This is a genomic window from Pseudomonas sp. BP11-1-1 (assembly GCF_052112105.1).
In the GTDB taxonomy this organism is placed as follows: domain Bacteria; phylum Pseudomonadota; class Gammaproteobacteria; order Pseudomonadales; family Pseudomonadaceae; genus Aquipseudomonas; species Aquipseudomonas alvandae.
In genome coordinates, this window is record NZ_JAUTYU010000027.1 from 1 (window position 1) to 57,250 (window position 57,250).

Consider the following 57,250-nt stretch of genomic DNA (forward strand, 5'->3'; position numbering starts at 1 on the left):
TCCCGGCATCCACGCGCTGGCCGGCGACACCGATGGCATCGACGGTTCCGAGGACAACGCCGGAGCAATCATGACCCCGGACAGCTATCGCCGCGCCGCCGAGCTGGGCCTGTGCGCCAGCGACGAGCTGGATAACAACAACGGCTACGGCTACTTCGCCGCGCTGGATGCGTTGATCGTCACCGAGCCGACCCGCACCAACGTCAACGACTTTCGCGCCATCCTGATTCTTGAGGATCCAAAAAATGATGCTCGATAAAATCAGTTCCTCGCGCCGCGCTCATCTATGACATCCGCGCGTTTATGGACGGGCCGTTAACAGAAGTTGTTCACCAAAACAAAAGATCGTACTCAGTGTTAATTCGCTGAGTAATGCAACGTATCTACAGGCACGGAATTTGTGAGACGCCTTGCCTGGCGACGGGGGAGGCCAACCACAATACGAACTCGAATCTGTCTGTAATGCTGAGGCACTTCCATATTAGGCCACGCTTCGTGTTCCACCTTGGCTAAAGCGAAGATGCATCATGCCCACCCCTCAAGTCGCAACGTCGCCCGAACCAAGCGTTGTTCCTCGCTTTCGATTTCCCTGAGGTTCTCGCAGATGCTCTGAATGTGAGCGATAGCCGCCTTTCGCGCCTGTTCAGGCAAGCGGCCGGTGACGGCGTTGTAGAGCCGCGCATGTTGACGGTCGATCTGACGCTTTTGCGGTTCGCGGTGGTAGAGGTTGTTGACCGAGGTAAACACCGAGTTGAGCAGCAAATCTGTCAGCGAACGCAAGGTTTGCACCAGCACCGGATTATGCGAAGCCTCGCAAATTGCCAGGTGAAATGCATGATCGAGCCGGGCATGTTCACTCGCCTCCAGCGAACGACTGTGGGCATCGAGCAACGCATCGTAGCTACGGGTGATGAGGACGAAATCAGCCTCGGTTCCGCGCAAGGCCGCCAAACGCGCTGACTCGCCCTCGAGCAGGCTACGTACCTCGAATAGATCATAGAGCGTACGTGGCTGCGAGCTGAACAAGTACATCAGCGGTGACGCCAATCCATGCCCCGACAGGTCCGCCACGAATGATCCCTTGCCTTGCTCGGTCTTGATAATCCCGCGAGCGCGCAACAACTTCAGCCCCTCTCGAAGGGCGGTACGGGAAACACCGAGTTTTTCCGTCAGTCGACGCTCCGAAGGCAACAGTTGCCCGGTCCTGAGCACGCCGTCTACGATCAGGCGCTCGATGCGCTCACACACCACATCGGCGACTTGCAAATTACGGCTCGCTTCTACGCTATTCATTGATTATCCAACTGGTATGACCAGCTTCAGCGCAAATCTTGCGCTTGCCTTGACAGGATAATAAGCCGATGTTTTTAAAATCTTTTTCCAAAAAAAAGAAGGAAGCAAGATTAAAAAACTGGTTCGACCAGACCTACAACACGTAGACAGTAAAGCGTCTCACACCAATGATGCAAGTCAGCAGTATCAGAACAGGCTTCTAATAAAAACAACCGAGTCTCGCCCACCGTCTATGAACATTCTCTACGATGAACGCGTCGACGGCGTCCTGCCTGACGTTGACAAAAGTGCGTTGCTACAGGCCCTGCAAGCTCAGCTTCCAAACCTTGAAATCCTGCATCAGCGCGAAGAGCTTAAACCGTACGAATGCGACGGGCTCTCCGCCTATCGCACCACGCCCATGCTGGTGGTGCTGCCACGTCACCTAGACGAGGTCCAGGGCGTGCTTCGTCTCTGCCATGAACGCAAGGTACCCGTCGTCGCCCGCGGTGCAGGTACTGGTTTGTCCGGCGGTGCGCTGCCGTTGGAAAAAGGCGTGCTGCTGGTGATGGCGCGCTTCAACAACATCCTGCACATCGACCCCGCCGCCCGTACCGCACAGGTTCAACCGGGCGTGCGTAACCTGGCGATTTCCCAGGCTGCCGCGCCGTTTGGCTTGTACTACGCGCCAGACCCTTCGTCCCAGATCGCCTGTTCCATCGGCGGTAACGTGGCAGAAAACGCCGGTGGCGTGCATTGCCTGAAGTACGGCCTGACCGTCCACAACCTGCTCAGGGTCGACATCCTCACCGTTGACGGTGAACACTTGAGCCTGGGATCCGACGCGCTCGACTCACCGGGCTTTGACTTGCTCGCACTGTTCACCGGTTCCGAAGGCATGCTCGGAGTGATCACTGAGGTCACGGTCAAACTACTGCCCAAACCGCAAACCGCCAGAGTGCTGCTGGCGGCTTTCGACTCTGTCGAAAAGGCCGGTCGGGCGGTCGGTGACATCATTGCCGCAGGCATCATCCCGGGCGGCCTGGAGATGATGGACAACTTGGCCATTCGCGCCGCCGAAGACTTCATCCACGCCGGCTACCCAGTGGACGCAGAAGCCATTTTGTTGTGTGAACTCGATGGTGTAGAAGCCGACGTTCATGATGACAGCAATCGCGTGCGCCAGGTGCTGGAACAAGCCGGCGCCACCGAAGTGCGCCAGGCTCGGGATGAAGCGGAACGCATACGTTTTTGGGCCGGGCGCAAGAATGCGTTTCCGGCGGTGGGCCGCCTCTCTCCGGATTATTACTGCATGGATGGGACGATCCCGCGCCGAGAATTACCTGGCGTACTGCGCGCAATTGCGGCGTTGTCGGCCGAATACGGCCTGCGAGTGGCCAACGTTTTCCATGCAGGTGACGGCAATATGCATCCGCTGATTCTGTTCGATGCCAATCAACCGGGGGAACTCGATCGCGCCGAAGCACTGGGCGGCAAGATCCTCGAATTGTGCGTGAAAGTCGGCGGCAGCATTACTGGCGAACATGGTGTCGGCCGGGAGAAGATCAATCAGATGTGCGCACAGTTCAACAGCGATGAGTTGACCATGTTCCATGCCGTCAAAGCAGCGTTTGATCCGAGCGGTTTGCTCAACCCCGGCAAGAACATTCCCACCCTGCACCGCTGCGCCGAGTTTGGCGCCATGCACGTTCACATGGGTCAGATGCCCTTCCCCGATCTGGAGCGTTTTTGATGCGCAGCGAACACGATATCGATGACAGTGGCGCGCTGCTGGAGCAGGTCAATCAAGCGTTGCAGAATGCCACTGCGCTGCGCATCCAGGGTTCCAACAGCAAGGTGTTTCTTGGACGTATCGCGGCGGGTGAAGTGCTCGACACGCGCTCCCACCGTGGCATCGTCAGCTATGACCCGACTGAGTTGGTGATCACCGCCCGCTGCGGTACGCCGCTGTCAGAGCTAATGAACGTATTGGACAATGCACAACAAATGCTGCCCTGCGAAGCGCCCTCCTTCAGCAAAGATGCCACGGTCGGCGGGATGATCGCTTGCGGGTTATCGGGGCCGCGGCGGCCTTGGTCGGGGTCGGTACGCGACTTTGTCCTCGGCACACGGGTCATCACCGGGCACGGCAAACATTTGCGCTTCGGTGGCGAGGTGATGAAGAACGTAGCGGGCTATGACCTTTCACGGTTGATGGCCGGCAGTTTCGGCGCACTTGGTGTGATCACCGAGGTTTCACTCAAAGTCCTTCCGAAACCACGTCAGTGCTTAAGCATCAGCCTTGAAATGGACAGCGAGCGCGCCTTGCTTCGCCTCGCGGAATGGGGCCAGCAGCCGCTGCCGATCAGCGCGGCCTGCCACGACGGGGAGCGTCTGCACCTGCGCCTGGAAGGAGGCGAAGGTTCGGTGGCGGCGGCACATGATCGTTTAGGTGGCGAGTGGCTGGACTCTTCCTATTGGCAAGATCTGAACGAACATCGGTTGAGTTTCTTCGATGGGGATCAGCCCCTTTGGCGCCTGTCCTTGCCGCATAACACGCCCCGACTGTCCCTGCCGGGTGCTCAACTGATCGATTGGGGCGGCGCCCAGCGCTGGCTCAAATCCGACGCCGAAGCGATGTTCATCCGCTCGTTCGTCGAAAAAGTCGGCGGGCACGCGACCTGCTACAACCATGGTCTGATCGACAGCCCATTCCAACCGCTGCCCGACGCACTGATGCGCTACCACCGGAACTTGAAACAACAACTCGATCCACGGGGCATCTTCAACCCCGGTCGCTTGTACGCGGAGCTTTGAATCATGCAGACAACCTTGAGCGAAGACGCCCGCCAACTGCCTCGCGCCAAAGAAGCCGAAAGCATTCTGCGCAGTTGCGTGCACTGCGGTTTCTGCAATGCCACCTGCCCGACCTATCAACTGCTGGGTGATGAACTGGATGGCCCCAGGGGGCGCATCTACCTGATCAAGCAGGTGCTTGAAGGCAACGAGGTGACCCGCAAGACACAGGAACACCTGGATCGCTGCCTATCTTGCCGCAACTGCGAAACCACTTGCCCTTCTGGTGTCGACTATCACAACTTGCTGGACATAGGCCGGGCGGTGGTCGATGCGGCAGTGGCGCGCCCTCTCGGCCAACGACTGATGCGCGAGGGTTTGCGCGGCGTGCTGCCCAATCCGGCGCTATTCAAAGGGCTGGTTAACAGTGCCCAGGTTTTCCGCGCATTGTTGCCAAACTCGCTGCAAGTCAAATTGCCTCGCACCGTGTATCCGGCAAAGCCACGACCGACCACTCGTCATACCCGACAAATGCTCATGCTCGAGGGCTGCGTGCAACCGAGTCTGTCGCCCAATACCAACGCGGCCGCCGCACGCGTGCTGGATCGACTGGGGATCAGCGTCACCACAAACCGCGAGGCCGGATGTTGCGGCGCGGTGGACTATCACTTGGACGCTCAGGCCGCCGGCCTTGAGCGGGCCCGCCGCAACATCGATGCGTGGTGGCCAAGCATTGAAAGCGGTGCCGAGGCAATCGTGCAAACCGCCAGCGGCTGCGGTGCCTTCATCAAGGAGTATGGCCACCTGCTCCGCACCGACCCGGTGTATGCCGACAAGGCAAAAAGGGTCAGTGCCCTCGCCAAGGATCTGGTGGAAGTATTGCGCGGCGAGCCGTTGGATAAGCTCGGTGTACACAGCGACCAACGCCTGGCGTTCCACTGCCCCTGCACTTTGCAGCACGCGCAAAAACTCGGGGGTGCAGTCGAAGCCATTCTGACAAACCTGGGATTCAACCTGACCTCTGTTCCCGATAGCCACCTGTGCTGCGGCTCGGCGGGCACTTATTCGCTGACCCAACCCGAACTGTCCAGACAATTGCGCGATAACAAACTCAATGCGCTGGAAAGCGATCACCCCGACGTCATTGTCACCGCCAATATCGGCTGCCAGACCCACCTCAACGGTGCAGGTCGAACCCCTGTCAGGCACTGGATCGAACTGATCGAAGCCGCGTTGCCTTAAACGAGCACTGGAGAATTCCCATGAAAAGCAAAGCCGTACTGAGCCAGACCGAAGTCAGCAAAATTCTCGCTGCCGCACGTACCGAAGCCCAACACAATCAATGGGCCGTCACCATCGTGATTGTCGATGACGGAGGCCATCCATTGGCCCTCGAACGCCTCGACGGTTGCGCACCAATTGGCGCCTACATCGCCACCGAAAAGGCACGCACTTCGGCCCTGGGTCGGCGTGAGTCCAAAGGCTACGAGGAGATGGTCAATGGCGGGCGCCACGCCTTTTTGTCAGCCCCCTTGCTGACCTCCCTTGAGGGCGGCGTGCCGGTCATCGTCGACGACCAGGTGATCGGTGCGGTCGGTGTGTCGGGGGTCAAGGCTGAGCAGGATGCGCAAGTGGCCAGGGCCGGTGCGCAATGTCTGAAGTGAATTGAGCGGGAAGGTATTAAAGCTAGACCGACATTGGGTGCCTCACCTTTCAGAGGGTGACTGAACTATCCAGTCGCCCTCCACTGGTCACCCTAAGTCCCTTTGCCAAACGTCGAAATAATATTTCTAGTTAAGCAATATATTGCACCTAATCACCTCGATAGCAATCAAGCCATCCCATACCGTCAGCCGTTACCCCAATAGGCTTATACTCACATCCAACCCAGCCCTGATATGAATGAGCGCTGAGAAAATCTAAAATTGCTCGCGCGTTGAGGCTCCCCACATTAGGTTCATGCCGTCCTGGAAATCCAGCAATTTGAAAATGATCAGCCTGGTCAAGATAGCGCGCGGTGCAATCCATTGGGTCAAGTTCCTCCATAGACGCGTGATAAATGTCCAAAATTAGTCCAAGCCCATCCAATCGTTCCGTCCATCGAATGGCGTCAGGCAACGAGCGGATAAAATAATCAGCCACCGAAACTTGATTGATGGCTTCGATAACCAGTTTGATTTTATAGCGACCCGCTTCTTCAATTGCCCAACTCATATTTTCTTCAAATTTACGGCATGATGTCTCATAGCTCGCGTTATCGACAATTCCGCTTAATACGTGCAGGAGCTGACTATTACCCGCTATGGCATAGTCCAACCCCCGAAGAAAATCATTCTTAAACTCGCGTGTTTGGCCGGCTAGCGCAGCTAAGCCCTTGCTGTCGCGTCGCAAGGGAACGGTTGCCAAAACCTGCTGGAGACCGTTGCGATGTAAGTATTTTGCGACGGTGACGGCTGAGATGCCTTGCGGAAAACTGAACTCAACGGCCTCAAAACCAGCGTCGCGCGCCGCATTAAACCGATCTTCGAAGGGGAATTCAGTGAAGAGCAACGATAAATTTGCAGCGAATTTGATCATTTAGCGCCTCGGATTATCCCCGTCGATTTTTTCTTTTGTCGCTTGGTTGATCTGCTCAATCAACGCTCCGATACCATCCAGCAAAAAAGTTCGGGCGGCTCCATCCGCCAACCTTCCATGTTCTATTTTACGGTGTACGTCGCCAATGACGATCTGGGGATAAACCACCAAGGCAGCCCTGACCGCCCAGAGGGTTTCGTTGAGTTGTTGATGGGCTCGAACTCCTCCAGTAAACGCAGGCGATGCCGTGAAACCCAACACTGGGAGTCCAGTCAGGACAGACTTGCCATGGGGCCGGGACAACCAGTCCAGCGCATTCTTCAAAACACCCGACATACCGTGGTTGTATTCCGGCGAGCCGATCAATACCCCATCGGCGGCCGCCACGGCTGCACGCAGGTCGCTAACCGCCTGCGGAGCATGGACGCCGTCGTAATCTTCGTTGTACGGAGGGATGCTTTCCAATCCATGGAACGTCAATCGAACCTGCCCGGTCAATCGTTCCGCTACTGTGTTGAGGATCGCCGTATGGGCCGACTGCTGACGCAGGCTGCCTGACAGGCCGAGGATATTTATCGTCGCGGTCATTCAAATACTCACAATCTGCGGTTTTGGCTTGAGGAGGAAATGAGCGAGCGCCGGCACCAGTATCAATGCACCCACCATGTTCCAGATGAACATGAAGCCGAGCAGGATGCCCATATCTGCTTGGAACTTAATGGGAGACAACACCCAGGTCAGTACGGCAATACCCAAGGTAATCCCCGTCACCACCACCACTTTCCCTGTCGAGAGCAGGGCCAGATAGTAAGCATCGGACAGGCTTGAACCATTACGCAGGTTGGTCAGGGTCACGCTAAGGATGTACAGCGCATAATCCACCCCGATGCCAACCCCCAGCGCAATCACGGGCAGCGTCGCGACCTTCACGCCGATGTTGAGCCCCACCATCAAGGCTTCGCACAAAATAGATGTCAGCATCAGCGGCAACACTGTGCATACGACAGCTCGCCAGGATCTGAAAGTGATAAAACACAGAGCGATAACGGCTGCATAGACCATGAAGAGCATCTGTACATTCGAACGCTTCACGACGATGTTCGTGGCTGCTTCGATCCCGGCATTTCCTGCCGCATTCAAGAACTGGATCTGATCAGTGTTATGAGTCGCCGCGAACTGCTCGACGGTCTGCACCACACTGGTGAGCGTGTCCGCCTTATGGTCCGTAAGGTAGACATAAACCGTGAGCAAATCGCAATTCTGGTTAAAAAGTTCACGTGGTGCACGTGTGATGATCGCGTTCAATAGCCCTTGATTACGCGGTATCTCATACCAGGTCATGCTGCCTTCATTCATACCCGCTGCAGCCTGCTTACTCAGCGCGGCTAAAGAAGTCGTCGATACCACCCCAGGCAACTGCTGAAGCTGCGCTTCCAGCGCGTCGACCGACACCAATGTTTGGTAATTGGCGCAATAGTATTGGGGGGTTTTTACCATCACGACGTACTTATCGCTGCTGGCGGAAAAGTTACTGACCATAAAGCGATTGTCGGTGTTGTAGCGCGATTCGGGACGCAGCTCCGGTGCTCCAGGATTCAGGTCACCGATCTTCACGTGCAGGCTGACGGCAAACCCGGCGGCCCCCAGCATCACGGCGATAATGATTGCACCGCTCGCCCATTTGCGCTCGGTGAATAGATCCAGAAACGCCCAAAATGGATGTCGGGCGTGGTGAGCGTCTAGCTGCGAGAACTTGTCGTTAGCCGCTTCACGCAACGCTGCCGCCTTGCTGACACCGGTGTACGACAACAGGATCGGCAACAGAATCAGGTTGGTGAAAATCAACGTCAGCACGCCGATCGTCGCGGCAACGGCCAGGTCCTGGATTACCGGAATCTTGATGATCATCAGAACCGCGAAACCCACGGCATCCGCCACCAGCGCCATCAACCCGGTCAAAAACAGACGGCGAAAGGTGAAGCGTGCTGCCACCAGTTTGTCGGCGCCACGTCCGATGTCCTGCATGATCCCGTTCATCTTCTGCGCGCCATGGCTCAAGCCTATGGCAAATACCAGAAACGGAACGAGGATTGAGTACGGGTCAAGATCAAACCCCAGAGTAGGCAGCAAGCCGAGCAACCAAACCACAGCGATGATCGAGCACAGCAGCACCAACAAGGTGCTGCGCACGCAGCGGGTGTACCAATACAACACGATGCCGCAGATGATCAAAGTGGCGGCAAAGAACATCTGCATCTGACGCATGCCGTCGATCAGGTCACCCACCACCTTGGCGAAGCCGGTGATGTGGATCTTGATGTTTTCGGTTTCGTACTTTGCCCGGATCTGTTCAAGCTGACTTGAAAGGGTGTTGTAATCGAGCGGCTGACCGTCGTCGGATGCAGTTTCCTGAAGGGGCAATAGCACGATGCTGGACTTGAAGTTGGCAGCGACCAGGCGGCCAACCTCTCCCGAGCGTTCGACGTTCTGTCGAATCTGCTCCAGGCTATCGGCTGACCCATCGTAATTGTCAGGTATTACCGGACCGCCGTCGAAGCCCTCCTCCGTCACGCCGATCCAACGGGTCGCGGGCGTCCACAGCGACTTCATGTATGAGCGATCTACGCCAGGTAACAGAAATACCTCGTCATTGATTTTCTTGACCGTCTCAAGGTACGAGGCATCGAAGATGCTGCCCTGCTTTGCCTCGATCGCGATACGTAGAGTGTTGCCCCCCTCGCCCAGTTGGCCTCGATTCTTCAGATAGTTCTGCACATAAGGGTGATCCGTTGGGATCATTTTTTCGAAGGCAGCATTGAGCTTCAAACTCAGTGCCTGGTAGCCCAGTACCAGGCTGAGTAACACGCAAATGCCTAGGATGACACTGCGATGATTGAACAAAAGCCGTTCAACCAGAGTGCCGGAGGATGGGTCGAATACATCCGGCTTAGGGGCGGTTTCGTGCTCTGCAGAGCGTGTATAGCTATTCATTGATCTGCTCCGGCGATTCCACTGCATCTGCGGACGACAGCATGCCCCGTGCGCTGCTGATGATCAGGCTACCGTTTGCGGCCTGCGCCATACCTGTGAAATAACTCGGTTGAGTGATCTTCAGGACAGAGGCTTTAGTACCGCCCTGCTGAAAGCGCAGCACTCTCCCCGACTCATCAGCAAGGAGCACGGAGCCATCCTCAAGACGCAGACCGCTAGTCAACGTGACCGGCTGCAAGGTGTCGAGACGCTGCCAGGTATCACCGCGGTCCTTGGACTCGAAAGCTTTACCGCGCAGCCCAAACGCTAGAATTGATCCGGCGTTGGTAGATTGAAGTCCGAAAGTCGTGCCTTCATAAGGTGACGCCAGTGACTCGAAGGTCTTGCCTTCGTCACTGGAACGCAACAGCGTGCCCTGCTCGCCAGCAATGAACAGATCCGTTCCCACCCGTTCGATGCTGTAGAGATGCAATCCGCTTGGGTTATCAATACGGGAGCGCATCGATTGCCAGGTGAGCCCGCCGTCGTGAGTAACAAAAGCCAAGCCATAAGCACCAACGACTATCCCGTTTCTGGCGTCCACGAAGAGTAGATCGAGAAAAGGTTTGTCGGGGCCATCGTCCACGAGTTGCTGTGCTTGAGCTAAACGCTCTTGCGCTTTTTCTGCGTCTCGGGCAGCTTCAGCGACTTGCTTGGCTTCTTGCAATTCGATATCAGCGGCCAGAACGCCATCCAACTGCTTGTCCCAGTTCAGTCCGCCATCCCGGCTGTGCAGGACCACCCCAGCGTGTCCGACTGCCCAACCTTCGAGGTCGTCGAGAAAGCGAACTTTGACAAGGGTCATACTGACAGGGGACCTGACTTGCCTCCAGCTACCACCGTTATCCTCAGAGACAACAATGAACCCTCTTTCGCCAACCGCCACAAGGCGTTGACCTGCCCTCGCGACACTCAGCATGACCGACTTAGCTGCCATGGCGCTTGTGATTGATGGCTGCACCGACAGTCCGTCGGGCTGTGCCGCAGCTACGCCGGTGAGCGCCGTTATGATTGACACACTTAGCATCAACGCCTTGAACGGATGTTGGTATGAAACCCTGGGACTTTGAATTCTCATTGGCGAGCCTCGATGATGCGGTTCAGCGGACGCCGCGCCAGTGACACCGCGTCCATGGAACACAAGTTTGAAAAGTTGCTGCGAGGCTCAGCGCACCGACCCGGATGCCACCGCGGTACCGGTGAAAAAATTCTCGGGTTTGCGCGGTATCACGCTGTAGGTTTCCCCGTTCAGGCCCTGGACGACGCTGTAGGTCTTGGCCTGCAAGTTGTAGATCACCACGGGTTTGACTACCACCGCTGGGATGGCTGGCACCACGAATGGCAGCACCTGGGAGACACGCCAGAGTTTGCCCTCGGCGTCGTAGCCATCCACCAGCGAGATGGTCCAGCTGTCTTCGTCGATAAAGAATCGGCGCTTGGGCACGGCATGGCGTTTGCCCGGCGCTACTGTGGCTTCCAGCTCCCAGACACGGTGTAGTTCCCAGCGCACTTTGTCGGCATTGAGGTGGTTGGCGGTAAAGGCATCGTCGCGTTTTTCAGCGTGGAACTTGTTGTCGTTATAAGGGATGTACAGTTCTTTCTTGCCCACCAGTTTCCAGTCGTAGCGATCCGGATGACCAATGAAGCCGTGCACCTCATCGAAATAGTTGGCGCCCGAAGCGACGAAGTCCGGGGTGTCATAACCCACGGTAGGCGCCCGCCGCACACGGCGTTGGCCGACCAGATACTGCCAGGCCTCTCGCGGCTGCTGAGCGTTGATGCTGTCATGGGTCACCAGTGATTCCCCAGCCTTGAACGGCGGCTCGCTGGTCAAGAACCGCAGCAGCGCATACTGCCCGGACCATTTATCTGCGGCACCGTCCTTGTAGTAGTACGGGTACTGCCAGTTCTCCACGCCCCGGCTGGCCAGCGTCCGAGTCCCGTCGGCGTTGCCGATGATGTTGGAATAGCCCATCTGTATGGATTCGGCTTCAACCCGCAGCAGGAAATTCCAGATGACCTCATTGCCGTTTTTCGGAATCGGGAACGGGATTCCGCCGTAGCACCCCTCTACTGACAAACCATTGCTGGTGGTCTTGCAATTGGTGGCATTGGCGAAGGTGTTTTGATAGACGCTGTCCGGCGCCGCAGCGCTGCGGTGAGTCGGGTAGACATCAAGGTGGAAGGTGTCGGGGAATTTGGCCAACAGGGCTTTGGTTCCTTCACTCAACTTGTCGGCGTACTGCGCAGCGTTCTTGGCGTTGATCTGCAACAGCGGTTTTTCGCCGGGGAACGGATCGGCGGGTACATCGCCGAACTTGGCCCCGGCGACATCCTTGGTCAAGCCACCGGTCCAGGCCGGAATGGAGCCATCGGCGTTGCCGGCTTTTTCGGCCCCCATGGGTGTCAGCGTGGTCTTGAGCTTCGCCGCCTCGTCAGGGCTGACCGCTGCCAGCGCGGTACCGACAGACAGTGAGATCGACAGAGTGGACAGCAATAGCAGTTTAATTTTTATCATTATCAGGGCCCGCCTGTTCTTTGCTTAAAAGGTTCGCTGGATCGAAAACGCCACGAAATCCCGGTCTTTCATGTTTTGCTGATAGGTGAACGAATTGGCTGAATTAATGACGGGCCCGGCCTCACCAAAGAAGTTGGTGTAGCTCAGCGAGGCGTACCACTGCTTCTTGTAATCGGCCTTGAGACCCAGGGTCAGGTCGCCGCCATGTTCCGGGCCAAATGCCTGGGGCGTGACGGAAGAACGCCCGGACGGGTTATAGCCAAGGGTGATCGGCGCTTGGACGTCGATGCCAGGAAAAACCTGGAAATATTGCGGTTCAAACGTGAAGCGCATGGCGAACGCATCGCGCGTGGTGTTGGGGTCCAGTTGATCGGCGTTCTTGGTCACGCTCAGCCGTCGGTTGAACGCCAGTTCACCCACCAGGGAAGCGCCGTCCCACAACGCGGATCCGCCGTAGACATTGATCATCGATACCTGGGCATGCCACGACCGACCAATGGGATACGCGGGGTTGGAATCGTTGTCGGCGTCCATGCCAGTGATGATGGTGCCGCCGACACCCGCCAGGGGCGTATCGAGCCTGATCGATGTTTCACCGGCAATATTGGCCTCGCCCACCAGCGTACTGAAGCTGGCACCGAAGACCTTCACGTCCTCGGGATAGACGTTGATAAACGAGTCGTCGGCCCCCGGCACCAGCGCGGCCGGGCGGAAGTAGAACACCGGTGTTTTTTCGTGATACTTCGCGGCGTAGAGCCCGAACTCCCAGTCCTCCACCGCGAATTTCAATTGTGCGCCGAACTGCCCGGAGTCCCTCGCCTCCTTGTCTTTGCCATGACGCAACTCACCCGTGGGGAAGAACACCCGCTCCCCGCCTTCACCCACAAAGTCCGCCCCGCTGAAGTAGCTACCTGCGGCGGGCAGACGGGTCTTGTTCCATTCGAATTGGTAGTAAGCCCCCACGCTCACGGTGTCGTTCAGTTGCCAGTTGCCAGACACCTGCTTGGTGGGCATCAGGATTTCTTTGAATTGGGAACCGGGGACTGATTGAAGCTTCACCAGGTCCACGGTGGACTGGGCGTTGGCAATGCCGTTGGCGCCGAAGAACAGGCTTTCACCGTAAATCTGGGTGAACTGCCCGAGCCGCCCGGACAACGAGGTCGTGCCGATTTCCGTCGAACCATAGATAAACGCGTCGAGGATTTCAGTCCGTTGGCCATGGATACGGCGGGTGTCGCTGGTGAATTCATCGTGGTCGACACTCACCGAGTTGGCGGTGCCCGGTGAATCGTTGTCATTGTCCTGGCTGTAGACGTTGTCGTACCAGGACGCCGCGCTGAGGCGTGCACCGACGTCTTTGTACTTGATGTCGAATTCGGAAAGGATGTCCAGACGATTGGAAATCAGCCCGCGATCGAAATTTCGATCGCCGTCGTCCAGGTTGGGATTGCTGTTGGAGGTCCCAGGGCCTACCGCAACCTTGTGGTCGAGCTTGTTCACGCGCCAGGCGTTGCTGTATTTGATGGTGTTATCCCAGGTCGCCGAAAGGTCCGGATTATCGGTGTCGATCTGGAAGGCTTGCGCCTGGGTTGAAAGACCCAGCAGTACCGTAGCGCTGACTGCGCAGGCAAGGCTGGAGACCGGCAACGGGCAGAACCGCTGGTTGGCTGTTTTCATGGAGATGTTCCTGTTTTCTTGTTTTTGTAAAAGGTCATCCACTCGCAGCCTTGGCCGCGAATACCGCTGGCATCGCTATAATGCGTAAAAATATATTTACTGCACTCAAAACTACTTTATGCACAAAACCTATCCTTGCGCAAATTCAAAGTCAAGCGGATTCAGGCGAGCATCGCGCATTTGGGGGTTGAGAAAAGGAAGGGAAAGTCGACAGAGGGCCGAAAGACCCGGCAGAACCCCATCGACAGCAGGCGCTCAATCAGTCTTTGCACTAAACTTTGTTTTGCGCATAAAATGCGTTTGGTGCAAATTTCAGGACGACTCCGACCATGATTCCCTCTCCCAGCGTTCCGCTGATTGATGTCGCGTTGACGAAGATGAAAAAAGCGATCGTCTGTTGTGAGCTGCCCCCCGGCGAAAAGCTCAAGGTCGCAGAGTTGTCCAAGACCTACGGACTCAGCAGCTCGCCGATTCGTGAAGCGCTCAATCGTCTGACCCAGGATGGCGTGGTCGAAGCCAGCGATAACAAAGGCTTCAGGGTTGCCCCCATTTCCGTCACCGATTTTCGCGACATCACGCGCATGCGTTGTCTGCTGGAATGCGAGGCGTTGGCCGATGCCATTCAGCATGGCGACGACGCCTGGGAAGCCGATGTGCTCGGGGCATTTCATCGCCTGAATCTGGTGGAGAAAAAACTCGGAAGCGGTGTGCTGGTGCTCGATGATGAATGGTCGACCCGACACAAGTCCTTTCACTTCGCCCTGTTCGCGGCGTGCCCATCACCGTTGTTGCTGAAGATGATCGACTCGTTGTTTGATCGAGCTGAACGCTACCGGCGCTTTTCCGCCCGGCAGCGGATCACCCAGCGGCATAAGGGCAACGAGCATCAGAAGTTGATGGAAGCGGCGCTGGCTCGCGATACTGAGAAAGCCGTCACCTTACTGCGCAATCACATCCAGGAAACCCTGGGCCGGATCGTCGAAGCCATAGAACGCCGACAAGCCACACTTCAATAAGCCGTACGTAATAAAGCCCTTCGCCTGGCACTGTTTTCGTGGACAGCACCAGGCGAAGGGCGTGTTGCACTTCAGGCTTTAAGCCTGTTCGAACCTGATCGTCTTATCGCAAACACCACCTTGAGCCGACGTGGGTTTCTGCGGCGGCTTGCACCACAGCGCAAGCTCCATGCCCTCGAGCAACTCCATCGCCCAGGCCACCGTGACTGCCCCGCCATACACGTAGTGATCAGGCCGCACGATCACCACATTGCACCCTCGCTGTTCCAGCCATTGCGCCAACAGCCCATCGACTTCCTGATACTCATCGGCAGCGCGAGCGCCTGATTGCTCAGGGTTGACCAACCGCACGACGTGAATAGGCAAGCCTTTGAGCGACTGGCTGCTGCGCAGACATCTCAACAACGCAGTGGCATCGAAGCCGGGGGCAACGACCACACGAAACACCTGGCCGGTAAACTCATCGAGCAGGGCCCGCTTGCCGACATGGTCGATCACCATTGGCTGGGGAAACAGCTCACCGGCCGGCGACACTTGCGCGATAAACCCCTGGGACAGACCGGGGATCAACGATTGCCGGATGGTCCCGCCCGGGTTCTCCTTCATATGTTCGATCAACCGTGCATCCCGGTTCGCGGCTCTTTCGCTGTCGCGCTCGCAGATCACTCCGCCGAACTCCTTGGCCGCCAGAGTGGTCTGGCGCACATGAGGGATACGCTCGATCTGATAGGTCTCCAGGAACTCCGGAGCCGCCAACCCTTCTTTCACCAGGGCGATTTTCCAGACCAGGTTCAAGGCATCGCGGATCCCCTGGCACATGCCTTGTGCCAGGAATGGCGGCGTCATGTGGGCCGCGTCCCCGAGAAAGAACACCCGGTCCGCTTTCCACTGCTCCAAGATCAATGCATGGAATCGGTACGCCGAAGCCCGCCATAACTGATAGTCCTGCTCCGGCAACCAGCGGGAAATCAGCTTCTTGATCATTTCAGGTTTTGAGATTTCCGACGGCTGCTCATCCGGATTGATCATGAACTCCCAGCGACGATGTCGCCCGGGGCCGACGACAAAGGTGCACGGCCTGGCCAATTCGCAGAACTGGACGTTGGTCTTCGGTAGGTCCTCCCCCGCCCCTTCGTTGAGGATCACATCGACCACCAGCCACGGCTCGTCGAACGCAAGGTCGTCCATCTTCAACCCCAAGCGGGTGCGGATCGGGCTGGTGCCGCCATCGCAGGCCAGCACATGGGCCGCCGTGACCGTGCGCTCAGTCCCGTCCTTCGCCTGGATACGCACATTCGCCTGGGACTCGGCGGAGTCGACCGACAGCACCTCAGAGCCCAGCTCAACGGTTACCGATTTGAAACTGGCAATTTTTTCGCGAAGTGCACGCTCCACCGGCGGCTGGGAAAACACATAGTTCGGCGCCCAGCCCAGCGGAAAAGGCGGTTGGGCAGCGTCAATGCGCTTGATCAACTGAGAACCGGTCGTACGGTACTCCGAGGGACGGTACGGCATGACATGTTCGGCAATGCTGTCAGCCAGGCCGATATTGCCGAAGACTCGCATCACTTCATGGTCAAAGCCCATGGCCCGAGGGTTGGCATAGACCGTTTCGGACTTCTCCACCACCAGGGCATTGAGCCCCCACAGACCGGCCAGATTGGCGCACAAGGCGCCCACCGGTCCCATTCCAACAATGATGACATCGTAGTCCATCGTCTACTCCGCTTCTTGTAGTTGTCGATTGCGAGTGCTGGTTGATGCCAATCACAACGTCTGTTCATCAACCAGATATCGTCTTTACCGGATGGAACGATCAGACGATTCGGACCCGCTGCTCCTCAATCTTCGTGCGAATGGAGTCCATCCATTGCGCGCGCGTCTGGAACTCTGGACGGCGCCTGCACATTGCCTCGGTCTGGGCCAGAATGACCTCGGTCGGTAGCTCGAGATCCAGAGGTTCCTTGCACGGCTGAGCGGTATAGAACGGTGTATCGACATACATCTCGACGGGGTTGCCTTCAGGGTCCTTGAAATAAATCGACCAGGCATTCCCGTGGTCCACTTGGGCGATGCCCTCAATGCCGCTTTTTTTGGCGAATTGATAGTACGCCTTCAGGTCATCCAACGAATTGAGCAGGAACGACAGTTGATTGATCGGGTTGAACGGCAGATCAACAGGCTTCCCGTCAAACAGCACGACCTGATGATGCAGCTCTGGATTCTGCGTCATGAAGAAAAGACGATGCCCTGTCGAGGCCACGCCTTTGTCGCTGACGATGAAACCCAGGACGCGACAATAGAAGTCGACCATCCGATCCAAGTCTGAGCAGAACACGCCGGAATGGGTGAAATTGATAGTAGGTAAGGCGGGCATGTGGAACCTCCAGTTTCTTATGATTGTGTAGAGGACAACGCTCAGGCTTCGTCAATGACGCCGTTCGATAGGGTCCCGATTTCAGTGATGACCACTTCGAACACATCACCCGGCTTCAAGAAAATCGGCGGTTTGCGCTTGAAACCGATCCCGCTCGGCGTACCGGTTGCCAGAATGTCGCCAGGGTTCCATGGCAGCGCCTTGGACACGTAGGAGATCAAATGTGGAATGTCGAAAGCCAGCTCCGAGAGGCTGCCTTCCTGCAGTTGCTCACCGTTAAGAATGCCCCGTACCACCAGCGTACGGTAATCGGAAATTTCCGACGCGGGAATGATCCAGGGGCCCAGTGCGCCAGTTTTTCTGAATGTCTTGCCCATGCCGTACTGGTGCGTATGGAACTGCCAATCCCGCACGCTGGCATCGTTAAAGCAGGTGTAACCCGCCACATGGTCCATTGCATCGGCCGGATCGATGTGCGCGCCACCTTTACCAATGACAACGGCCAACTCAGCTTCGAAGTCGAACTGCTCTGAAACTTTGGGCCTGACCAGTGGTTCGCCGTGGGGCAATAGCGTTTCGGCAAATCGCTGGAATATCACTGGAAATTCCCCGACCTTCCGGCCGGCCTCTTCGGCATGAGCCACATAGTTGATGCCCACACAGATCACCTTGCCGGGATTAGGTATGACAGCCTCCAGTTGAATGCTGGAAAACGGATAATCGGCCTGGGCGGTCTCGACGATCTTGCGTGCCTCCTGTACCAGCAATCGATTGGCCAGAAACGAGGCAAGATCCGGAACTTGCGCAAAACGACGGGTCAGCTCGACCACCCCATCACCTGACACGGCGCCAAAATGGGCCTTCCCTTCTTTGCGGTACGAAATCAGCTTCATGTTCCTCTCCTATTTTTTGTGCACAAAAACTAATTTCTTGCACCATACATCATTAAATGCATAATGCAAAAGGTCGCGAAAAAAAATAATGAGCCCCATGAGGCTCCTGGTTCTGGAGGCAAGCATGTCGCTGGTGATGGTTCGTAAGATCAAACTGGACATCGAAGAAATATTCCACGAGGGAGGCCCCCGTATATCAACACCATTGCGCATCGCGGTCGCTACCGCTGTGGTCGCCAATCCCTACGCCGGCAGATATGAAGAAGACCTGCTGCCCTTCATGCAGGAGCTCAGGGGATTAGGCGCACAACTGTCGGAGCAATTGATCCAGGCGCTGGGCGGTGCCTCGCAAGTGCAGGCTTATGGCAAGGGCGCAATTGTTGGTGAAGACGGCGAACTGGAGCACGGTGCGGTCTGGCACGAAGCCGGGGGTTGGGCGATGCGTGAAGCATTGGGCAACCCCAAGGCAATCGTTCCAGCGGGCAAGACTATCGGTGGCCCTGGTTGCCGGGTGATGATTCCGCTGGGACATATCCAGGCAGCTTATGTCCGCAGTCATTTTGGTGTGGCGGAAATGACCGTGTGGGATGGTCCTCGCCGTGGCGAAATCGCTTTTGGCCTGGCCATGGCCACCGGCGGCAGGATTCATGCGCGGCTGGGCGGCCTGAGTGCTGCCGAAGTGAAGGGCGAAGACGGGTTACGTTGATGCCAGGGTTTTGAAGTGTCGCTCCACGGATTACGTACCACGACAAAAATAATATGAGTATCGGAGAACATCATGACTGCAAAAACGATGCGCGCCGCACGCCTGTATGAAGGCGGCAAACCCATGGTCATCGAGCAGTTGCCCGTACCGGGCATTCGTCCAACTGAAGTGCTCGTCAAGATCAAGGCCTGCGGAATCGTCCCCAACCTCCATAACATCCTGACCAACTGGGTTAAATGGTTCCCCCAAAATCCTCTGCCGAAACTGCCGGCGACCTTCGGCCTTGACCCAACGGGAGTCATCGAGGCAGTTGGCGAACAGGTCTACGACTTCAAGGTTGGTGACCGGGTCTACGTCAATCCAGGCCGCCACTGCGGTTCCTGCCGGTCTTGTCGTGCGGGCAATACCATCGCCTGCACGGCGTACACCTTCAATGGCTATTTCGGCTTCACACCAAAAAGCCCGCGCATGTTCGAAGACTATCCCTACGGTGGCCTTTGCGAGTACATCCCTGCGCCGCAATACAGTCTGGTGAAACTGCCCGATAACCTCAGCTTCGAGACGGCCGCGCGACTGGGCTACCTGGGTACCGCCTACAAGGCAATGCTCAAGGCCAATGTCGGGCCTGGCACCACCCTGCTGATCAATGGCATCAGTGGCACGCTCGGCTTGGGCGCAGTGGCACTGGCGCTGGCGATGGGCGTGCGTAAGATTCTCGGCACGGCCCGCAACCAGGAGCTCTTCCAGCGGGTGAAAGACCTCGCCGCGCCAGGTCGGATTGAAATCCACACCTTGGGCACGCTGCCGACCAACGAGTGGGTCAGTGAAATCACCAATGGTGAAGGCGTTGATGTGGTGATCGATGCTCTGGGTCCAGGTGCGCCACACGAGACCCTGACCCAAGCCCTCAAGTCCATCCACCGCGGCGGGCATCTGGTCAACATCGGTGCCATCGCCGGTGACGTCCCGATCGATCTGCACTGGATCATGGACAACGACATCCAGATCAGCGGTTCGGCCTGGTTCACCGCTGGGCAAGGACAAGCCATGGCGGACATGGTGGAATCTGGCACGCTGGATCTTTCATTCTTTGAAAACACCGCTTTCAGCCTGGAAAAAGTGAACGACGCGATTACCGGTATCGAAAATCGACATGGCGGCTTCAGCAATTACGTCATCTGCCCCTGACATTAACGAAACCCGTTCACCACAACGGCGGGCACTGTAATGCCCGCCCACACTTCCAGGGGAATGCTATGAAAATCCGAAGAGTCGTCACGGGCCTGGATGCCGCAGGCCAATCCGTATTTATCAGCGATGACGCTGCTCCACGCGCGTGCTCCTTTGAATCCATTCCCGGCCATGCCATGGCGCACCTGTGGTCCACCGGATCAACGGCCGGAACGTCCGTCGCACAGCAGGACCCCACCCTGGGGCACCCCTCCCTGGTGCCCGGGCCGGGCGAAACCAGCCTGGCAATCTATGATTTTCCGCCGGACACCGTGATGCAGAACCCGACGGATGTCGGACAGATGATCGAGGAATTGGGCGGTGCCCTGCCCGGCTTGTTCGAATGCTTTGAACCGGACCATCCGGGCATGCACACGACCCCGACCATCGACTACGGCATTCTGCTCCAGGGTGAACTCTGGCTGGAGCTGGACAATGGAGAACAAAAACTGATCCGGCCCGGCGACGTTGTCATCCAGCGTGGAACCCGTCACGCATGGCGTAACAAAAGCGATCAAGTCGCCCGAGCACTGTTTGTGATGATCGGTGCAAAACGCGACTAGCCAACATTTTCCCAAACGCTGAATCTAGGATATATACATGACCCTACGTCAGATTGCGGTGATCGGCGCCGGTACGATGGGCAGCGGAATCGCCCAGACGTGCGCGGCAGCCGGCCACGACCTATTGCTCATCGATATCAGCGAACAGGCACTGGAGCGAGGCCTGCACGCAATGCAGAAGAATTTGGACCGGCAAGTGGGCAAAGGGACCCTCACCTGTCAGCAAGCCACCGACACGCTACAACGCATCCGCACCTCGACTCATCACACCGATCTGAACGATAGGGATATGGTGATTGAGGCAGCCACGGAAAACTTTGCCCTCAAGTGCTCAATCCTACAACAGATCGCCACCCACGTTCGCCCGGACTGTCTGATCGCAAGCAACACCTCATCGCTGTCGATCACAGAACTGGCAACCAGCATCAACCGCCCGGAACGCTTCATGGGTATTCATTTCTTCAACCCGGTGCCCGTCATGGGGTTGGTGGAGCTAATCCGTGGTTTGCAAACCAGCGACACGACCTGTTTCATCGCCCAGGCATTGGTCGAACAGCTAGGAAAAACCGCGATCCATACTCAAAATCGCCCGGGATTCATAGTTAATCGAATCCTCATTCCGATGATCAACGAAGCCATCTTCGTCCTTCAGGAAAATGGCGATGCTCAAGCAATCGATGCCAGCATGCGATTGGGGTGCAATCAGCCGATCGGGCCTTTGGCATTGGCCGATCTGATTGGATTGGATACCGTGCTGGCCATTCTGGAAAGCTTGCAAACTGGTTTTGGTGACCCGAAATACCGTGCCGCACCTTTACTTAGGGAGTTTGTCGCTGCGGGCTTCTTAGGCAAAAAATCGGGACGAGGTTTTCATGTTTACAGCTGAAGCTTATAGGGGGTACGAAACTATACGTGCTCAAGCTTTAGAGCTTTTCGTTAACAAGGGATTCGGCCAAGTTAGCATGCGGGAATTGGCTCGCCATGTGGGCCTTGCTCCGGGCTCACTGTACAACCACTTCCCTAGCAAGCAAGCGTTGTTATTCGATCTAATCGAGGAAATTTATGAAGAGCTCTATCTGCTTGTTAAACCTGCGCGTCAAGGAGTTGACAAAGTTCGTTCTCTGTCGAGTCTAATCGTTGCACATCTGCGCTTGCACCGACGGCGCCCGCAGCACTTTCGACTAGCGCTACATGGCTTTGTTTATCTAGATGACGCTCAGCAGCAACGGATCGTCAACAAGCGCAAATTATATGAAAGCGCCTTTATTACTACAGCATTCAACGCAACTTTTCTGGCCAAAGACACAAGCTCGGTGGCTGTGCAGGCCATTATACAGTTTCTCAATTACCTACCGGGCTGGCTGGATGATGGTCATCTAAATGACGAGGCATGCGCACTTCTTGTCGAGCAATTTGTCACAGGAGCACTCCGCGAATGCTCAAAGTCAGCCATCCAAAAAATCCCTGCCCCCGCTCCTTGAATTAAATATCGCTTAACAAGCGAGCGAGACTATTCAGTCATACACGCTTTTGTCCGCCCCGATTGAATTATGTACAACACGACGTATTTTCATAATTCAAGATAATGCTCGTGCGCAAATGAAAAACAGCTGCTAAGGTCCGCAGGGAAGCACCATACTCGCAACTACCAAACAGTTATTTGAATTTTGTTTTTTAACGCTCCAAGCTATATGAATAACGAAACGCACTGACGAATCGCGGCTGTACCTATGTTAAGTGCCCGTTACACAGGTTTTTAATCAGATCCAATGTCTACCTATTATCGTTCGGCGTCTCACTGCAAACCGCCAAATACAGCCTGATAAATTTTAGTTTTCAGTGCCCATCTAAAAGTACGATCGGCAAGGGGTTGTCTGGACGAGCTCTGGCTGCCAGTCTTGGATAGCTGTCAGTCTCAAAAATAATCAATGATAAGAGATTACCTCATGCTCAGAATAGGGGTTTTAGGATGCGGCCGGATAGGAAATGTGCACGCTGCAAGCGTTGTGCAGATTCCATCTGCGAAACTGATTGCAGTAGCCGATGCAATTCCTGCAGCGGCTCAAGCATGTGCCAACCGATTCAATGTCGAAGCACGTTCGATTCAGGATCTCATCAGCGCAAATGATATCGACGCGGTGGTCATCGCGACGTCCTCGCCCACACACTTCGAGTTCATTCACGCCGTGGCGGACGCAGGAAAACCGATTTTTTGTGAAAAGCCTATCGATATGTCTTCTGATAGGGTTCGGCAGTGCATTGAGAAGGTAGCTGCAGCCGGGGTCCCTTTCATGACCGCGTTCAATCAGCGCTTCGATCCACACTTCGGGGCGCTTCAAAAACGTCTCGCTGCTGGCGAAATTGGTGAACTGGAATCGGTGTCAATCATTTCCCGAGATCCATCCCCTCCGCCGAGAGATTATCTTAAATACTCCGGTGGCATTTTCAGAGACATGATGATTCATGACTTTGACTTAGCTAGATTTCTACTAAACGAAAATCCGACCCGGGTTTTCGCAACCGGTGCTGCTTTAATCGATCCAAGTATCAAAGAGCTGCATGATGTAGACACCGCAGTTGCACTGCTGATGACCAAATCAGGCAAAATCTGCCAGATCTCTAACTCGCGGCGCGCTAGTTACGGTTATGACCAGCGACTTGAAGTGCATGGTGCCAAGGGCATGCTGCGAGTGAAGAATGTGCATGAAAATCAGGTGGAGAGTGCAACAAGCCTTGGTTTTACCCTGCCTGTTGCGAAGCCATTCTTCCTCGAGCGATTCGGCCCCGCTTATCTCGCCGAAATGGAACATTTTATTTCGTGCATCTCCACAGGCACTTCTCCCACTCCGAATGCAGAGGACGGGCTGATTGCTCAGCTGATCGCAGATGCTGCCACTGAATCCTTGGCGCTCGGTCAACCGGTCGATGTTAACTACTAGTTCACCAAAGTAGGAGTAACCATGAGAATTGGGATTATAGGACTCGGGAATGTAGCCGAGCTCCACCTTACAGCGTTGAAAGAGCTTGATCCTGACGCATATGTGGGCGGTTGGGGTAGAACTGCCAAAAGAGCGGAGCTGTTCGTAGAGCGATTTGGGGGACGCCTTTATGCATCTCCGGAGACATTGCTCGCAGACGAGGCCATTGATGCCGTCATAATTTGTACCAACGCTGCATCCCATTTTGCTTTCGCGAAGCAAGCGTTGTTAGCAAAGAAGCATGTTCTGATAGAGAAACCTATTTGCGAAAGACCAGAGCAAATTCAGGAACTGGCGCAATTAGCGCGAGAAGCAGGCAAGGTTTGCATGCCCTCACATAACTATGTATACGCCGAAACGATGCAACGGGTGCGGGCTCATATCGATGCCGGTCACCTGGGTGAAATCCTGAACTTTTGGGCGATATATAATAAGCGTCACCCAGCAGAAATGGGATCGCCCGATCTGACCATGAGTGAATTGATGGTACACCACGTCTACTGCATGCTGTACTTCTTAGGACGTCCAGCAAGAATTTTTGCTACCGGCTCCAACGTTCACTTTGATGATCCACAAGCCCATGATCAATTGATGATCGTTGCTGAATACCCTAACGGGACAATTGCGAATCTGTGGGGAAGCTTTTCAGCTGATGACCGCAGTCGCGACCCTTGGTCCGTGTACTTCAAGATCATTGGAAAAAACGGGTCCGCCGTCGTCCCTTGGGACACCACCAAGTTCGGCGACGCAAGGCTACCGTTCTGGGATGACGGAACATATTGGGATAGTTTCTATCAGATTCAGAAATTTTTCCTAGGCGAGTGCCTCACCAATAAGAGAAGTCCACTGTCTACAATGGATGATGCACTGGATACTGCGGTGATTATGGATGTAGCGCGTGATTCGATAGCCTTACGCCAATCGATAGAAATTGCTTACATTAATGTTGATGATCATTTCGCGTAACCGCCTTCATTTTTACCAAAGAGATGGTGCATCATTTTTTTGCTCCGTTTTCGTTCGCCTCGTAGGCAAGGCAACACTTGCTACTTCGAGACAAACGGTAACGCCCTCGCCGACCGTTCATTTCGAAATGTACGAACATGACGGCACATATATGGGAAATCGATTATTAACTTATCTAATATGGACATAACCAGACAGAAAACTCGGATTAAAAATTTAAAAATATAAGGGATGATACTGACCTCCCCATGCGGGCGTGGCGCATTGTCATGACTCGTTACGCATTGATTTGAAAAGTATTCCGGAGGGCTTTGTCTATTTGACTATGGAGGTCATCGGCGGATGCTTGCTTTCAATCGCCACAGTAAAATTTTTTATCGACCTGTAGAGGTAGCGCTGCGCTGGTGTCTTCTAATGGCATATGAAGCCCAAATTCTCCAGTCAAATTGGACCGATTTGGCTATTCTACGGACGACTTTTCCACAATGGCCGTGCCTGCATGCAAATACCGAGAGAATTATCGATGCAGTTAAGCATGGTGAACTGCCTTACGGCTGCCTGGGACTAACGGTTTCTCGAGGCACTCCTGACTTGCGTAGCCCAAACATTCAGGAGTAGCTCTAGATGGGCCCAAGAAAGCAGCGACATTCGTTATCACCGCACGAGACAGCACCTCAGCTTGAGACCAGGGCGCTAAAAACGATTCGCACAGTCACGTCGAAATTCTCCAGAGTTAGTACGTCGATTGGCGAGCGCCCCTTCAGTCGCTCATGAGGCTCACAGACCGTCCGATAAAGCCGCCACGCATCGACATCCGGAAACCGCGCTAATGCAGCAAGTACCAACTTGTGCCGCAATGGATCAAGCTGCCAGTCGGGAATGCGCTGACCGCGATTCCCCAGGCTAAGGGAAAGCAGACGCCGAGCCTTGATATCACGGTTGATCTGATCTCGGGATTTGCCAGCCAATTTAGCGAAAACCAATAAAGGCAAATTACTAGTAGCCTCATAGATGACAAGCATCTCGGCGCGTTCGCGCTGGATGTCAGACACGTGAGGTTTATGCGGCTTTTCAGTCGGGACCGGGTGAGGTACGACAGGCGACGGGTGCAACATAAGAGCTGGTTCGTTACTAACCGAAGCCTTGGGCACCGAGACGGTTGCCTTTGGAAAGGCTTCGTAATACTGAATGGGATTCGTGTTCACGTTTTCCAGCGACGGCAGCGAAGCGGCCCCCTCCAATCGGATGGTAAGCGGAGAGCTTGCCGCTTTCAGCTGGCCCTGCCCCCACAGATCCAGGCGGTTCGCCCAGTCCTGCATCATGGTCCGGCGCTGTTCAACGTACTCCGCGTGGTTGTAAGCCGCACTCACCTTATCCGGATCAGCATAAGAAAGCTGAGCATCCACCCACACCTTCGGGTATCCGATCTCGTTCAACGCCGTCGAGATCGTCGCCCTCATCCCATGACCGGTGAGTTGATCGGCGTACCCCATACGGCGTAACGCGCCATTCAGCGTGTTCTCGCTGATGCGTTTGCTTAGATCACTTCGATGTGCAAACAGGTAGCGCTGCGCAGGGACAACCTGGTCCAGCAAGTGACGCACGATCTCCAGCGCCTGAACCGACAGCGGCACGATATAAGGCGGTACATTTTGGGTCTGCTTACCTGGCTTTCGCATCGCTAACTGGAGCTGCTTCACCACCTCCGCCGGTATGACCCACAAGCGCTTCTCCAGATCGAACTGGTCGGGTGTCGCCAACCGCAACTCGCCCGTGCGGACACCGGTCAGCAGCAACAACCGAAGGCCAAGCCGCGTTTGGCTGGCGCCACCGTAATTTCGAAGAGCAACCATCAATCCTGGGAGCTCGTCCATTCGGAGAAAAGGATTGTGTGTCACAGGAGGTTTGGGAAGTGCGACCACATCGAGGTCTTAAGCCGGATTGTGTTCCAACCCCTCAATCTTCACCAGCGCATAACGGAACAATTGGTTGAACCAAGTCCGGCATTTTTCGGCTGTCGTTAAGGCCTTGCGCTGTTCGATCCTGCTCAGCAAATCCAACAGATCGTGACGATTGATATCGTAGATGGACCGCCCGCCCAACGTGGGCAGGACGTCTTTATTGAAGATTCTCAAGATTTGCGAGAGCGTGCTCTGGCGGCCTTCCTTCAGGCTCAGCCTGCGAAACTCCACCCACTGATTGAACACGGCCTCGAAGGTATGCTCTGCCGCAAAACGAACAGCACGACGCTGTTGCTTACGGTGCTCATAGGGATTGATGCCTTGGGCGACCAAGGCTCGCGCCTCATCACGTCGGGCACGGGCTTCTTTGAGGCTGATTTGCGGATAACTACCGAGAGACATGCGCTTCTGCACGCCCGCCCAGTAGTATCTGAAACGCCAGATTTTCCCGCCGCGGGCCGTCACGTTGAGCGCAAGCCCATCCGTGTCGCCTATCGTGTAGTCATTGCCGGTGATTCGGGCTTGCCGAACGGAGGTATCCGAGAGTGCCATAGCGAGCTCCTGAACAGAGTCAGGGCCAGATGCTTGTCTCGCTATCCAAGCTGCTCCAGCAAAAAACCGATTCAGTGCACATCCAAATACAAGATCCTCATTCGGGACTTAAATCGGGACTTAAAAGCACTGGATGGAGCTGGATTTCAGTGGTTCCCGCTGGAACGAAAAAAGGGCCTAAAGGCCCTGATTTCAATCACTTACAGAATTCAGTGGAACTCTGTAGCGCAATATTTGGAGCGGGAAACGAGACTCGAACTCGCGACCCCGACCTTGGCAAGGTCGTGCTCTACCAACTGAGCTATTCCCGCGTCTTGGTGTGGCGCATTGTATAGATTCAAAACACGCCGTCAACCCTTTGATTCAAAAAAGTTTTATTTCGGATCGACATCGGTCCGCAGGTGCGGCCAGGCGGCGCGCAGGTATTGGACCATCGACCATAGCGTCAGGCCGGCGGACACCAGCAGCAAGGCATAACCCAACAGGACCCAGAAGCTGAAGTCCGAGGGATTCGCCAGCAGGATCACCAGCGCGAGCATCTGCGCGGCGGTTTTCCATTTGCCGAGGTTCGACACGGCTACCTGGGCGCGGGCGCCCAGCTCGGCCATCCATTCGCGCAGGGCCGAGACGACGATTTCGCGGCCGATGATCACCGCCGCCGGCAGGGTCAGCCAGAGGTTGCCGTGTTCCTGCACCAGCAGCACCAGGGCCACCGCGACCATCAGTTTGTCGGCCACCGGATCGAGGAACGCGCCGAACGGCGTGCTCTGCTCCAAGCGTCGGGCCAGGTAACCATCCAGCCAGTCCGTCGCGGCGGCGAAGGCAAAGACCGAGGCGGAGGCCACGTAACTCCAGTGATACGGCAAATAGAACAGCAAAATGAAGATCGGGATGAGCAGGACGCGTAGGACGGTAATCAGGTTTGGGATATTCATCGGCACAACTGGCTACGAGGTTGACGGGCATTCTACTCGCTATGCAGGTTTGCATAAATCGACTCTGCAAGCTTTTTACTGATACCGGGTGCTTTGGCTATCTCCTCGATGCTGGCACGAGACAGCTCCTGCAAGCCACCAAAATGTTTCAACAGATCACGCCGGCGCGTCGGCCCGACCCCTGCCACGCCTTCCAGCGTGGAAGTGCGGCGGGTCTTGCCGCGGCGCGCACGGTGGCCGGTGATAGCGAAACGGTGGGCTTCGTCGCGGATCTGCTGGATCAGGTGCAGGGCCGGCGAATCCCCTTTGAGGGTGAACTCATGGGCCGCGTCGTTCAGGTACAGGGTCTCGAAACCGGCCTTGCGCGTCGCTCCTTTGGCCACGCCGAGCAGGATCAGGTCCGGCACCGCCAATTCATTGAGCACGTCGCGGGCCATGGACAGTTGGCCTTTGCCGCCGTCCACCAGCAGGATGTCCGGCAGCTTGCCCTCCCCGTCCTTGATCTTGCCGAAGCGCCGCATCAACGCCTGGTGCATCGCCGCATAGTCATCGCCGGGGGTAACGCCCTCGATGTTGTAGCGCCGGTAATCGGACTTGATCGGGCCTTCCGGGCCGAACACCACGCAGGAGGCAACGGTTGCCTCGCCGCTTGAGTGGCTGATGTCGTAGCACTCGAGCCGCTGCGGTGGCTCGTCCAGATTCAAGACGTCAGCCAGGGCATCGAAGCGTGCCGCAACGTGCTGGCGGTTGGCCAAACGTGCACCGAGGGCCTGTTCGGCGTTGGTCACGGCCAGTTGTTGCCAGCGCGCGCGGGTTCCGCGCACACGGTGGCTGATGGTCAATTCGCGACCGCGTAGCTTGTCGATGCCTTCGATCAGGGCCGGGAAGTCTTCATGGACCACGTTGACGATCAATTCGCTGGGCAAGTCGCGTTCAGGGCTGCTGATGTAGTACTGCCCCAGGAAAGCGGCCATGACTTCCGCCACGTCTTCCTCGATCCCTACCTGGGGGAAGAAGTTCTTGCTGCCCAAGACGCGGCCGCCCCGCACGTTGATCAAGTGCACACAGGCGCCGCCCGGATTGATGAACGCCGCCACGATATCGACGTCGCCGCTGCCGCCTTCCATGCTTTGCTGATCCTGGACCCGGCGCAGCAGCCCGATCTGGTCGCGAAGCTCGGCGGCGCGTTCGAATTCGAGGTTGATCGAAGCCTCTTCCATGGCGGCGGACAGCTCATCGGTCAACGCATTGCTGCGCCCTTCCAGGAACATCACGGAGTGACGCACGTCCTCGGCATACACCTCGGGCTCGACCAACCCGACACACGGTGCCTTGCAGCGTTTGATCTGGTATTGCAGGCACGGCCGGGTGCGGTTCTTGTAGTAACTGTCTTCGCATTGGCGAACGAAGAAGGTTTTTTGCAGCAGGCTCAGGCTTTCACGAATCGCCCCGGCGCTGGGGTAAGGACCGAAGTACCGTCCCTTCGCCTTCTTGGCTCCGCGATGAATGCTCAGGCGCGGAAACGCCCCGTCGGACAGGAACACGTACGGGTAGGATTTGTCGTCGCGCAGCAGGATGTTGTACGGCGGGCGCCACTCCTTGATCAGCGTCTGCTCAAGCAGCAACGCCTCGGTCTCGTTGGCCGTGATCGTGGTTTCGATTTGCGCGATACGCCCCACCAGGGCGGAGGTCTTCGGTGCGAGGCCGGTCTTGCGGAAATAACTGGCCAGGCGCTTCTTGAGGTTCTTGGCCTTGCCTACATAAAGCAGGCGCGCATCGCTGTCGAACATGCGGTACACGCCAGGGCGGCCGCTGCAGGTCGACAGGAAGGCACTTGGATCAAACTGTTCAGTCATTGTCAGGCGCTGGCATCGACCATGCCATGACGCACCGCCAGCAGCGTCAACTCGACGTCACTGCTGATCGAAAGCTTTTCGAAGATACGGTAACGGTAGGTATTGACGGTCTTGGGCGACAGGCAGAGTTTGTCGGAGATGATCTGGACCTTCTGGCAGCCGACAATCATCAAGGCAATCTGGATTTCTCGCTCGGAAAGCGCATCGAAGGGCGAATCGTTGGTCGGCTGGAACGACTTGATCGCCAGCTGCTGGGCAATCTGCGGGCTGATGTAGCGTTGCCCGGCAAACACCAGGCGGATCGCCTGGACCATCTCGTTCAGGCCGGCGCCCTTGGTGAGGTAGCCCGCCGCGCCTGCCTGCAACAACCGGGTCGGGAATGGATCTTCCTCACACACCGTTACCGCGACGACCTTGATATCAGGATGGCTGCGCAACAGCTTACGCGTGGCTTCAAGGCCGCCGATGCCCGGCATCTTGACGTCCATCAGAACCACGTCGGGTTTCAATTCCCGCGCCTTGATCAGGGATTCCTCCCCGGACTCGGCCTGGCCAACTACCTGCAGGCCATCGATGTCAGCCAGCATCCGCGTAATGCCCGTACGGACGAGATCATGGTCATCGACCACTAACACCCTAATCAAGCAGACACCTCACGATTTTGGTCTTGTATGGGTTGCCCCACACCTTAGCAAAAAAGCACTCGGCAGACCTAGCGCAAACAGGCAGATAAAAGTTACAACACATCTTCTCGGCCCGACACTCGAAGCCTCAAGCACCTACGTCTCGCTGCATCCTCAGGAAACACTCGTCTTCGCCGACCACCTGCAGCCCCATGCGCTCATAAAGGGCCCTGGCCGGATTATCCTTGAAGACCGTCAGGCGCAATGCCGGTCGATGTTCAAGTGCCACCATCCGCCAGACCTGTCCGATCGCCCAGGTTCCGGCACCCTGCCGACGAAACGCCTGGTCTATCTGCAGCTCGCGGATATACAAGGCGCGAGCGTCACGGCTAAGGCTGACAAAACCCAGCGCCTGGTCATCACGGTGGATGATCCAGTTCTGGCGGATGACCCAGGCCAGGTCGAACGCTTCGTCCTGCCACAGCAAATCATGGCGCAGATAATAGGGAAGCATGTTGCGGCAAGTCAGTTGCCGGGCGAAATCGATGTCGCCGACCTCAGCCAGGCGCCATTGGAAACTCATGGAAACCTCGTCAAAGCGGCACGACCTGCCCGGCCCAGCCATCGCCACTGCGACGGGCGATAACCAACGACTCGCCAACGCCGGGTGCCGCTGCGATCAGCGAACCGCCGGGGCCCCAGATCGCGCTGCGACCCGCTGACTCCCAGCCCCCGGTGGCGCCACCATGATTGGCCATCAGGACCGTCATGGCGTGTTGCCGGGCATAACCTTGCAGCAACGTCGTGTCCGGCAGGTAGCCGCCTTCGGTGATCAACACACCCGCCGCATACACCGTGGCGCCCCGCTCCGCGGCTGCGGCGGCATGGCTGGCGTGGCAGAAATCGGCACACACCGCCCAGGCGACGCGATCCGCCCCCATCTGCAGCAACGAACCGCCATGACCAGGCGCAAAGGCGACCTCTTCGCCAGGGTGCAAGTGCTGTTTGCTGTAGACCCCAAGGGAGCCATCCGCCCCCAGGATCAATGCGCCGATCATCACGGGTGCGCCTGCCAACAGGCGGATCGGCATGCCGACCACCGTGGTCAAACGCAACTCGTTCGCCAGGTCGCGCAGCGGCTGCAAGATGGCGTCGTCAGGCAGTATCGCCAACTCCTCGGCCAGATCCCGCTCATAACCGGTGAGAGACAACTCGGGAAATACCAGCATTTGCACGTCCCGCTCGGCAGCGGCCTGCATGAAAGACCGGTGGCGCAATAGATTGGCGCTGACGTCCCCGGCAATGGATATGGCCTGTGCGGCAGCAAAGACTGAAGCGTTCATAGTTCGTCCGAAAGAGTCAGAACAAGGCTGGAGTTTGTCATAAAGCCGACCGGACTCAAGCGAGGCGAATGTTTTTAAACGCCTGATAGAATTTTCTTATTGAACGGCTGCGTCGCGCTCTAGTAAGCTCGGGACCATTCATCGGAGACAGACCATGTTCAACGCCCTCTCACCGCTTCAACCTGCCAGCGCCCTGCGCTCGGTTGCGGCTGCCTGGGCGAACAAGGTGCAGACTCCGGCCAGCTTTTATTTTGGGTATTGGTTTAGCCACTGGCGCGCCTGATACCCAACCGGCGCCCATGAAAAACGGGTCGCCTTCCAGAGTTTTCCAAACCCCCGGTCGGCCTCCCGACCGGGGGTTTTGTTTTTCAGGCCCCAGACATTCGCAGTACCAGACAACTTGAGGATTGAGCCATGAACTACGCCACTTATTACCGTAACGACAGTTTTTCCGCCTGGCGATTTACCAGCCACCGCTCGGGACAGCCTGCCGCCTCCGATCGGTCACCTACCGGTGGCATGCCTACGTTGCGGGCCATTACGGCCAATTGTCGAACACCCCAATAGGGCCGACGCGCGGGACTGAACCCGCTGCCCGCCCAGGAAGCCAGATCATGAATTCGTCCGTCTCCGCTTTGCCGCTGTCCACGCTCAATCCTGCCAATGAAGCCTTGACCCTGCGCTTGCCAAGCGCGTTGCAGCTCAAGCAACAATTGCCACTTGATGCGGCGTTGAGTCACCAAGTCGGCGTCCATCGCCAAGCGGTCCGCGCAATCCTCAATGGCGAGGATTCCCGCCTGTTGGTCATCGTCGGCCCTTGCTCCATACACGACCCGAAATCCGCCCTCGAATACGCCGCCAACCTGGCCCGTCTTGCCCGGGAGGTGAGCGACAGCATGCTGCTGGTGATGCGTGCCTACGTCGAGAAGCCGCGCACCACCATCGGCTGGAAAGGCCTGGCCTACGACCCTCACCTCGACGGCAGTGATGACATGGCCGCCGGTCTCGGCCTGTCTCGGGAATTGATGCGTGAAATGCTGCGACTCGGCCTGCCCGTCGCCACGGAGTTGTTGCAGCCCATGGCTGCCGGTTACTTCGACGACTTGCTAAGTTGGGTAGCGATCGGCGCCCGCACCACCGAATCGCAGATTCACCGGGAGATGGCCAGCGGCCTGGGCATGCCGGTAGGGTTCAAGAACGGCACGGACGGCGGCGTCGGCATCGCCTGTGACGCCATGCGCTCCGCCGCTCACCCTCATCGGCATTTCGGCGTCGACAGCCAGGGACATCCGGCGATCATCCAGACCCCGGGCAACCCCGACACGCATTTGGTGCTGCGCGGCGGCCATCGCGGTCCGAACTACGATCGCCAGAGCGTGGCCCAGATACACGACGACCTGGCTCGCCTCAAGATCCCGCCCCGCATCATGGTCGATTGCAGCCACGCCAACAGCGGCAAGGACCCACTGCGCCAACCCCAGGTGTTCAATGACGTTTTGGAACAACGGCTGCTGGGCAATCACGCGCTCATCGGCATGATGCTTGAAAGCCATCTGTTCGAGGGCTGCCAGCCATTGGGCCCGGCGATGCGCTACGGGGTGTCAGTCACCGATGGGTGTCTCGGCTGGGAATCCACCGAGCAGCTATTACGCCAGGCTCACGGCAGGTTGCAATCGCTGGCGTGAACGCCTTGAACCATCGGCAAGCCCTCATTCGGTGCGGGGCTTGCCGCCGCCAGGCAGCCCGGAACGCACCTGAAGGGTCTCGGTGGCAGACCGCTGGCTGACATCATCCAGGCGCTCTACCTGATAAAAGAAATAGACCGGGCGGTCGAGTTGATCCCGCCAATAAGCGGCGGGCACCTTGAAGACCACCGGCTGGCCTGCCGTCTCCTCGGTAATCAAACAGTCGCGGACGGTGAAATAAATGCCATCGCACTGAAACCAGACCAGTTCCCCCGCCTCCAGTCCAACCCCGTCGATGACCACTGTCGCCGCGTCATCAAGCGCGTCGACATCAAGCCAACCATCATGCGCCTCCAGGATGACCGGCGCCTTCAGCACGGGGCGCACCAGCGGACCTATGTGGATCGACAACGATTCGGCCCGGCGCACCAGGTGCCCTCGCCTGACGACATAGGTCAAGCTCAGCGAATGCCCCAAATGGGGAATGATATTGGCGTGTTCAATCCAGAACGAAACTTCACGGCCCACCGCGTGGGCTTCGATATCGAGTTCATCGCGCCATAACGGCTTCGAATCACGGCTGGCAATGAGAATGATTCGATCGCCTGCCGCCATTCTTGAATAGGGCCGCACAGTGACCAGCGTGCCCTCGGGTACTCGCCCTGGATCGAGACTCCCGCCCACCGCATCGTTGGCGATAGGCGGCAACAAATGCGTCGGTACATCTCCGATCACCAACTGCAAGGGGTCCGAAACCAGCCCGGCGGGCAGTTGCTTGCCGGTTACCCGATACGAGAGTTCCAACGAGCCACCCTCCAACTCGGCAAGGTGAGGTTCGCGCACGACAAACACGACGTCGCGCCCTACCTGCCGTCCCGTGACAAACCGGCGGACTTCATGACGGTATGGCTCGCCATCGTTATTGAGGCCATGCCAACGCAACAGCACTTCATCGCCACAGGCCATCATCGGGTATGGCACGACCGTGACGACAACCTTGCTCCAGGCGGGATTGATCACGCCTCCCTGGGCCCTTGCCAGCACAGGCGCCGGCAGTTTGTGCGGCGAACGCCTTGTTCTGGCAACAGATGATTCAACAGTCATTTCCTGGCTCCAATCCTTGGACAAAGGCACCGCCTGATGCGACGGTGCCGGATGAAGCCATTGAAATTGCTTGGGCCCAGACAGGCAATCAGACAACACGACGCGAAGAGTAGTCTCCAGCAACTGAGGTTGTAGCTTTGAAGTGCGCTCGCTATCAGACGCATCGCTTGGTCCTAGGCATCATCCCGCCTCGCAAGAAACTTCTCGCGTTCTTTATTCCGGTTTCCGCAGCTCGCAGCGGTCTTGTCCTACACCGCCCGCTCATCGCCTCGATTAGAGTGGCGCTGGCAACACAACATGAACCTCTTCGAAAAAGGTATGAACATGCAACGGAATGCAACTACGCGCTTTCCCATCTTATTGGTCCATGGTTTGTTCGGGTTCGAAAAGGTTGGGCAATCCGAACTTTTCCGTGACATCAAAGAAGCCCTACGTACGGCCGGTGCCCGAGTGTTCATCCCGTACGTATCAGTCACGCACTGCAATGAGGCCCGTGGCGAGCAGTTACTGGCGCAGATTGAGCGGGTCCTTGATGGGACCGGTGCCCCCAGGGTCAACCTGATCGGTCACGGCCAAGGCGCGCTGGCCGCCCGCTATGCTGCGGCGATGGCACCGGACCTTGTCGCCTCGGTCACTTCGGTCAACGGGCCCAATCAGGGTTCGGAACTGGCGGACTTCCTGCGCAAGGCGTTGACCCCAGGCCGTCTGCCGGAGCATGTCGCGAGTCGGGTCGCGACGCTTTTTGCCGACTTCATTTCATCGCTCAGCGGCCAGGCACAGCTCCCGCAACATGCCATCGCGGCACTGGCAGCGCTGACCACCGAAGGCGTGGGCGCGTTCAATGACAAATACCCTCAGGGCCTGCCCCGTAGCTGGGGAGGCAACGGCCCGCAAGAGGTCAACGGCGTGCGTTATTACTCGTGGAGCGGGACGGTGCGAGACACCGCGGATAACGCCGCGGATACCGCGCACGGTTTCTGCCAGGCCTTCTCCGAATATTTCATTACCGAGGCTGGGCAGAACGATGGCATCGTCGGGCGCTACAGCTCGCATCTAGGCAAGGTCATTCGCTCCGATTACCCCATGGACCACTTGGACGCGATCAACCAATCGGTCGGCGGCGAACGGTGCAAGGGAACCGATCCGGTGGCGCTCTACCTGAGGCACGCCGAGCGCCTGCGAATCGTCGGGCTTTGACGCATTTTTGACAACAAACCCATACCAATTCCGGTAGGCTGAGCACTTTTAAAGACATTGAAAGGATTTTTCCCATGGCCAAAGCCACTGCCCGCCACATCTTGGTTTCCAGCGAAGACAAGTGCAACGAACTCAAGACACAGATCGAAGCTGGCGCCGATTTCGCCGAAGTCGCCAAAGCCAACTCGTCATGCCCGTCCAGCCGCCAGGGCGGTGACCTGGGTTCCTTCGGTCCAGGCCAGATGGTCAAGGAATTTGACACCGTGGTCTTCAGCGCTCCGATCAATGTGGTCCAGGGCCCGGTCAAGACCCAGTTCGGCTATCACCTGCTGGAAGTGACCAGCCGCCAGGACTGATCCCGGTCTATCGACATGACGGCCCGCCTTTTGGTGGGCCGTCATGTTTGGGTCATGCGAGGGGCTGGCGCTCGGCACGTCGCTCGCGTAGAAATCGTGGTCATCGATCACCCGGCGTTAAGGCTGACAATGCGACTGGCGTTTCCCTCTTGGCTGCTCACCGCCGCGCTCCTGCTGACAGGTGCTGCAACGGTGAATGCCACCCCCCAACATGCCCTGACCGTCTATGGCGAACCAGCCAAGTACGCCGAAGGCTTCGGCCACTTTGCCTATGCCAATCCCCAGGCCCCCAAGGGTGGCACGATGCGCCGCTCAGCCATGGAGATCGGCCATTTCGACCATGTACTGCCCTATATCGACAAAGGCATCGGCGTCAGCCAGGTCGATGGCATGCTCTATTCGCCACTGGCCCAGCGCTCGCTGGACGAGCCCTATACCGTCTACGGCCTGGTTGCCGAGAAAATGGAACGCGCCGAGGACGGCCTGTCCCTGCGTTTCTACCTGAATCCCAAAGCACGTTTTGCCGACGGCAAGCCCATCACCGCGCAAGACGTGCGCTACAGCTTCGACCTGCTGATGACCCAGGGCAGCCTGCGCTATCGCACCCAATTCGCCGCCGTCAAAGGTGTCGAGGTGGAGTCGGAACGCACCGTTCGCTTCGACTTCAAGAACAATGAAAGCCGCACCCTGCCTCTGGACATCGCCACCCTGCCGGTTTTCCCCGAGCACTGGTGGAAAACCCGCGACTTCGCCAACGGCGGCGGCTACGAGCCGCCCCTGGGCAGCGGTCCATACCGGGTGAGCAAGGTCGACTCGGGCCGCAGCATCACCTTCGAGCGCAACGCCGACTGGTGGGGCAAGGACCTGCCGGTCAGCCGCGGCCTCTATAATTTCGACCACTTCAGCATCGAGTACTTCGGGGACACCGACGTGGCCCGGCAAGTCCTGCGCGGCGGCGCGTACGACTACAACCGTGAGTTCTCCGCCACCGGCTATTCCATTGGCTACGACAGCCCCGCCCTGCGCGACGGTCGCCTGCAAAAGGCCCACCTCGCCACCGAGGCGCCCCAGCCGGCCCAAGGTTTCGTGTTCAATCTGCAACGACCACAATTCCAGGACCGCCGCGTACGCCAGGCGCTGGCCATGCTCTGGGATTTCGAGTGGAGCAATCGCCAGATGATGCGCAACCTCTACGTGCGTCAACAGAGCTATTTCTCCAACACCGACCTCGCCGCCCGGCAACTGCCCGATGCAGGCGAACTGGCAATTCTGGAACCGTTGCGCGGCAAGGTACCCGAGGAGGTCTTCAACCAGGTCTTCGAGGCGCCGAAAACCGACGGCAGCGGCATCATCCGTGACAAGCAACTGCAAGCCCTGGCACTGCTGGAACAGGCCGGCTGGAAACCTGACGGCGATCGCCTGGTGAATGCCGAAGGCGAGGCCCTGAGCTTCACTTTCCTGGTGACCCAGAACGGTATCGATCGCCTCCTGCTCCCCTATAAGCGGACCCTGGCGCAGATCGGCATCGACATGAACATCCGGCGCATCGACTCGTCCCAGTACGTCAACCGCCTGATGAGCCGCGACTACGACATGATCATCACTGGCTACCCCGTCAGCACTTCGCCGGGCACGGAACTCTACAACTACTTTGGCTCGGCGGCGGCCACCGACCCCGGCGCGAACAACTACATGGTCTTGCAGAACCCCGCCGTGGATGCCCTCATCGACGGCCTGGTCAAGGCCACCACCCAGGGCGATATGCTCCGCCATGCCCATGCGCTGGACCGGGTGCTGCAATGGAATTACTACTGGATTCCCAACTATTACCCACCCGGCAGCTCCACCGTGTGGTGGAATCGCTTCGGCATGCCGAAAGTCCAGGCGAGCAATGACGAAGCCATCGAGAGCTGGTGGGAAGTCAGCACCACGCCGCTGACCAACGAGCAGATGACCGCCGAACGCATCAAGCGCGGCTCGCCTGGAGGGCATCACTGATGTGGACTTACATTGCGCGGCGCCTGCTGCTGATCATTCCCACGCTGGTGATTATCCTGCTGGTGAACTTCGTCATCGTCCAGGCCGCGCCGGGCGGACCGGTGGAACAGGCGATCGCTCACCTGCAGGGCATCGGCGGGGCCGGCGTCGGCAGTTCGGGCGATGCCATGACCGGCAGCTCCCGCGCCAGCCGTGGGCTGGACCCGCAACTGATCAAGGACATCGAGAAACAGTACGGCTTCGACAAACCCGCCCACGAGCGCCTGTGGCTGATGCTCACCAGCTACGCCCGCCTGGACTTCGGCAAGAGCTTTTTCCGCGGCGCCACGGTCACCGACCTGATCCTGGAAAAAATGCCGGTGACGATTTCCCTCGGGCTCTGGGCGACATTGATCACCTACCTGGTGTCGATCCCCCTGGGCATTCGCAAAGCGGTGCACCACGGTTCGGCCTTCGATGTGTGGAGCAGCACCGCGATCATCATCGGCTACGCCATGCCGGCGTTCCTGTTCGCGATGTTCCTGATCGTGGTGTTCGCCGGCGGCACTTCGCTCAACTGGTTCCCGGTGCGCGGCCTGGTCTCGGACAACTTTGAATCCCTGTCGACCCTGGGCAAGATCGCCGATTACTTCTGGCACCTGGTGCTGCCGGTCACGTCGTTGGTGATCGGCGGCTTCGCCACCCTGACGATCCTGACCAAGAACTCGTTCCTCAACGAAATCACCCGGCAATACGTAGTCACCGCGCGGGCCAAGGGCATGAGCGAACGCCGGGTGCTGTACGGCCACGTGTTCCGCAACGCGATGCTGCTGGTGGTGTCGGGCATTCCCCAGGCATTCATCAGCGTGTTCTTTGCCGGCTCGTTGCTGATCGAGGTGATCTTCTCCCTCGACGGCCTGGGCCGCATGAGCTATGAAGCCGCCGTGTCCCGGGACTATCCGGTGGTGTTCGGCTCGCTGTTCATCTTTACGCTGTTCGGCCTGCTGATCAAACTCATCGGCGACCTCTGCTACACCCTGGTGGACCCGCGCATCGACTTCGCCGCGAGGAACGCCTGATGTTCAAGCTTTCCCCCTTGGGCCGCCGCCGGTTCGAGCGCTTCAAGAAGAACCGTCGCGGCTGGTGGTCGCTGTGGTTGTTCATCGGTCTGTTCATCCTGACGTTGGGCGGTGAACTGATCGCCAACGACAAACCCCTGGTGGTGAGCTACCAGGACTCGCTGTACTTCCCGGTGTTCAAGCGCCACACCGAACAGGAGTTTGGCGGCCAGTTGCCGTTCCAGGCCGACTATCGCAGCAGTTATGTCCAGGACCTGATTCACAAGGGCGGCGGCTGGCTGCTGTTTCCGCCCATCCCGTTCAGCGATGACACGCCCAACTACGACCTCAACCAACCGGCGCCAAGCCCTCCGTCGAGCGTCAACTGGCTGGGCACCGACGACCAGGCGCGGGACGTCCTGGCGCGGGTCATCTTCGGCGCGCGGGTGTCGATCCTGTTTGCCCTGGCCTTGACCGCCATCAGCGCGTTGATCGGCATCGCCGCCGGGGCCTTGCAAGGTTATTACGGCGGCTGGGTGGACCTGCTTGGGCAACGCCTGCTGGAAGTCTGGTCCGGGCTGCCAGTGCTCTATCTGCTGATCATCCTGTCCGGTTTCGTCGAGCCGAATTTCTGGTGGCTGCTGGGGATCATGGCGCTGTTTTCCTGGCTGGCCCTGGTGGATGTGGTACGCGCCGAGTTCCTGCGCGGGCGCAACCTCGAATACGTCAAGGCCGCCAGGGCTTTGGGCTTGTCAGACCGCAAAGTCATCGTTCGGCATATCCTGCCCAACGCGATGAACGCCACCCTGAGCTACCTGCCGTTCATCCTCACCGGGGCGATTTCCACCCTGACGGCCCTGGATTTCCTCGGTTTCGGCATGCCGGCCGGCAGCGCATCCCTGGGTGAGCTGATCGCCCAGGGCAAGCAGAACCTGCAGGCGCCGTGGCTGGGACTGACGGCGTTTTTCACCTTGGCGCTGATTCTTTCCCTGCTGGTGTTTATCGGTGAAGCGTTGCGAGACGCGTTTGACCCTCGGTCTTGACCCACGATCATGAAGCGGAACCTTGAGATGAGCGACAACCTGATCGAAATTCGCGACCTGAGCGTGGCCTTCAACGACCAGACGGTGGTGCGCAACCTGTGCCTGGACATTCGCCCCGGCGAATGCCTGGCCCTGGTGGGCGAGTCGGGTTCCGGCAAGTCGGTCACGGCGCACTCGATCCTGCAACTGCTGCCGGAAACCGGCACGCGCACCACCGGCAGCATCCGCTATCGCGGCGAGGAACTGGTGGGTGCCGAGGCCAAGATCCTGCGCGAACTGCGCGGCAACCGGATCGCCATGATCTTCCAGGAGCCGATGACCTCGCTGAACCCGCTGCACAGCGTCGAAAAGCAGATCGGCGAAACCCTGATGCTGCATCGAGGCCTGGGTGGCAAGGCCGCGCGCCAGCGCATCCTGGAACTGCTGGCCCTGGTCGGCATCCAGAAACCCGCCGAACGCCTCAAGGCCTATCCGCATCAGCTTTCCGGCGGCCAGCGCCAACGCGTGATGATCGCCATGGCCCTGGCTTGCGAGCCGGAACTGCTGATCGCCGACGAACCGACCACCGCCCTCGACGTGACCGTGCAGCGCAAGATCCTGCTGCTGCTCAAGTCGCTGCAGCAGCGCCTTGGCATGTCCCTGCTGCTGATCAGCCACGACCTCAACCTGGTACGCAGCATCGCCCAACGGGTGTGCGTGATGAAGGCCGGGGAAATCGTCGAGCAGGCGCCGTGCGAGACGCTGTTCAGCGCACCGAAACACCCCTATAGCTGCGAGTTGCTGCATGCCGAACCGGAAGGCGAAGCCCTGCCCCGGGATGAACGCGAAGAAGTCCTGCAGGTCGAGGACCTGCGGGTCAGCTTCCCCCTCGGCGGTGGGTTGTTCCGGCGCAAGGAATATCTGCGCGCCGTGGACGGCATCAGCCTGAGCATCCAGCGCGGCAAGACCCTGGGCATCGTCGGCGAGTCCGGCTCCGGCAAATCCACGCTCGGCCAGGCGATCCTGCGGCTGATCGAATCCGAAGGCAGCATCCGTTTCCAGGGCCATGCGCTTGATCATCTGTCGCACAAGGAACTGCGGCCCTGGCGCAAACAGATGCAAATCGTTTTCCAGGACCCGTTCGGCAGCCTCAGCCCGCGCATGTCGGTGCAACAGATCATCAGCGAAGGCCTGGAAGTCCATAGCCCCTCCAGCGCCGCGCAGTGCGAAGCGCGGGTGATCCAGGCACTCAAGGAAGTCGGCCTCGATCCACAGAGCCGGCATCGCTATCCCCACGAGTTTTCCGGCGGCCAGCGCCAGCGCATCGCCATCGCCCGGGCGCTGGTGCTCAAGCCAGCGTTGATCCTGCTGGACGAACCCACCTCAGCCCTCGACCGCACTGTGCAGAAACAAGTGGTCGCCCTGCTCCGCGACCTTCAGCAAAAGCACGGCCTGACTTACCTGTTCATCAGCCACGACCTGGCGGTGGTGCGCGCCCTGGCCCACGACATGCTCGTGATCAAGGACGGCAAGGTGGTCGAACAAGGCGCCAGCCATGACGTGTTCGACTCACCCCAGCATCCGTATACCAAGGAGTTGTTGGCGGCGGCGCATCCGGGGTCAGCCTGACGCGATCAGGCGTCGCCTCGCTGATCCATGGCTTGTGCAAACTCGCCAATCACCTCGACCACCTGCTGCGCGCCGCGGTGAATGTCCAGGATCACCGTGCCTGCCTGGTTCGCCAGCTTCACGCCTTGCTCTGCCTTGAGCGTACTGGATTGCATGCTGGTCACCGCCTGCCTGGCCAGCTCGCGGTTCTTGCCGACCACGTCGGAGATGGCCACGGTGGCCTGGCTGGTGCGGCGCGCAAGGTTGCGCACCTCATCGGCGACCACCGCGAAACCACGCCCCTGCTCCCCGGCCCGGGCTGCTTCGATGGCGGCATTGAGCGCCAGCAGGTTGGTCTGCTCCGCGATCCCGCGGATGGCGTCGACGATGCTGCCGATTTCTTCGGACTGGGCACTCAAGGCACCAATGCCCAGGGCGACCTGCTGCAGTTCATCGGCAATGCTCTGCACCACCGTTACGGTTTGCTGGACAACCGAGGTGCCCATCTGCGTGTGCTCATCGGTTTTTCGCGATGTTTCGAAGGCCAGTCGCGCCGCTTTTGATTCAGTCTGGCGCTGCTCGACCTCGCGAGTGCTGTCGGTGGCGAACTTGACCACGCCATACAAGCGGCCATTGGCGTCGTAGAGCGGGTTGTACGTTGCTTGCAGCCAGACCGTCGCGCCTCGTTTATCGACGCGCTGGAACAGCCCGCTCATGTATTGGCCACGGTTCAGCGCGGCCCAAAAGCCGCGATAGGCTTCGTCCTGCACTTCGTTGGGCTTGCAGAACAGGCGGTGGTGCTGGCCGAGCACGTCTTCGCGTCGATACCCCATGACCTTGAGGAAATTGTCGTTGGCCCGCACTACGGTACCGCCCAGGTCGAACTCGATGACCGCCATGGAACGGTCGATCGCCTGCATGACACTGGACTCGGCCTGGGCGCGCAGCACGCGCTCGTGGCGGTCGCGCACTATCTGGATAACGCTTTGAATGCCTGAGCCCTGACCGCGCACCGCTACATAGCTGGCCTCCACCCAGATCCCATCGCCCTCGCGCCGCCGGTGCAGAAACTGCGCCTCGGCGCTTTCGCCACGCCCCAACTGCTGCCACAACGCTGCGTTTTCCTGGCTGCGGGCGTAGGCAGGTTCGTAGAACATGGAATGATGCTGGCCCACGATCTCGTCGAGAGAATAACCGGTCATTTTCAGAAAAAGCGCACTGGCGCCAAGCACCTCGCCCGTTGCGCTGAACTCGACCATCGCCATGGCGTCATGGAGCGCCACCCGCTCCGCTTCAAGAATCGCCTGCCTGGCCTGGATGTGTTGCAAAGCGTCCTGATGCTTGCGAGTGCGAATGAACATGGTACCGCTCCCCGAGACGTTGACTGGGCAGCATTAAGCCATCATCCAACAAAACTTGTACAGTTTTATATTTCTGTACAAGTTAAAGAATTTTTCCTTTCGCGCAGTTCGGTCATCAGCTCCAGCCCATCTTCCAACGCCTGCTGTCCCGTAGCGCCTGCCAGTCCAAAAGCTCGCTGCGTGCGCTGTGAACAGCCTGCAACTCGACCTGGATCGGTGCTCCCTGATCGTCGCAAAGCAATTGGATGACGAGAAAATGCTTCTCCCGATTGACCGGCTCGCACGCCGTCCACTTGGAAAGCTTGAGCTTCCGAGGATTGAACTTGTTCATGGCCCGTTCGCATTTTTTATGTACAGAGTCGCTAAACTGTACAAGTTTATAGATCACCTCACCACGACGATTCAGAAGGGAGTGTTGATCAACCTTCGTGCCTCGGCATAATGCCGCCAAACGACCGGCTTCCTACCGCAAGCCTGCCTTCCCTGGAAATGGCCGATGAACCCCACCGAAAGCCTCAAGGATTACAAGCGCGTGCGCACGCTGGCGATCCGCTCGTTGTTCGAGATCATCGAGCAGTCCAGTGAAGGCACGGTGATCGTCGACCGTGACGCCAATATCGTCTGGATGAACGAACGCTATGCCCGTCGCTTCGGCCTGAATTCGGCGCAGGAGGCCATTGGGCGGGCGTGCGAAAGCGTCATCCCGGGCAGCCTGTTGCGTGAGGTGGTGCGCACCGGGCGGCCGATCCTGCTGGACATGCAGGACACCCCCAAGGAACCGCTGGTGGTGATGCGCCTGCCGATCCATGACAATGCCGGCGCGGTGATCGGCGCCATCGGCTTTGCCTTGTTCGACGAATTGCGCAGCCTGTCGCCGATGCTCAAGCGCTACTTGAGCATGCAGGAGGAGCTGGCCTCCACCCGCTCGCTGCTGCGGGCGCGGCAGACCAAGTACAACTTTGCTCATTTCATTGGCACCAGCAGCGCCGGCCTTGAAGTCAAGCGCCGCGCCCGACGCAGCGCCAGCACCGATTCGCCGGTGCTGCTGCTCGGTGAAACCGGCACCGGCAAGGAGTTGCTGGCCCAGGCAATCCACAGTGCCTCGCCGCGGACCCACAAGGCCTTCGTCAGCATCAACAGCGCCGCGATACCGGAATCTTTGCTGGAAGCCGAGTTCTTCGGCACCGCGCCCGGCGCTTTCACCGGCGCCGACCGCAAGGGCCGCGCTGGCAAACTGCAAATCGCCCAGGGCGGGACGCTGTTCCTCGACGAAATCGGCGATATGCCGCTGCCCTTGCAAAGCAAACTGCTGCGCGTGTTGCAGGAAAAAGAATACGAACCGGTCGGCTCCAACGAGGTGCTGCAAAGCGACGTCCGGGTGATCGCCGCAACCTCCACCGACCTGGAAGCCGCGATCAAGCGCGGCGAATTCCGTGCGGATCTGTATTACCGCCTCAACGTATTGCCGATCCAGGTCCCACCGCTGCGCGAACGCCTGGATGACCTGCCCGCCCTGAGCGAGGCGATCCTCGAAGAATTGCGCAGCCAGCACGAATTGCACCGCGACGCCCTCGACCTGCTGGGCCAGCATGCGTGGCCGGGCAACATCCGGGAATTGCGCAACGTGCTGGAACGCGCGGCCCTGCTCAGTGACGACCTGGTGCTCACCGCCACCGACATTCGCGCCGCCATTGGGACTTTCACTCCGGTCGTGCGGGCGACGATCCCCAGCCTGGAGCCGTTGCCCCAGGAAACCTTCAGCCAGGCCCGGGCCCGATTCGATCGACATCTGATCGAAACCACCCTCGCGCAATGCGATGGGCGGGTAATCGAGGCTGCCGAGCGGTTGGGGCTGGGCAGGTCGACGCTGTACAAGAAGATGGTGGCGTTGGGGATTGCAGAGTCTCAATAAAGAGACTCAATTCTCTATAAATAGACTTCTAATTTGGAGCGCTTTGCGCTCATCGCGAGCAAGCTCGCTCCCACAGGGGACGGGGTTCTCCTGGAATACCGGGTCAACCTGTGGGAGCGAGCTTGCTCGCGATGAGGCCAGCCCAGCCCCTAAAAATCTCCAATCAGAGACAAATCTTTCAACCCACCTCTATCAACACAGATAAAACCCTTATATTTCAGCCGCTTACCCACCTGGCACAAAACTCGCTATAGCCCTCCCCACGCATCACCCCACAAAAATAACAATCCAGGAGACACACCATGAGTGTGATCATTGCCTTGGCAGCCCTCACGCTGCTGATGGTTGCCGCCTACCGTGGCTACAGCGTTATCCTCTTCGCCCCCATCGCCGCCCTCGGCGCGGTCCTGCTCACCGATCCGTCCGCCGTCGCCCCCGCGTTCACCGGGGTGTTCATGGACAAGATGGTCGGCTTCATCAAACTCTATTTCCCGGTGTTCCTGCTCGGCGCGGTGTTCGGCAAGCTGATCGAGCTGTCGGGTTTCTCCCGCTCCATCGTCGCGGCGGCGATTCGCCTCTTGGGCACACGCCAGGCCATGTTGGTGATCGTGCTGGTCTGCGCGCTGCTCACTTATGGCGGCGTGTCGCTGTTCGTCGTGGTCTTCGCGGTGTACCCGTTCGCGGCCGAGATGTTCCGCCAGAGCAATATCCCCAAGCGACTGATCCCGGCCACCATCGCCCTCGGCGCCTTCTCGTTCACCATGGACGCTTTGCCCGGCACGCCGCAGATCCAGAACATCATCCCGAGTACCTTCTTCAACACCACCGCCTGGGCGGCACCGTGGCTGGGGGTGATCGGTACGCTGTTCGTGTTCAGCATCGGCATGCTGTTCTTGCAGCGCCAACGCAACAAGGCCCTGCGCCTGGGCGAAGGCTACGGCACCGAGCTGCGCAACGAGCCGGAGACCGCCGAAGACATCAAGCTGCCCAATCCCTGGATCGCCGTCTCGCCGCTGCTGGCGGTGGGGATCATGAACCTGCTGTTCACCCAGTGGATTCCCCAGTGGTACGGCAAGACCCATAGCCTGGCGTTGCCGGGCATGGCGGCACCGGTGACCAGCGACGTCGCCAAGCTCACCGCGATCTGGGCCGTGCAAGCGGCCTTGCTGGTGGGCATCGTCATGGTGCTGCTGTTCGGTTTCCGGGCCATTCGCAGCAAACTCGCCGAAGGCAGCAAGAGCGCGGTGGGCGGTGCGTTGCTCGCGGCGATGAACACCGCCTCGGAATACGGTTTCGGTGCGGTGATCGCCTCCTTGCCGGGCTTCCTGGTACTGGCCGACTGGCTCAAGAGCATCCCTAATCCGCTGGTCAACGAAGCCGTGACCGTGACGCTGCTGGCGGGCATTACCGGCTCCGCATCGGGTGGCATGAGCATCGCCCTGGCGGCGATGTCGCAAACCTTCATCAACGCTGCCAATGCCGCCAACATCCCGCTGGAAGTGCTGCACCGGGTGGCCGCCATGGCCAGCGGCGGCATGGACACCCTGCCCCACAACGGCGCGGTGATCACCTTGCTGGCGGTGACCGGGCTGACCCACCGCGAAGCCTACAAAGACATTTTCTGCATTACGCTGATCAAGACCCTCGCGGTGTTCTTCGTGATCGGTGTGTTCTACGCCACTGGCATTGTGTGAGGTTCCCTATGACAACCACTCTTGCGGGCAAGACCGCCCTGGTCACCGGCTCCACCAGCGGCATCGGCCTGGGCATCGCCCTGAGCCTGGCCAAGGCCGGCGCCAACCTGATCCTCAACGGCTTTGGCGATGCATCGGCGGTCATCGCCGAAGTCGCGCAACACGGTGTAAAAGTTGGCCATCATCCGGCCGACGTCAGCGACCCGGCGCAGATCGCCGACATGTTCGCCTACGCCGAGCGCGAATTTGGCGGCGTCGACATTTTGGTGAACAACGCCGGCATCCAGCATGTGGCCGCCGTGGAGGATTTTCCGGTGGAGCGCTGGGATTCGATCATCGCCATCAACCTGTCCTCGGTGTTCCACGCTACCCGCCTGAGCCTGCCGGGCATGCGCGCCAAGGGCTGGGGACGGATCGTCAACATCGCCTCGGTGCACGGCCAGGTCGGTTCCGTGGGCAAGGCGGCGTACGTCGCGGCCAAGCATGGGGTGATCGGCCTGACCAAAGTGGTCGGCCTGGAAACCGCCACCAGCAACGTCACCTGCAACGCGATCTGCCCGGGCTGGGTACTGACGCCGCTGGTGCAGAAGCAGATCGACGACCGCATCGCCACGGGTGTAGAGCCGCAACAGGCCCAGCATGATCTGCTGGCCGAGAAGCAACCGTCCCTGGAATTCGTCACCCCGCCGCAACTGGGTGAACTGGTGCTGTTCCTCTGCAGCGAAGCCGGGAGCCAGGTGCGCGGCGCGGCGTGGAATATTGATGGCGGGTGGTTGGCTCAATAACCCCCTCCCAATCCCTCTGTGGCGAGGGGATTTATCCCCGCTGGGCTGCGAAGCGGCCCCGATTGCCGACAGCTCAATCTGCCTGGCGCAACGCATACTCTGTTTTGGGCCGCTTCGCGGCCAGCGGGGATAAATCCCCTCGCCACAAGATTGGGTCGCTCTATAGTTTGTGTATACATAAGACAAGAGGCAAACCATGTCCGACATCCTCTGGCAACCCAGCCCCGAACGCATCGCCCAGTCGCGAATGGACGCCTTTCGCCGGTTCGTCAACGAACGGTACTTGCTGCAACTCAACGACTACCCAACCCTGCACGCCTGGAGCATCGAGCAGCGCGAAGCCTTCTGGCTGGCCATCGTCGACTTCTTCGAGATTCGCTTCCAGCAAGCGCCTAGTGCGGTGCTCGAAGAAGGTCCGCAAATGCCCAGCGCCCGCTGGTTTCCTGGGGCGACGCTGAATTTTGCCGAACACCTGCTGCGCCGCCGCGACAGTGCCGTGGCGGTGGTAGCCGTCAGTGAAAACGGCGACAAAGAGCAGCTGACCTGGGCCGATCTCGCCGCCCATGTCGCCGGCCTGCAACAGAGCCTGAAAGCCGCCGGCGTGACCCAGGGCGATCGGGTCGCCGCCTGCATGCCCAACACCTGGCAAACGTTGGTGGGCATGCTCGCCACCACCAGCCTGGGCGCCATCTGGTCGTGCTCGTCGCCGGACTTCGGCACCCAGGGCGTAATCGACCGGTTCGGCCAGATCGAACCCAAGGTGCTGATCACCTGCGCCGGTTATCGCTACGCCGGCAAAACCATCGACCAGCGGCCCAAGGTCAACGAAATCCTCGAACGACTACCGTCGCTGCGACAATTGATCGTGCTGCCCTACGCCCAGCCCGATGCCCGCGTCGAAGACTTCAAGACCCCGGCCCGCGTGGCGCTGTGGAACGGTTTCTACCAACGGGGCGGCGAGCAGGTGTTCACACCCGTGCCGTTCGATCACCCGCTGTACATCCTGTATTCCAGTGGCACCACCGGCGTGCCGAAGTGCATCGTCCACGGCACCGGCGGCGTGCTGCTGCAACATGCCAAGGAACACGGTTTGCACGTGGACCTGGGCCCCGAAGACCGGCTGTTTTACTACACCACTTGCGGCTGGATGATGTGGAACTGGCTGGTGTCGGCGCTGGCCATGGGCAGCGCGGTGGTGCTGTATGACGGCTCGCCGTTCCACCCCGGCCCCGAACGCCTGCTCGACCTGATCGACCGGCAACACGTCAGCGTGTTCGGCACCAGCCCCAAATACCTGGCCGCCCTGGAAAGCCAGGGCATCAAGCCACGCCAGACCCACGACCTGGGCAGCCTCAGGACCATCCTGTCCACCGGCTCGGCCTTGGCGCCCCACAGTTACGATTATGTCTACCGCGACTTCAAGGCCGACGTGTGCCTGGCCTCGATGTCCGGCGGCACCGACATCGTGTCGTGCTTCGTCAACGGCAACCCGCTGGCCCCCGTGCGCCGGGGCGAAATGCAGGGCAAGAGCCTGGGCATGGCGGTGCAGGTCTGGAACGAAGCCGGCGAGGCGGTGGTGGGAGAAAAAGGCGAACTGGTCTGCACCCGGCATTTCCCGGCGATGCCCATCGGGCTGTGGAACGATCCCCACCAGGAAAAGCTTCGCGCCTCCTATTTCAGCCAGTTCCCCGGCGTCTGGGCCCAAGGGGATTACGCCGAAGAACTGCCCCACGGCGGCCTGCTGATCCACGGACGCTCCGACGCGGTGCTCAACCCTGGAGGGGTGCGCATCGGCACAGCGGAAATCTATCAGCAGGTGGAAAAAGTCGCAGAGGTCCTCGACAGCGTCGCCATCGGCCAGCAATGGCAAGGGGATGTGCGGGTGGTGCTGTTCGTGCGCCTGCGCGAAGGCGTGGCGCTGGATGACGAACTGGAGCAGAAGATTCGCCAGGTCATCCGCGCCAACACCACACCGCGTCATGTGCCAGCGAAGATCCTCGCGGTCAGCGATATTCCGCGGACCATCAGCGGCAAGGTGGTGGAGCTGGCAGTGCGCAACGTGGTGCATGGCGAGGCGGTGAAGAACACCGATGCACTGGCCAATCCCGAGGCGCTGGAGCAGTTTCGTGGGCGGGTGGAGCTGGCGAGCTGATCGCACATTCCAAGTATGTGGCGAGGGGATAAATCCCCTCGCCACAGTGGGGCCCGACGATCAGTCCATAAGCCCCCATTCCCCGCCCGCAGGCGGCTCAGCCGGTGGCGCCGCGCCCGACTCCGCATGCAACTTCAGGCGCAAGCGCAAATTGTTCGCCGAATCGGCGTTTTTCAACGCTTCTTCTTCATCGATCGCCCCTTCCACCACCAGGTTGAACAACGCCTGGTCAAACGTCTGCATGCCCAGTTCTTCGGATTTCTCCATGATGCCCTTGAGCTCACCCAGCTCGTTGCGCCGGATCAGGTCGGCCACCGTGGGCGAACCGAGCATGACTTCCACCGCCGCCCGCCGCTGGCCGGTGCGGGTGCGTACCAGGCGCTGGGAGACGAAGGCCTTGAGGTTGTTGCCCAGGTCGTGAAGCAGTTGCGCCCGGCGTTCCTCCGGAAAAAAATTGATCACCCGGTCCAGGGCCTGGTTGGCATTGTGGGCATGCAAGGTGGAGATCACCAGATGGCCGGTGTCGGCGAAGGCCAGGGCATGTTCCATGGTTTCACGGTCGCGAATTTCGCCGATCAGCACCACATCCGGCGCCTGGCGCAAGGTGTTCTTGAGGGCGGCGTGGAAGCTGCGGGTATCCACGCCCACTTCCCGCTGGTTGACGATGGATTTCTTGTGCCGGTGAATATATTCCACCGGGTCCTCGATGGTGATGATGTGGCCGCTGCTGTTGCGGTTGCGGTAATCGATCAGCGCCGCCAGCGACGTCGATTTGCCCGAACCCGTGGCGCCGACGAACAGCATCAACCCTTGCTTGTGCATGATGGTCTCAAGCAGCACCTTGGGCAGTTTCAGGTCTTCGAAGCGCGGAATGTCCAGCTTGACGTTACGTATGACCATGGACACGTCATTGCGCTGCTTGAAGATGTTGACGCGGAACCGTCCGACGCCGGCCAGGGAAATCGCCAGGTTCATTTCCAGTTCCCGATCGAACTCAAGGCGCTGTTCGGCGTCCATCAATGACTCGGCAAGCCCGGCGATGTCGCCGACCTTGAACGCCTGGTTGCTCAGCGGCTTGAGCACACCTTCGAAACGCGCGCAGGGCGGCGCGCCGGTGGACATATAGAGGTCGGAGCCGTCCTGGCTTGCCAGGATTCGTAACAAAGGATCAATTTCCATGGCCATAAAAACATCCGCGAACTTCAATGGACACGCTGACCCGAGCCAGAAAAACTTCAGATCAACCCGCGCTTAACTTCTTCAGAGGATAGTAGAAGCCGCAGCATCGACATGACATCCAGGGACTCCCGTGATGAACGCAATACCCGCCAGCAGCGACACACAGCAGTTGATCGCCCGCCTGGACTGGACCACCAGCCCGCTGGGCGCCAGCGAAACCTGGCCCCAGAGCCTGCGCACCGCCGTGGACATCGTGCTCCATTCGCCCATGCCGATGGCGGTGCTGTGGGGGCCGCAGCTGATCCATCTGTACAACGACGCCTACGCCCGCCTGGTCGGCGACAAGCACCCCAGGGCGTTCGGCCTGCCCACCCACACGGCCTGGCCGGAGCTACGGGGCGAAACCGAAAGGATTTATCACGGCGTGTTGCAAGGCCGCATGCGCACCTGCCGCGACCAGCGCTGGCGCATGCCGTTTGGCGGCCGCCTCTGTGATGTCTGGCTGGACCTGACCTACAGCCCCGTGCACGACGAACGTGGCAGCGTGGCCGGCATCCTGGTCACTGCCATCGAGACCAGCGAACGGCGACGCCTGGCCCAGGAATTCGAACGGCGCTCCGAAGCCAGCCTCAAGGCCCAGCAGGAAAGCGAAGAACGCCTGCAACTGGCCCTGGCGGCCACCGATGCGCTGGGCACCTGGGATTGGGACATCAGCGAGGATCGCTTCATTGCCGACGCGCATTTCGCCCTGCTCCATGGCGTCGACCCGAACCTGTCGCGCCAGTTGCCCATCAGCGCCTATCTCGAAGGCGTCCACCCCGAAGACCGGGCGATGGTCGCACGCAGCATCAAGCATTGCATCACCCATGGCACCGAATACGCCGAGGAGTATCGCCTGCTGCAGCCCAACGGCGAGTTGCGCTGGGTATTCGTGCGCGGGCGCTGCTACAAGGACCGCCATGGCCGGCCCAAGCGCTTTCTCGGCGCGGCCCTGGACCTGACCGAGCGCAAACGCACCGAACACGCCCTGCGCCAGAGCCAGACCGAGCTGCAACTGATCATCAACGCGATGCCGATACTCATCAGTTATGTCGACCGCGAAGAACGTTTCCGGCTGAACAACAGTGCCTACCTGAACTGGTATGGCCTGACCCCGCAGGAGCTTTACGGCAAGACCGTTCGCGAAGTCATCGGCGAGGAAGCCTACGCCGCCCGCGCCGTACAGATCGCCGACGCCCTGGCAGGCAAGCCGTGCAGCTTCACCGCTGAGTCGGCCCACCGCGACGGGCGGCCGCGTCATGCGCTGATCAACTACCTGCCGCGCCGGGGCGGTGACGGGTCGGTGAATGGCTTCTACATCTTTGTAATCGACGAGACCGAGCGCAAGAAAACCGAGGAAGCCCTGCGCAACCTCAACGAAACGCTGGAGGAGCGGGTAATCGCCCGCACCCAGCAACTCGCCGAGGCCAACCACCGCTTGCAAAGCGAGATGTTCGAGCGCGAGCGGGCCGAGGAAGCGCTGCGCCATGCGCAGAAAATGGAAGCGGTGGGCCAGCTCACCGGCGGCATCGCCCATGACTTCAACAACATGCTCACCGGCATCCTCGGCAGCCTCGACCTGATGCAACGCTACATCGCCGCCGGTCGTGCCGCCGAGATCGGTCGTTTTACCGAAGCGGCCATTTCATCGGCCAACCGCGCCGCCGCCCTCACCCATCGCTTGCTGGCCTTCTCCCGACGCCAGTCGCTGGATCGCAAGCCACTGGATGCCAACACGCTGGTGCGCTCGCTCGAAGACCTGCTGAGCCGCACCACCGGCGACCACATCGTGCTACGGCTGCAATTGGCCGGCGAGCTATGGCCCGTGAGCACCGACGCCAGCCAGTTGGAAAACGCCCTGCTCAACCTGGTGATCAATGCCCGGGACGCGATGCCCGACGGTGGCGAGTTGACCATCGAAACCGCCAACGTCTACCTCGACGGCAGCGACATCAGCACGCTGGAACCGGTGAAGGCTGGCGACTACGTGATGATCGCGGTGCGCGACAACGGCAGCGGCATGACCCCCGCCGTGCTGGCAAAAGCCTTCGATCCATTCTTCACCACCAAGCCCATCGGCCAGGGCACCGGTCTCGGGTTGTCGATGATTTATGGCTTTGCCCAGCAGTCCGGCGGCCACCTGAGCCTGGACAGCGTGCCGGGCCAAGGCACCCGGGTGCAGTTGTACCTGCCGCGCTTGCATGTCACGCCGGCGGAGCAGCCTACAGAACCGTCAGTCACCGACGCACCGGCGGCCATCGCCGGAGAAACCGTGTTGCTGGTGGAGGACGAACCGGCGGTGCGCATGCTGGTGCTCGATCTACTCGCCACCCTGGGCTACACCGCTCTCGAAGCCGAGGACGCCAAGCGGGCCCTGGTATTGCTGGAGTCCGGGCAACGCATCGACTTGCTGGTGACCGACGTCGGCCTGCCGGGCATGAACGGCCGCCAACTGGCGGAGATTGCCCGTCAGCACCGGCCCGATCTGAAAGTGCTGTTCATGACCGGTTACGCGCAGAAGGCCACCGAGCGCCAAGGGTTCCTGGACCAGGGCATGGACATGGTCGCCAAGCCTTTTACCCTGGATTTGCTGGCGAACAAGATTCGAACGATGATCAACCATGACCACTGACTTGAGGCATAATCGCCGCCCTTTTGCCCCGTTCAGGTCTGTGCCGCAATGAAAGCCCAAGCCCGCCATATCCTGGTGAAAACCGCCGAAGAAGCCGAACAGCTCAAGCAACGCATCGCCAAGGGCGAAGCCTTCGACGTGTTGGCGAAGAAATACTCCACGTGCCCCTCCGGCAAGCGCGGCGGGGACCTGGGTGAAGTGCGCCCCGGGCAAATGGTCGGCGCCATCGATGCGGTGATCTTCAAGAAACCGCTGCGGGTGGTGCATGGGCCGATCAAGAGCAAGTTCGGGTATCACCTGGTGCAGGTGTTCTACCGGGATTGAGGGATGCCGGCCCCGAAGCGGCTCCTGTGGCGAGGGGATTTATCCCCGCTGGGCTGCGCAGCAGCCCCAAGTTCGGCAGCTCGGTGTGCCAGGAAGATTGCGTCCACTGTTTTAGGGCTGCTTCGCAGCCCAGCGGGGATAAATCCCCTCGCCACAAAGACAGCACTTCCAAAAATGTCGCTACTTGGGTATCAACGCCCCCGGCACCTGAATCACCCGACTCGCCAGCCAATGCCCGGCCTCGGCCGCCTCCGCCGGGCTACCGCCCAGTAAACGACTCGCCAGGTAGGCGGCGCTGAACGAGTCTCCCGCCGCTGTCGTATCCACCACGCGCTCAACCCGTTGGGCTGGCACCTCATAGAACTGTCCATCACAACGGATCAGGCAGGCCTCGGCGCCACGCTTGAGCACCACCTCCGGCGTACCGAGTTGCCCATAGGCCGCGAACACCGCCTCGCTGTCGGCATGACCGAACAGCGCCTGTTCGTCCTCCACGGTCAGCAACGCCAGCTCGACGTGGGGCAACACGCTGCGGTAAGCCGCCCGGGCGGTCTCGACCGAAGCCCAGAGCCGTGGCCGGTAGTTGTTGTCGAACACCACCTGGGCACCGCGTCGCCGCGCCTCGATCAAGGTTTCGATGAGTTTGCGCCGGCCCTGCTCGCCAATCACCGCCAGGGTGATACCGCTGAAATACAGCACGTCATAGTCCGGCAAGGCTTCCAGGATCGGCGCGGCGGCCGGCGTGGTGAAGCACTCGCGCACCGCGGCCTCGTTGCGCCAGTACAGAAAACGCCGCTCGCCGGCCGCGTCGGTCTGGATGCAGTACAGGCCCGGCAGGCGTCCGGGCAAACGCTGGACCCTGTCCAGGCCGATGTTTTCTTCGGCCCAGCTGCGGCACATGGCGTCGCTGAAAGAGTCGTCGCCCAGGGCGGTGACGTAATCCACCACGCCCTTCTCGCCCAACGCGCGGGACAGATACACCGCTGTGTTCAGGGTGTCGCCACCGAAGCTCTGCACCAGACTGCCGTCGGCGCGGTGTTGCAGTTCGATCATGCATTCGCCGATCAGGGCGATGCGGGGTCTGGAATTGCTCATGGATGATCCTGATGGTTCGCCGGTGTATTGCAGGCCGCTATCGCGAGCAAGCTCGCTCCCACAGGGATCGTGGTGAACACAGGTTTTGTATTCACAACAAATCCAATGTGGGAACGAGCTTGCTCGCGATAGCCGCGACTCGGTCTCAAGGCCTAAAAGCAGGTCTCCATAAGCTCAACCACCCGCAACCCCTCATCCACCAGGCACCCCACCCGCCACTTGTCGAATGTCAGGCACGGGTGGGAAGTCCCGAACGCAATGATGTCCCCCACCCGCAGCTCGACCCCCGGCGCCACCGTCATGAACGCATGCTGGTCCATCACCGCCGTCACCTTGCAAGCGCTGACATCGTCACCCGTCACCGAATCAGCCTCTGCTTTGTAGCGCTTGAGCGGCACCGGCAGCCCGGCGTCATAGGCCACGTCGCGCTTGCCCAGGGCGATCACCGCGAAGCCCGGCTCCGGCATCGACTGCACGTGGGCCCAGACTTCCAGGGCCGGGCGCAGGCCTTCGTGCAAGTCGCTGCGCCGTTCCAGTACGCAGCACTGGGCTTCCTTGTAGATGCCATGGTCGTGGGCCACATAACTGCCGGGGCGCAGCACACTGAGGAAACGCCCTTGGGCATTCCGGGCTTCGAAGGATTCGGCAATCAGGTCGTACCAGGCCGAACCCGAGGCGGTGATGATCGGCTTGGCGATGGCAAACGCGCCGCTGTCCTGCAACTGCACGGCCAGCCCCACCAGCGACGCGGCGAATTGGCGAATGCCGCTGATGGCGTGGTCGCCGTGAATCACCCCTTCGTAGCCTTCGATGCCGGTCAAGGCCAGCGCCGGTTGCGCGCCGATGGCCTCGGCCAACGCCAGCACCTCGGCTTCGGTTCGGCAACCGCAACGACCGCCGACGATGCCGTACTCGATCATCACATTGAGCCGCACGCCGCGAGAGGCGAAATAAGCGCCCAGGTCAGCGACATTGTCCGGATGATCGACCATGCAATGGAATTCGAACGCCGGGTCGGCCAGCAGATCGGCAATCAATGCCATGTTGGGTTTGCCGACCAGTTGATTGGCCATCAGCACCCGCCGCACGCCATGGGCGTAAGCAGCACGGGTCTGCACCGCCGTGGCGAGGGTCAGGCCCCAGGCACCGGCTTCGAGCTGGCGGCGGAACAGCGCCGGCGTCATGCTGGTCTTGCCGTGGGGCGCCAGCTCGGCGCCGCTGTCACTGACAAACGCCTGCATCCAGCGAATGTTGTGCTCCAGCGCCTCGCGGTGCAGCACCAATGCCGGCAGACTGACGTCCCGCAACAGATGAGCGCCCACGGCAGCGGCGCCCTTCTCGACGTACGCGTTATCGATGGCAGAAGACATGTTCGAACTCCTCACACAGCCATGGCTGGCTATTCGTTGATGCGACGGGCCAGGTTGTTGGCGCTTTCGATCAGCACCCGGCGGTAGTCGGCGTAATTGTTCTTGGCGTCAGCCCTCGGGGCGACGATGCACAGGGTCGCGATGGCAACGCCGCTGGGGTCTTTGACCGGTGCGGCGAAGCAGTGGGTGAAGGTGTCGGCGACGCTGTCGAAGGAGAAGAATCCATCGACGCCAGCCTGGCGGATTTCCTTGAGAAATTGCTCCAGGGGCAAGCGCTCGCCGTCCGGCAGGATGAAATCGTCAGGGTCGATCAGGTCGATGATCTGCTGGTCGCTCAAATGCGCCAGCAACAGGCGCCCGGAGGCCGTCCAGGGGATGGGCGCGTTCTCACCGATGTCCGAGGAAATGCGGAAATGCCGCTCGCCTTCCTTCATCAGCGCGACCGTGTATTTGCGCCCGTTGAGCAGGCACATCTGCGCCGTTTCCCGGGTCTGCCGGACGATGTCCTGCAAGGCCTGGTCAGCCTCGCGACTCAGGTCGAAATGCCGCAGGTGGGCCTGGCCGAGAAAATACAACTGGCGCCCCAGGTAGACATGGCCGTCCTTGCCCACCGGCTCGAGGATGCGCCGCTCCAGCAGCGACGCCACCAGTTCATAGACCGTGGACTTGGGGCTGCCGATGCCGCTGGCGATGTCGTTCGGGCGCAGCGGCTGGCCGATTTCCTTGAGGAAATCGAGGATATCGAACGCCCGATCCAATCCCCGGGCCCGGCGTTTGATGGTGTCTTCGGTCATGTCTTGGATTCCCATTCAATTGGCCGCGAGTGTACGC

At 59.2% G+C, this 57,250-nt stretch carries 49 protein-coding genes, 1 tRNA gene and 2 pseudogenes; 27 read left to right on the plus strand and 25 right to left on the minus strand.

What is annotated here, in order from left to right; all coding sequences use genetic code 11:
* On the plus strand, nt 1-259 hold a 259-nt coding region (locus Q7C33_RS27190), incomplete at its 5' end, for an MOFRL family protein (RefSeq protein WP_407684464.1).
* Nucleotides 260-525: 266 nt separating this feature from the next.
* On the opposite strand, the gene glcC is transcribed toward Q7C33_RS27190, so the two are convergent.
* Nucleotides 526-1,293, minus strand: a complete 768-nt coding sequence (gene glcC, locus Q7C33_RS27195; RefSeq protein ID WP_310360398.1) for a transcriptional regulator GlcC — start codon at nt 1,291-1,293, stop codon at nt 526-528.
* Nucleotides 1,294-1,525: 232 nt separating this feature from the next.
* Here glcC and glcD point away from each other — a divergent pair, with 232 nt between their 5' ends.
* From glcD to Q7C33_RS27215, 4 genes are read left to right on the plus strand one after another with little or no spacing between them, the layout of a single operon-like run.
* The gene (gene glcD, locus Q7C33_RS27200; protein WP_407684465.1) at nt 1,526-3,025 is read left to right on the plus strand and encodes a glycolate oxidase subunit GlcD; all 1,500 of its coding nucleotides are present in this window, start codon (nt 1,526-1,528) and stop codon (nt 3,023-3,025) included.
* Nucleotides 3,025-4,089 carry a glycolate oxidase subunit GlcE gene (gene glcE / locus Q7C33_RS27205; RefSeq protein WP_310360403.1) on the plus strand — a complete coding sequence of 355 codons (1,065 nt, stop codon included), beginning with the start codon at nt 3,025-3,027 and terminating at the stop codon, nt 4,087-4,089. Before glcD ends, glcE begins: the two co-directional genes overlap by 1 nt.
* 3 nt (nt 4,090-4,092) lie before the next feature.
* Nucleotides 4,093-5,310: a glycolate oxidase subunit GlcF gene (gene glcF / locus Q7C33_RS27210; protein ID WP_310360408.1), complete on the plus strand. Its 1,218-nt coding sequence runs from the start codon at nt 4,093-4,095 to the stop codon at nt 5,308-5,310.
* A gap of 20 nt (nt 5,311-5,330) precedes the next feature.
* On the plus strand, nt 5,331-5,732 hold the full coding sequence (locus tag Q7C33_RS27215) for a heme-binding protein (protein WP_046061925.1): 402 nt from the start codon (nt 5,331-5,333) through the stop codon (nt 5,730-5,732).
* A gap of 148 nt (nt 5,733-5,880) precedes the next feature.
* Here Q7C33_RS27215 and Q7C33_RS27220 read toward each other — a convergent pair whose 3' ends face one another.
* The 6 genes from Q7C33_RS27220 to Q7C33_RS27245 all read right to left on the minus strand — a co-directional run bounded on the left by Q7C33_RS27220 (nt 5,881) and on the right by Q7C33_RS27245 (nt 13,870).
* Nucleotides 5,881-6,645 carry a hydroxypyruvate isomerase family protein gene (locus Q7C33_RS27220; protein WP_407684466.1) on the minus strand — a complete coding sequence of 255 codons (765 nt, stop codon included), beginning with the start codon at nt 6,643-6,645 and terminating at the stop codon, nt 5,881-5,883.
* Nucleotides 6,646-7,233, minus strand: a complete 588-nt coding sequence (locus Q7C33_RS27225) for an NADPH-dependent FMN reductase (RefSeq protein WP_310360414.1) — start codon at nt 7,231-7,233, stop codon at nt 6,646-6,648.
* A complete protein-coding gene (locus tag Q7C33_RS27230) occupies nt 7,234-9,636 on the minus strand; it encodes an efflux RND transporter permease subunit (RefSeq protein WP_407684467.1) in 2,403 nt (800 codons plus the stop codon).
* Nucleotides 9,629-10,753 (minus strand): WD40/YVTN/BNR-like repeat-containing protein, encoded by a 1,125-nt coding sequence (locus tag Q7C33_RS27235; RefSeq protein ID WP_407684468.1) that lies wholly within the window; start codon nt 10,751-10,753, stop codon nt 9,629-9,631. Before Q7C33_RS27235 ends, Q7C33_RS27230 begins: the two co-directional genes overlap by 8 nt.
* Before the next feature lie 87 nt (nt 10,754-10,840).
* Nucleotides 10,841-12,193, minus strand: a complete 1,353-nt coding sequence (locus Q7C33_RS27240; RefSeq protein ID WP_407684469.1) for a DUF1329 domain-containing protein — start codon at nt 12,191-12,193, stop codon at nt 10,841-10,843.
* A 24-nt stretch (nt 12,194-12,217) separates the two neighbouring features.
* On the minus strand, nt 12,218-13,870 hold the full coding sequence (locus tag Q7C33_RS27245; RefSeq protein WP_046061931.1) for a DUF1302 domain-containing protein: 1,653 nt from the start codon (nt 13,868-13,870) through the stop codon (nt 12,218-12,220).
* A 329-nt stretch (nt 13,871-14,199) separates the two neighbouring features.
* Between Q7C33_RS27245 and Q7C33_RS27250 the strand changes: the two genes are divergently transcribed.
* A complete protein-coding gene (locus tag Q7C33_RS27250; RefSeq protein ID WP_046061932.1) occupies nt 14,200-14,886 on the plus strand; it encodes a GntR family transcriptional regulator in 687 nt (228 codons plus the stop codon).
* 78 nt (nt 14,887-14,964) lie between these two features.
* Here Q7C33_RS27250 and Q7C33_RS27255 read toward each other — a convergent pair whose 3' ends face one another.
* The 3 genes from Q7C33_RS27255 to Q7C33_RS27265 form a co-directional block, all read right to left on the minus strand.
* The gene (locus Q7C33_RS27255) at nt 14,965-16,602 is read right to left on the minus strand and encodes a bifunctional 3-(3-hydroxy-phenyl)propionate/3-hydroxycinnamic acid hydroxylase (protein ID WP_310360427.1); all 1,638 of its coding nucleotides are present in this window, start codon (nt 16,600-16,602) and stop codon (nt 14,965-14,967) included.
* Nucleotides 16,603-16,702: 100 nt separating this feature from the next.
* Nucleotides 16,703-17,263 (minus strand): VOC family protein, encoded by a 561-nt coding sequence (locus Q7C33_RS27260; RefSeq protein WP_046061934.1) that lies wholly within the window; start codon nt 17,261-17,263, stop codon nt 16,703-16,705.
* Nucleotides 17,264-17,304: 41 nt separating this feature from the next.
* Complete coding sequence (locus Q7C33_RS27265; RefSeq protein WP_046061935.1) at nt 17,305-18,156, minus strand: fumarylacetoacetate hydrolase family protein; 852 nt, start codon at nt 18,154-18,156, stop codon at nt 17,305-17,307.
* Between the two features lie 124 nt (nt 18,157-18,280).
* Here Q7C33_RS27265 and Q7C33_RS27270 point away from each other — a divergent pair, with 124 nt between their 5' ends.
* The 7 genes from Q7C33_RS27270 to Q7C33_RS27300 all read left to right on the plus strand — a co-directional run bounded on the left by Q7C33_RS27270 (nt 18,281) and on the right by Q7C33_RS27300 (nt 24,599).
* On the plus strand, nt 18,281-18,862 hold the full coding sequence (locus tag Q7C33_RS27270) for an amino acid synthesis family protein (RefSeq protein ID WP_046061936.1): 582 nt from the start codon (nt 18,281-18,283) through the stop codon (nt 18,860-18,862).
* A 72-nt stretch (nt 18,863-18,934) separates the two neighbouring features.
* Complete coding sequence (locus Q7C33_RS27275; RefSeq protein ID WP_046061937.1) at nt 18,935-20,050, plus strand: alcohol dehydrogenase catalytic domain-containing protein; 1,116 nt, start codon at nt 18,935-18,937, stop codon at nt 20,048-20,050.
* A 68-nt stretch (nt 20,051-20,118) separates the two neighbouring features.
* Complete coding sequence (locus tag Q7C33_RS27280) at nt 20,119-20,655, plus strand: cupin domain-containing protein (RefSeq protein WP_046061938.1); 537 nt, start codon at nt 20,119-20,121, stop codon at nt 20,653-20,655.
* A 37-nt stretch (nt 20,656-20,692) separates the two neighbouring features.
* Nucleotides 20,693-21,541 carry a 3-hydroxyacyl-CoA dehydrogenase NAD-binding domain-containing protein gene (locus Q7C33_RS27285; protein ID WP_046061939.1) on the plus strand — a complete coding sequence of 283 codons (849 nt, stop codon included), beginning with the start codon at nt 20,693-20,695 and terminating at the stop codon, nt 21,539-21,541.
* Complete coding sequence (locus Q7C33_RS27290) at nt 21,528-22,136, plus strand: TetR/AcrR family transcriptional regulator (protein ID WP_046061940.1); 609 nt, start codon at nt 21,528-21,530, stop codon at nt 22,134-22,136. The genes Q7C33_RS27285 and Q7C33_RS27290 overlap by 14 nt, the downstream gene beginning before the upstream one ends.
* Nucleotides 22,137-22,601: 465 nt before the next feature.
* Nucleotides 22,602-23,594, plus strand: a complete 993-nt coding sequence (gene iolG / locus Q7C33_RS27295; protein WP_407684470.1) for an inositol 2-dehydrogenase — start codon at nt 22,602-22,604, stop codon at nt 23,592-23,594.
* 21 nt (nt 23,595-23,615) lie between these two features.
* On the plus strand, nt 23,616-24,599 hold the full coding sequence (locus Q7C33_RS27300; protein ID WP_207966314.1) for a Gfo/Idh/MocA family protein: 984 nt from the start codon (nt 23,616-23,618) through the stop codon (nt 24,597-24,599).
* Nucleotides 24,600-25,273: 674 nt separating this feature from the next.
* Here Q7C33_RS27300 and Q7C33_RS27305 read toward each other — a convergent pair.
* From Q7C33_RS27305 to Q7C33_RS27335, 7 genes and pseudogenes are all read right to left on the minus strand, one after another.
* Nucleotides 25,274-27,112 (minus strand): annotated as a pseudogene (locus Q7C33_RS27305) (tyrosine-type recombinase/integrase).
* A gap of 235 nt (nt 27,113-27,347) precedes the next feature.
* Nucleotides 27,348-27,423: transfer RNA gene (locus Q7C33_RS27310), tRNA-Gly, on the minus strand.
* Between the two features lie 63 nt (nt 27,424-27,486).
* Nucleotides 27,487-28,047, minus strand: coding sequence for a CDP-diacylglycerol--glycerol-3-phosphate 3-phosphatidyltransferase (gene pgsA / locus Q7C33_RS27315; RefSeq protein ID WP_030141409.1), 561 nt, complete (start codon nt 28,045-28,047; stop codon nt 27,487-27,489).
* 32 nt (nt 28,048-28,079) lie between these two features.
* A complete protein-coding gene (gene uvrC / locus Q7C33_RS27320; protein ID WP_407684471.1) occupies nt 28,080-29,903 on the minus strand; it encodes an excinuclease ABC subunit UvrC in 1,824 nt (607 codons plus the stop codon).
* A gap of 2 nt (nt 29,904-29,905) precedes the next feature.
* Nucleotides 29,906-30,547: a response regulator transcription factor GacA gene (gene gacA, locus Q7C33_RS27325; RefSeq protein WP_003200277.1), complete on the minus strand. Its 642-nt coding sequence runs from the start codon at nt 30,545-30,547 to the stop codon at nt 29,906-29,908.
* Between the two features lie 127 nt (nt 30,548-30,674).
* Nucleotides 30,675-31,109 carry a GNAT family N-acetyltransferase gene (locus Q7C33_RS27330; protein WP_030141407.1) on the minus strand — a complete coding sequence of 145 codons (435 nt, stop codon included), beginning with the start codon at nt 31,107-31,109 and terminating at the stop codon, nt 30,675-30,677.
* Nucleotides 31,110-31,119: 10 nt separating this feature from the next.
* Nucleotides 31,120-31,869, minus strand: coding sequence for a carbon-nitrogen hydrolase family protein (locus Q7C33_RS27335; protein ID WP_407684472.1), 750 nt, complete (start codon nt 31,867-31,869; stop codon nt 31,120-31,122).
* A 154-nt stretch (nt 31,870-32,023) separates the two neighbouring features.
* Between Q7C33_RS27335 and Q7C33_RS27340 the strand changes: the two genes are divergently transcribed.
* Together Q7C33_RS27340 and Q7C33_RS27345 are read left to right on the plus strand one after the other, a co-directional pair.
* Nucleotides 32,024-32,152: a hypothetical protein gene (locus tag Q7C33_RS27340; protein ID WP_407684473.1), complete on the plus strand. Its 129-nt coding sequence runs from the start codon at nt 32,024-32,026 to the stop codon at nt 32,150-32,152.
* Between the two features lie 331 nt (nt 32,153-32,483).
* Nucleotides 32,484-33,554: a 3-deoxy-7-phosphoheptulonate synthase gene (locus tag Q7C33_RS27345; protein WP_334597930.1), complete on the plus strand. Its 1,071-nt coding sequence runs from the start codon at nt 32,484-32,486 to the stop codon at nt 33,552-33,554.
* 24 nt (nt 33,555-33,578) lie between these two features.
* Here the strand turns inward: Q7C33_RS27345 and Q7C33_RS27350 are convergent, their stop codons facing one another.
* On the minus strand, nt 33,579-34,688 hold the full coding sequence (locus Q7C33_RS27350; RefSeq protein ID WP_407684479.1) for a hypothetical protein: 1,110 nt from the start codon (nt 34,686-34,688) through the stop codon (nt 33,579-33,581).
* A 294-nt stretch (nt 34,689-34,982) separates the two neighbouring features.
* Here Q7C33_RS27350 and Q7C33_RS27355 point away from each other — a divergent pair, with 294 nt between their 5' ends.
* The 6 genes from Q7C33_RS27355 (at nt 34,983) to Q7C33_RS27380 (ending at nt 41,897) form a co-directional block, all read left to right on the plus strand.
* On the plus strand, nt 34,983-35,855 hold the full coding sequence (locus Q7C33_RS27355; RefSeq protein ID WP_323153983.1) for an esterase/lipase family protein: 873 nt from the start codon (nt 34,983-34,985) through the stop codon (nt 35,853-35,855).
* 74 nt (nt 35,856-35,929) lie between these two features.
* Nucleotides 35,930-36,211, plus strand: a complete 282-nt coding sequence (locus tag Q7C33_RS27360; protein ID WP_258647868.1) for a peptidylprolyl isomerase — start codon at nt 35,930-35,932, stop codon at nt 36,209-36,211.
* 129 nt (nt 36,212-36,340) lie between these two features.
* Nucleotides 36,341-38,209 (plus strand): extracellular solute-binding protein, encoded by a 1,869-nt coding sequence (locus tag Q7C33_RS27365; RefSeq protein ID WP_217862064.1) that lies wholly within the window; start codon nt 36,341-36,343, stop codon nt 38,207-38,209.
* Nucleotides 38,209-39,267 (plus strand): microcin C ABC transporter permease YejB, encoded by a 1,059-nt coding sequence (locus Q7C33_RS27370; protein ID WP_030140550.1) that lies wholly within the window; start codon nt 38,209-38,211, stop codon nt 39,265-39,267. Before Q7C33_RS27365 ends, Q7C33_RS27370 begins: the two co-directional genes overlap by 1 nt.
* Nucleotides 39,267-40,289, plus strand: coding sequence for an ABC transporter permease (locus Q7C33_RS27375; protein ID WP_198795723.1), 1,023 nt, complete (start codon nt 39,267-39,269; stop codon nt 40,287-40,289). Before Q7C33_RS27370 ends, Q7C33_RS27375 begins: the two co-directional genes overlap by 1 nt.
* 27 nt (nt 40,290-40,316) lie before the next feature.
* A complete protein-coding gene (locus Q7C33_RS27380; protein WP_407684474.1) occupies nt 40,317-41,897 on the plus strand; it encodes an ABC transporter ATP-binding protein in 1,581 nt (526 codons plus the stop codon).
* A 5-nt stretch (nt 41,898-41,902) separates the two neighbouring features.
* On the opposite strand, the gene Q7C33_RS27385 is transcribed toward Q7C33_RS27380, so the two are convergent.
* The 3 genes and pseudogenes from Q7C33_RS27385 to Q7C33_RS27395 all read right to left on the minus strand — a co-directional run bounded on the left by Q7C33_RS27385 (nt 41,903) and on the right by Q7C33_RS27395 (nt 43,568).
* Nucleotides 41,903-42,382: a methyl-accepting chemotaxis protein gene (locus Q7C33_RS27385; protein WP_407684480.1), complete on the minus strand. Its 480-nt coding sequence runs from the start codon at nt 42,380-42,382 to the stop codon at nt 41,903-41,905.
* A gap of 75 nt (nt 42,383-42,457) precedes the next feature.
* A pseudogene (locus Q7C33_RS27390) lies at nt 42,458-43,237 on the minus strand (PAS domain-containing protein); the annotation flags it as partial.
* 115 nt (nt 43,238-43,352) lie between these two features.
* On the minus strand, nt 43,353-43,568 hold the full coding sequence (locus Q7C33_RS27395) for a TIGR02450 family Trp-rich protein (protein ID WP_030140546.1): 216 nt from the start codon (nt 43,566-43,568) through the stop codon (nt 43,353-43,355).
* A 165-nt stretch (nt 43,569-43,733) separates the two neighbouring features.
* On the opposite strand from Q7C33_RS27395, the gene Q7C33_RS27400 reads away from it, so the two are divergent.
* The 4 genes from Q7C33_RS27400 (at nt 43,734) to Q7C33_RS27415 (ending at nt 49,780) form a co-directional block, all read left to right on the plus strand.
* Complete coding sequence (locus Q7C33_RS27400) at nt 43,734-45,149, plus strand: sigma-54 interaction domain-containing protein (protein ID WP_407684475.1); 1,416 nt, start codon at nt 43,734-43,736, stop codon at nt 45,147-45,149.
* 302 nt (nt 45,150-45,451) lie between these two features.
* The gene (locus Q7C33_RS27405; protein WP_030141405.1) at nt 45,452-46,843 is read left to right on the plus strand and encodes a GntP family permease; all 1,392 of its coding nucleotides are present in this window, start codon (nt 45,452-45,454) and stop codon (nt 46,841-46,843) included.
* Nucleotides 46,844-46,851: 8 nt separating this feature from the next.
* Nucleotides 46,852-47,628, plus strand: coding sequence for a 3-hydroxybutyrate dehydrogenase (gene hbdH, locus Q7C33_RS27410; RefSeq protein ID WP_407684476.1), 777 nt, complete (start codon nt 46,852-46,854; stop codon nt 47,626-47,628).
* A 196-nt stretch (nt 47,629-47,824) separates the two neighbouring features.
* Nucleotides 47,825-49,780 carry an acetoacetate--CoA ligase gene (locus Q7C33_RS27415; RefSeq protein ID WP_407684477.1) on the plus strand — a complete coding sequence of 652 codons (1,956 nt, stop codon included), beginning with the start codon at nt 47,825-47,827 and terminating at the stop codon, nt 49,778-49,780.
* A 60-nt stretch (nt 49,781-49,840) separates the two neighbouring features.
* Here Q7C33_RS27415 and Q7C33_RS27420 read toward each other — a convergent pair whose 3' ends face one another.
* Nucleotides 49,841-50,959 carry a PilT/PilU family type 4a pilus ATPase gene (locus Q7C33_RS27420; protein ID WP_323154017.1) on the minus strand — a complete coding sequence of 373 codons (1,119 nt, stop codon included), beginning with the start codon at nt 50,957-50,959 and terminating at the stop codon, nt 49,841-49,843.
* A 133-nt stretch (nt 50,960-51,092) separates the two neighbouring features.
* Between Q7C33_RS27420 and Q7C33_RS27425 the strand changes: the two genes are divergently transcribed.
* Both Q7C33_RS27425 and Q7C33_RS27430 read left to right on the plus strand, forming a co-directional pair.
* Nucleotides 51,093-53,630: a PAS domain-containing protein gene (locus tag Q7C33_RS27425; RefSeq protein ID WP_217859863.1), complete on the plus strand. Its 2,538-nt coding sequence runs from the start codon at nt 51,093-51,095 to the stop codon at nt 53,628-53,630.
* Nucleotides 53,631-53,678: 48 nt separating this feature from the next.
* On the plus strand, nt 53,679-53,954 hold the full coding sequence (locus Q7C33_RS27430; protein WP_019690952.1) for a peptidylprolyl isomerase: 276 nt from the start codon (nt 53,679-53,681) through the stop codon (nt 53,952-53,954).
* A 180-nt stretch (nt 53,955-54,134) separates the two neighbouring features.
* Here Q7C33_RS27430 and Q7C33_RS27435 read toward each other — a convergent pair whose 3' ends face one another.
* The 3 genes from Q7C33_RS27435 to Q7C33_RS27445 all read right to left on the minus strand — a co-directional run bounded on the left by Q7C33_RS27435 (nt 54,135) and on the right by Q7C33_RS27445 (nt 57,213).
* Nucleotides 54,135-55,049 (minus strand): sugar kinase, encoded by a 915-nt coding sequence (locus tag Q7C33_RS27435; RefSeq protein ID WP_030141400.1) that lies wholly within the window; start codon nt 55,047-55,049, stop codon nt 54,135-54,137.
* A 152-nt stretch (nt 55,050-55,201) separates the two neighbouring features.
* Complete coding sequence (locus Q7C33_RS27440; RefSeq protein WP_407684478.1) at nt 55,202-56,419, minus strand: amino acid deaminase; 1,218 nt, start codon at nt 56,417-56,419, stop codon at nt 55,202-55,204.
* A 29-nt stretch (nt 56,420-56,448) separates the two neighbouring features.
* Nucleotides 56,449-57,213: an IclR family transcriptional regulator gene (locus Q7C33_RS27445; RefSeq protein ID WP_030141398.1), complete on the minus strand. Its 765-nt coding sequence runs from the start codon at nt 57,211-57,213 to the stop codon at nt 56,449-56,451.
* Between the last annotated feature and the right edge of the window lie 37 nt (nt 57,214-57,250).

Excerpts from the sequence above, each read along its gene's own strand:
- Q7C33_RS27260 (WP_046061934.1), bottom strand. The coding sequence starts at position 17,263 with ATGCCCGCCTTACCTACTATCAATTTCACCCATTCCGGCGTGTTCTGC.
- Q7C33_RS27370 (WP_030140550.1), top strand. The coding sequence starts at position 38,209 with ATGTGGACTTACATTGCGCGGCGCCTGCTGCTGATCATTCCCACGCTG.
- Q7C33_RS27435 (WP_030141400.1), bottom strand. The coding sequence starts at position 55,049 with ATGAGCAATTCCAGACCCCGCATCGCCCTGATCGGCGAATGCATGATC.
- Q7C33_RS27235 (WP_407684468.1), bottom strand. The coding sequence starts at position 10,753 with ATGAGAATTCAAAGTCCCAGGGTTTCATACCAACATCCGTTCAAGGCG.
- glcF (WP_310360408.1), top strand. The coding sequence starts at position 4,093 with ATGCAGACAACCTTGAGCGAAGACGCCCGCCAACTGCCTCGCGCCAAA.
- Q7C33_RS27270 (WP_046061936.1), top strand. The coding sequence starts at position 18,281 with ATGTCGCTGGTGATGGTTCGTAAGATCAAACTGGACATCGAAGAAATA.
- Q7C33_RS27230 (WP_407684467.1), bottom strand. The coding sequence starts at position 9,636 with ATGAATAGCTATACACGCTCTGCAGAGCACGAAACCGCCCCTAAGCCG.
- Q7C33_RS27225 (WP_310360414.1), bottom strand. The coding sequence starts at position 7,233 with ATGACCGCGACGATAAATATCCTCGGCCTGTCAGGCAGCCTGCGTCAG.
- Q7C33_RS27245 (WP_046061931.1), bottom strand. The coding sequence starts at position 13,870 with ATGAAAACAGCCAACCAGCGGTTCTGCCCGTTGCCGGTCTCCAGCCTT.
- Q7C33_RS27265 (WP_046061935.1), bottom strand. The coding sequence starts at position 18,156 with ATGAAGCTGATTTCGTACCGCAAAGAAGGGAAGGCCCATTTTGGCGCC.
- Q7C33_RS27365 (WP_217862064.1), top strand. The coding sequence starts at position 36,341 with ATGCGACTGGCGTTTCCCTCTTGGCTGCTCACCGCCGCGCTCCTGCTG.
- Q7C33_RS27405 (WP_030141405.1), top strand. The coding sequence starts at position 45,452 with ATGAGTGTGATCATTGCCTTGGCAGCCCTCACGCTGCTGATGGTTGCC.
- Q7C33_RS27375 (WP_198795723.1), top strand. The coding sequence starts at position 39,267 with ATGTTCAAGCTTTCCCCCTTGGGCCGCCGCCGGTTCGAGCGCTTCAAG.
- Q7C33_RS27415 (WP_407684477.1), top strand. The coding sequence starts at position 47,825 with ATGTCCGACATCCTCTGGCAACCCAGCCCCGAACGCATCGCCCAGTCG.
- Q7C33_RS27355 (WP_323153983.1), top strand. The coding sequence starts at position 34,983 with ATGCAACGGAATGCAACTACGCGCTTTCCCATCTTATTGGTCCATGGT.
- Q7C33_RS27255 (WP_310360427.1), bottom strand. The coding sequence starts at position 16,602 with ATGGACTACGATGTCATCATTGTTGGAATGGGACCGGTGGGCGCCTTG.
- Q7C33_RS27445 (WP_030141398.1), bottom strand. The coding sequence starts at position 57,213 with ATGACCGAAGACACCATCAAACGCCGGGCCCGGGGATTGGATCGGGCG.
- Q7C33_RS27340 (WP_407684473.1), top strand. The coding sequence starts at position 32,024 with ATGTTCAACGCCCTCTCACCGCTTCAACCTGCCAGCGCCCTGCGCTCG.
- Q7C33_RS27275 (WP_046061937.1), top strand. The coding sequence starts at position 18,935 with ATGACTGCAAAAACGATGCGCGCCGCACGCCTGTATGAAGGCGGCAAA.
- Q7C33_RS27300 (WP_207966314.1), top strand. The coding sequence starts at position 23,616 with ATGAGAATTGGGATTATAGGACTCGGGAATGTAGCCGAGCTCCACCTT.
- Q7C33_RS27400 (WP_407684475.1), top strand. The coding sequence starts at position 43,734 with ATGAACCCCACCGAAAGCCTCAAGGATTACAAGCGCGTGCGCACGCTG.
- pgsA (WP_030141409.1), bottom strand. The coding sequence starts at position 28,047 with ATGAATATCCCAAACCTGATTACCGTCCTACGCGTCCTGCTCATCCCG.
- glcD (WP_407684465.1), top strand. The coding sequence starts at position 1,526 with ATGAACATTCTCTACGATGAACGCGTCGACGGCGTCCTGCCTGACGTT.
- Q7C33_RS27440 (WP_407684478.1), bottom strand. The coding sequence starts at position 56,419 with ATGTCTTCTGCCATCGATAACGCGTACGTCGAGAAGGGCGCCGCTGCC.
- iolG (WP_407684470.1), top strand. The coding sequence starts at position 22,602 with ATGCTCAGAATAGGGGTTTTAGGATGCGGCCGGATAGGAAATGTGCAC.
- hbdH (WP_407684476.1), top strand. The coding sequence starts at position 46,852 with ATGACAACCACTCTTGCGGGCAAGACCGCCCTGGTCACCGGCTCCACC.
- Q7C33_RS27240 (WP_407684469.1), bottom strand. The coding sequence starts at position 12,193 with ATGATAAAAATTAAACTGCTATTGCTGTCCACTCTGTCGATCTCACTG.
- Q7C33_RS27280 (WP_046061938.1), top strand. The coding sequence starts at position 20,119 with ATGAAAATCCGAAGAGTCGTCACGGGCCTGGATGCCGCAGGCCAATCC.
- glcE (WP_310360403.1), top strand. The coding sequence starts at position 3,025 with ATGCGCAGCGAACACGATATCGATGACAGTGGCGCGCTGCTGGAGCAG.
- Q7C33_RS27220 (WP_407684466.1), bottom strand. The coding sequence starts at position 6,645 with ATGATCAAATTCGCTGCAAATTTATCGTTGCTCTTCACTGAATTCCCC.
- Q7C33_RS27345 (WP_334597930.1), top strand. The coding sequence starts at position 32,484 with ATGAATTCGTCCGTCTCCGCTTTGCCGCTGTCCACGCTCAATCCTGCC.
- Q7C33_RS27360 (WP_258647868.1), top strand. The coding sequence starts at position 35,930 with ATGGCCAAAGCCACTGCCCGCCACATCTTGGTTTCCAGCGAAGACAAG.
- Q7C33_RS27290 (WP_046061940.1), top strand. The coding sequence starts at position 21,528 with ATGTTTACAGCTGAAGCTTATAGGGGGTACGAAACTATACGTGCTCAA.
- Q7C33_RS27385 (WP_407684480.1), bottom strand. The coding sequence starts at position 42,382 with ATGGGCACCTCGGTTGTCCAGCAAACCGTAACGGTGGTGCAGAGCATT.
- Q7C33_RS27215 (WP_046061925.1), top strand. The coding sequence starts at position 5,331 with ATGAAAAGCAAAGCCGTACTGAGCCAGACCGAAGTCAGCAAAATTCTC.
- Q7C33_RS27430 (WP_019690952.1), top strand. The coding sequence starts at position 53,679 with ATGAAAGCCCAAGCCCGCCATATCCTGGTGAAAACCGCCGAAGAAGCC.
- Q7C33_RS27250 (WP_046061932.1), top strand. The coding sequence starts at position 14,200 with ATGATTCCCTCTCCCAGCGTTCCGCTGATTGATGTCGCGTTGACGAAG.
- uvrC (WP_407684471.1), bottom strand. The coding sequence starts at position 29,903 with ATGACTGAACAGTTTGATCCAAGTGCCTTCCTGTCGACCTGCAGCGGC.
- glcC (WP_310360398.1), bottom strand. The coding sequence starts at position 1,293 with ATGAATAGCGTAGAAGCGAGCCGTAATTTGCAAGTCGCCGATGTGGTG.
- Q7C33_RS27380 (WP_407684474.1), top strand. The coding sequence starts at position 40,317 with ATGAGCGACAACCTGATCGAAATTCGCGACCTGAGCGTGGCCTTCAAC.
- Q7C33_RS27335 (WP_407684472.1), bottom strand. The coding sequence starts at position 31,869 with ATGAACGCTTCAGTCTTTGCTGCCGCACAGGCCATATCCATTGCCGGG.
- Q7C33_RS27330 (WP_030141407.1), bottom strand. The coding sequence starts at position 31,109 with ATGAGTTTCCAATGGCGCCTGGCTGAGGTCGGCGACATCGATTTCGCC.
- Q7C33_RS27395 (WP_030140546.1), bottom strand. The coding sequence starts at position 43,568 with ATGAACAAGTTCAATCCTCGGAAGCTCAAGCTTTCCAAGTGGACGGCG.
- Q7C33_RS27285 (WP_046061939.1), top strand. The coding sequence starts at position 20,693 with ATGACCCTACGTCAGATTGCGGTGATCGGCGCCGGTACGATGGGCAGC.
- Q7C33_RS27425 (WP_217859863.1), top strand. The coding sequence starts at position 51,093 with ATGAACGCAATACCCGCCAGCAGCGACACACAGCAGTTGATCGCCCGC.
- Q7C33_RS27420 (WP_323154017.1), bottom strand. The coding sequence starts at position 50,959 with ATGGAAATTGATCCTTTGTTACGAATCCTGGCAAGCCAGGACGGCTCC.